The organism is Kitasatospora sp. SC0581 (assembly GCF_048159585.1).
In the GTDB taxonomy this organism is placed as follows: Bacteria; Actinomycetota; Actinomycetes; order Streptomycetales; family Streptomycetaceae; genus Kitasatospora.
In genome coordinates this window covers 112,119-167,587 of the sequence record NZ_JBLRWA010000013.1, presented here as the reverse complement: position 1 = coordinate 167,587, position 55,469 = coordinate 112,119, and the positions used below count along the sequence as shown (strand labels likewise).

50 protein-coding genes (1 of these 50 only partly in view) are annotated in these 55,469 nt (G+C 75.0%); 25 read left to right on the top strand and 25 right to left on the bottom strand.

Annotation, left to right across the window (positions count from 1 at the left end; genetic code table 11):
- Positions 1-684 precede the first annotated feature (684 nt).
- On the bottom strand, positions 685-3,186 hold the full coding sequence (locus ACLWS4_RS21455; RefSeq protein WP_416874928.1) for a helicase-associated domain-containing protein: 2,502 nt from the start codon (positions 3,184-3,186) through the stop codon (positions 685-687).
- A 171-nt stretch (positions 3,187-3,357) separates the two neighbouring features.
- Between ACLWS4_RS21455 and ACLWS4_RS21450 the strand changes: the two genes are divergently transcribed.
- Positions 3,358-4,323 carry a hypothetical protein gene (locus tag ACLWS4_RS21450; RefSeq protein WP_416874927.1) on the top strand — a complete coding sequence of 322 codons (966 nt, stop codon included), beginning with the start codon at positions 3,358-3,360 and terminating at the stop codon, positions 4,321-4,323.
- Positions 4,324-4,438: 115 nt separating this feature from the next.
- On the opposite strand, the gene ACLWS4_RS21445 is transcribed toward ACLWS4_RS21450, so the two are convergent.
- A complete protein-coding gene (locus tag ACLWS4_RS21445; RefSeq protein WP_063780391.1) occupies positions 4,439-5,077 on the bottom strand; it encodes an NAD(P)-dependent oxidoreductase in 639 nt (212 codons plus the stop codon).
- 134 nt (positions 5,078-5,211) lie between these two features.
- Here ACLWS4_RS21445 and ACLWS4_RS21440 point away from each other — a divergent pair, with 134 nt between their 5' ends.
- Together ACLWS4_RS21440 and ACLWS4_RS21435 are read left to right on the top strand one after the other, a co-directional pair.
- Complete coding sequence (locus tag ACLWS4_RS21440; RefSeq protein ID WP_416874926.1) at positions 5,212-5,985, top strand: SDR family NAD(P)-dependent oxidoreductase; 774 nt, start codon at positions 5,212-5,214, stop codon at positions 5,983-5,985.
- Between the two features lie 97 nt (positions 5,986-6,082).
- Positions 6,083-6,703 carry a TetR/AcrR family transcriptional regulator gene (locus tag ACLWS4_RS21435; protein ID WP_416874925.1) on the top strand — a complete coding sequence of 207 codons (621 nt, stop codon included), beginning with the start codon at positions 6,083-6,085 and terminating at the stop codon, positions 6,701-6,703.
- Between the two features lie 8 nt (positions 6,704-6,711).
- Here ACLWS4_RS21435 and ACLWS4_RS21430 read toward each other — a convergent pair whose 3' ends face one another.
- Entirely contained in the window at positions 6,712-7,584 is an 873-nt protein-coding gene (locus ACLWS4_RS21430; RefSeq protein WP_416874924.1) for an alpha/beta fold hydrolase, read from the bottom strand.
- 68 nt (positions 7,585-7,652) lie between these two features.
- On the opposite strand from ACLWS4_RS21430, the gene ACLWS4_RS21425 reads away from it, so the two are divergent.
- The 3 genes from ACLWS4_RS21425 (at position 7,653) to ACLWS4_RS21415 (ending at position 10,415) form a co-directional block, all read left to right on the top strand.
- The gene (locus tag ACLWS4_RS21425) at positions 7,653-8,258 is read left to right on the top strand and encodes a TetR/AcrR family transcriptional regulator (RefSeq protein WP_074005456.1); all 606 of its coding nucleotides are present in this window, start codon (positions 7,653-7,655) and stop codon (positions 8,256-8,258) included.
- Between the two features lie 163 nt (positions 8,259-8,421).
- Entirely contained in the window at positions 8,422-9,480 is a 1,059-nt protein-coding gene (locus tag ACLWS4_RS21420) for a fatty acid desaturase family protein (protein ID WP_079272734.1), read from the top strand.
- Positions 9,481-9,614: 134 nt separating this feature from the next.
- The gene (locus ACLWS4_RS21415; RefSeq protein WP_416874923.1) at positions 9,615-10,415 is read left to right on the top strand and encodes a hypothetical protein; all 801 of its coding nucleotides are present in this window, start codon (positions 9,615-9,617) and stop codon (positions 10,413-10,415) included.
- Between the two features lie 22 nt (positions 10,416-10,437).
- On the opposite strand, the gene ACLWS4_RS21410 is transcribed toward ACLWS4_RS21415, so the two are convergent.
- The 3 genes from ACLWS4_RS21410 to ACLWS4_RS21400 form a co-directional block, all read right to left on the bottom strand.
- Complete coding sequence (locus ACLWS4_RS21410) at positions 10,438-11,664, bottom strand: sensor histidine kinase (RefSeq protein ID WP_416874922.1); 1,227 nt, start codon at positions 11,662-11,664, stop codon at positions 10,438-10,440.
- Positions 11,661-12,200 (bottom strand): hypothetical protein, encoded by a 540-nt coding sequence (locus ACLWS4_RS21405; RefSeq protein ID WP_416874921.1) that lies wholly within the window; start codon positions 12,198-12,200, stop codon positions 11,661-11,663. The genes ACLWS4_RS21410 and ACLWS4_RS21405 overlap by 4 nt, the downstream gene beginning before the upstream one ends.
- Positions 12,201-12,350: 150 nt before the next feature.
- Positions 12,351-12,713, bottom strand: coding sequence for a nuclear transport factor 2 family protein (locus ACLWS4_RS21400; protein ID WP_049657787.1), 363 nt, complete (start codon positions 12,711-12,713; stop codon positions 12,351-12,353).
- Positions 12,714-12,820: 107 nt separating this feature from the next.
- Here ACLWS4_RS21400 and ACLWS4_RS21395 point away from each other — a divergent pair, with 107 nt between their 5' ends.
- Positions 12,821-13,696, top strand: a complete 876-nt coding sequence (locus tag ACLWS4_RS21395; RefSeq protein ID WP_380776396.1) for a LysR family transcriptional regulator — start codon at positions 12,821-12,823, stop codon at positions 13,694-13,696.
- 70 nt (positions 13,697-13,766) lie between these two features.
- Here the strand turns inward: ACLWS4_RS21395 and ACLWS4_RS21390 are convergent, their stop codons facing one another.
- Entirely contained in the window at positions 13,767-14,354 is a 588-nt protein-coding gene (locus ACLWS4_RS21390; protein ID WP_049660441.1) for a TIGR03086 family metal-binding protein, read from the bottom strand.
- Positions 14,355-14,419: 65 nt separating this feature from the next.
- Between ACLWS4_RS21390 and ACLWS4_RS21385 the strand changes: the two genes are divergently transcribed.
- Positions 14,420-15,286 carry an AraC family transcriptional regulator gene (locus ACLWS4_RS21385; protein WP_416874920.1) on the top strand — a complete coding sequence of 289 codons (867 nt, stop codon included), beginning with the start codon at positions 14,420-14,422 and terminating at the stop codon, positions 15,284-15,286.
- Here ACLWS4_RS21385 and ACLWS4_RS21380 read toward each other — a convergent pair.
- The 4 genes from ACLWS4_RS21380 to ACLWS4_RS21365 all read right to left on the bottom strand — a co-directional run bounded on the left by ACLWS4_RS21380 (position 15,247) and on the right by ACLWS4_RS21365 (position 19,274).
- Entirely contained in the window at positions 15,247-16,236 is a 990-nt protein-coding gene (locus tag ACLWS4_RS21380; protein WP_416874919.1) for an ABC transporter substrate-binding protein, read from the bottom strand. The two genes, ACLWS4_RS21385 and ACLWS4_RS21380, sit on opposite strands and share 40 nt — an antisense overlap.
- An 85-nt stretch (positions 16,237-16,321) precedes the next feature.
- Positions 16,322-17,140 carry an ABC transporter ATP-binding protein gene (locus tag ACLWS4_RS21375; protein WP_074005463.1) on the bottom strand — a complete coding sequence of 273 codons (819 nt, stop codon included), beginning with the start codon at positions 17,138-17,140 and terminating at the stop codon, positions 16,322-16,324.
- The gene (locus ACLWS4_RS21370) at positions 17,140-18,234 is read right to left on the bottom strand and encodes a FecCD family ABC transporter permease (protein WP_074005464.1); all 1,095 of its coding nucleotides are present in this window, start codon (positions 18,232-18,234) and stop codon (positions 17,140-17,142) included. The genes ACLWS4_RS21375 and ACLWS4_RS21370 overlap by 1 nt, the downstream gene beginning before the upstream one ends.
- Positions 18,231-19,274 (bottom strand): FecCD family ABC transporter permease, encoded by a 1,044-nt coding sequence (locus tag ACLWS4_RS21365; RefSeq protein ID WP_049658474.1) that lies wholly within the window; start codon positions 19,272-19,274, stop codon positions 18,231-18,233. Before ACLWS4_RS21365 ends, ACLWS4_RS21370 begins: the two co-directional genes overlap by 4 nt.
- Positions 19,275-19,373: 99 nt before the next feature.
- Between ACLWS4_RS21365 and ACLWS4_RS21360 the strand changes: the two genes are divergently transcribed.
- Positions 19,374-20,003: an HAD family hydrolase gene (locus tag ACLWS4_RS21360; protein ID WP_049658472.1), complete on the top strand. Its 630-nt coding sequence runs from the start codon at positions 19,374-19,376 to the stop codon at positions 20,001-20,003.
- A gap of 45 nt (positions 20,004-20,048) precedes the next feature.
- On the opposite strand, the gene ACLWS4_RS21355 is transcribed toward ACLWS4_RS21360, so the two are convergent.
- Entirely contained in the window at positions 20,049-20,288 is a 240-nt protein-coding gene (locus tag ACLWS4_RS21355; RefSeq protein WP_049658468.1) for a hypothetical protein, read from the bottom strand.
- A gap of 470 nt (positions 20,289-20,758) precedes the next feature.
- On the opposite strand from ACLWS4_RS21355, the gene ACLWS4_RS21350 reads away from it, so the two are divergent.
- A complete protein-coding gene (locus tag ACLWS4_RS21350) occupies positions 20,759-21,142 on the top strand; it encodes a cold-shock protein (RefSeq protein WP_049658465.1) in 384 nt (127 codons plus the stop codon).
- 49 nt (positions 21,143-21,191) lie between these two features.
- Here ACLWS4_RS21350 and ACLWS4_RS21345 read toward each other — a convergent pair whose 3' ends face one another.
- From ACLWS4_RS21345 to ACLWS4_RS21330, 4 genes are all read right to left on the bottom strand, one after another.
- Complete coding sequence (locus ACLWS4_RS21345) at positions 21,192-22,043, bottom strand: 1,4-dihydroxy-6-naphthoate synthase (protein ID WP_079272738.1); 852 nt, start codon at positions 22,041-22,043, stop codon at positions 21,192-21,194.
- A gap of 11 nt (positions 22,044-22,054) precedes the next feature.
- Entirely contained in the window at positions 22,055-22,804 is a 750-nt protein-coding gene (locus ACLWS4_RS21340) for a futalosine hydrolase (protein ID WP_416874918.1), read from the bottom strand.
- Between the two features lie 10 nt (positions 22,805-22,814).
- Positions 22,815-23,345: a hypothetical protein gene (locus ACLWS4_RS21335; RefSeq protein WP_049659504.1), complete on the bottom strand. Its 531-nt coding sequence runs from the start codon at positions 23,343-23,345 to the stop codon at positions 22,815-22,817.
- A 73-nt stretch (positions 23,346-23,418) separates the two neighbouring features.
- Positions 23,419-24,771: an MFS transporter gene (locus tag ACLWS4_RS21330; RefSeq protein WP_049659510.1), complete on the bottom strand. Its 1,353-nt coding sequence runs from the start codon at positions 24,769-24,771 to the stop codon at positions 23,419-23,421.
- 572 nt (positions 24,772-25,343) lie between these two features.
- On the opposite strand from ACLWS4_RS21330, the gene ACLWS4_RS21325 reads away from it, so the two are divergent.
- Both ACLWS4_RS21325 and ACLWS4_RS21320 read left to right on the top strand, forming a co-directional pair.
- Entirely contained in the window at positions 25,344-26,225 is an 882-nt protein-coding gene (locus tag ACLWS4_RS21325) for a DUF3027 domain-containing protein (protein ID WP_049659506.1), read from the top strand.
- A 224-nt stretch (positions 26,226-26,449) separates the two neighbouring features.
- Complete coding sequence (locus ACLWS4_RS21320) at positions 26,450-29,746, top strand: sacsin N-terminal ATP-binding-like domain-containing protein (protein ID WP_416874917.1); 3,297 nt, start codon at positions 26,450-26,452, stop codon at positions 29,744-29,746.
- On the opposite strand, the gene ACLWS4_RS21315 is transcribed toward ACLWS4_RS21320, so the two are convergent.
- The 3 genes from ACLWS4_RS21315 to ACLWS4_RS21305 all read right to left on the bottom strand — a co-directional run bounded on the left by ACLWS4_RS21315 (position 29,710) and on the right by ACLWS4_RS21305 (position 32,894).
- Positions 29,710-29,979 (bottom strand): hypothetical protein, encoded by a 270-nt coding sequence (locus ACLWS4_RS21315; RefSeq protein WP_049655012.1) that lies wholly within the window; start codon positions 29,977-29,979, stop codon positions 29,710-29,712. The genes ACLWS4_RS21320 and ACLWS4_RS21315 overlap by 37 nt on opposite strands.
- A gap of 79 nt (positions 29,980-30,058) precedes the next feature.
- On the bottom strand, positions 30,059-32,518 hold the full coding sequence (locus ACLWS4_RS21310) for an HAD-IC family P-type ATPase (protein ID WP_049655015.1): 2,460 nt from the start codon (positions 32,516-32,518) through the stop codon (positions 30,059-30,061).
- Between the two features lie 52 nt (positions 32,519-32,570).
- A complete protein-coding gene (locus ACLWS4_RS21305; protein WP_074005466.1) occupies positions 32,571-32,894 on the bottom strand; it encodes a DUF2530 domain-containing protein in 324 nt (107 codons plus the stop codon).
- 176 nt (positions 32,895-33,070) lie between these two features.
- Between ACLWS4_RS21305 and ACLWS4_RS21300 the strand changes: the two genes are divergently transcribed.
- Positions 33,071-34,531 carry an NCS2 family permease gene (locus ACLWS4_RS21300; protein WP_049655021.1) on the top strand — a complete coding sequence of 487 codons (1,461 nt, stop codon included), beginning with the start codon at positions 33,071-33,073 and terminating at the stop codon, positions 34,529-34,531.
- A gap of 194 nt (positions 34,532-34,725) precedes the next feature.
- On the top strand, positions 34,726-35,184 hold the full coding sequence (locus ACLWS4_RS21295; protein ID WP_416874916.1) for an RICIN domain-containing protein: 459 nt from the start codon (positions 34,726-34,728) through the stop codon (positions 35,182-35,184).
- Positions 35,185-35,266: 82 nt separating this feature from the next.
- Here ACLWS4_RS21295 and ACLWS4_RS21290 read toward each other — a convergent pair whose 3' ends face one another.
- Positions 35,267-35,716 carry a VOC family protein gene (locus ACLWS4_RS21290; RefSeq protein WP_117489107.1) on the bottom strand — a complete coding sequence of 150 codons (450 nt, stop codon included), beginning with the start codon at positions 35,714-35,716 and terminating at the stop codon, positions 35,267-35,269.
- 131 nt (positions 35,717-35,847) lie between these two features.
- Here ACLWS4_RS21290 and ACLWS4_RS21285 point away from each other — a divergent pair, with 131 nt between their 5' ends.
- A complete protein-coding gene (locus ACLWS4_RS21285; RefSeq protein WP_387972711.1) occupies positions 35,848-36,771 on the top strand; it encodes a DUF4231 domain-containing protein in 924 nt (307 codons plus the stop codon).
- Positions 36,772-36,974: 203 nt separating this feature from the next.
- Entirely contained in the window at positions 36,975-38,693 is a 1,719-nt protein-coding gene (locus tag ACLWS4_RS21280) for a hydrogenase maturation protein (RefSeq protein ID WP_074005468.1), read from the top strand.
- A gap of 189 nt (positions 38,694-38,882) precedes the next feature.
- Here the strand turns inward: ACLWS4_RS21280 and ACLWS4_RS21275 are convergent, their stop codons facing one another.
- A complete protein-coding gene (locus ACLWS4_RS21275; protein ID WP_375876453.1) occupies positions 38,883-39,731 on the bottom strand; it encodes an MHYT domain-containing protein in 849 nt (282 codons plus the stop codon).
- Between the two features lie 283 nt (positions 39,732-40,014).
- A complete protein-coding gene (locus ACLWS4_RS21270) occupies positions 40,015-40,509 on the bottom strand; it encodes a VOC family protein (RefSeq protein ID WP_416874915.1) in 495 nt (164 codons plus the stop codon).
- A 123-nt stretch (positions 40,510-40,632) separates the two neighbouring features.
- Between ACLWS4_RS21270 and ACLWS4_RS21265 the strand changes: the two genes are divergently transcribed.
- Positions 40,633-41,067 carry a MarR family winged helix-turn-helix transcriptional regulator gene (locus ACLWS4_RS21265; protein WP_030235202.1) on the top strand — a complete coding sequence of 145 codons (435 nt, stop codon included), beginning with the start codon at positions 40,633-40,635 and terminating at the stop codon, positions 41,065-41,067.
- A 394-nt stretch (positions 41,068-41,461) separates the two neighbouring features.
- Positions 41,462-42,751 (top strand): MFS transporter, encoded by a 1,290-nt coding sequence (locus tag ACLWS4_RS21260; RefSeq protein ID WP_181970645.1) that lies wholly within the window; start codon positions 41,462-41,464, stop codon positions 42,749-42,751.
- Between the two features lie 75 nt (positions 42,752-42,826).
- On the opposite strand, the gene ACLWS4_RS21255 is transcribed toward ACLWS4_RS21260, so the two are convergent.
- Positions 42,827-43,345, bottom strand: coding sequence for a GNAT family N-acetyltransferase (locus ACLWS4_RS21255; protein ID WP_416874914.1), 519 nt, complete (start codon positions 43,343-43,345; stop codon positions 42,827-42,829).
- A 46-nt stretch (positions 43,346-43,391) separates the two neighbouring features.
- On the opposite strand from ACLWS4_RS21255, the gene thpR reads away from it, so the two are divergent.
- Positions 43,392-43,979: an RNA 2',3'-cyclic phosphodiesterase gene (gene thpR / locus ACLWS4_RS21250; RefSeq protein WP_416874913.1), complete on the top strand. Its 588-nt coding sequence runs from the start codon at positions 43,392-43,394 to the stop codon at positions 43,977-43,979.
- 332 nt (positions 43,980-44,311) lie between these two features.
- Here the strand turns inward: thpR and serC are convergent, their stop codons facing one another.
- Positions 44,312-45,439, bottom strand: a complete 1,128-nt coding sequence (serC, locus tag ACLWS4_RS21245; RefSeq protein WP_049656082.1) for a phosphoserine transaminase — start codon at positions 45,437-45,439, stop codon at positions 44,312-44,314.
- A 174-nt stretch (positions 45,440-45,613) separates the two neighbouring features.
- Positions 45,614-46,714, bottom strand: coding sequence for a citrate synthase 2 (locus ACLWS4_RS21240; protein WP_049656080.1), 1,101 nt, complete (start codon positions 46,712-46,714; stop codon positions 45,614-45,616).
- Positions 46,715-47,152: 438 nt separating this feature from the next.
- On the opposite strand from ACLWS4_RS21240, the gene pdxH reads away from it, so the two are divergent.
- From pdxH to ACLWS4_RS21210, 6 genes are all read left to right on the top strand, one after another.
- Positions 47,153-47,785, top strand: coding sequence for a pyridoxamine 5'-phosphate oxidase (pdxH, locus tag ACLWS4_RS21235; protein ID WP_049656088.1), 633 nt, complete (start codon positions 47,153-47,155; stop codon positions 47,783-47,785).
- A 144-nt stretch (positions 47,786-47,929) separates the two neighbouring features.
- A complete protein-coding gene (gene fxsA, locus ACLWS4_RS21230; protein ID WP_049656076.1) occupies positions 47,930-48,121 on the top strand; it encodes an FxSxx-COOH cyclophane-containing RiPP peptide in 192 nt (63 codons plus the stop codon).
- A 302-nt stretch (positions 48,122-48,423) separates the two neighbouring features.
- Positions 48,424-49,827: a TIR-like protein FxsC gene (locus tag ACLWS4_RS21225; RefSeq protein WP_416874912.1), complete on the top strand. Its 1,404-nt coding sequence runs from the start codon at positions 48,424-48,426 to the stop codon at positions 49,825-49,827.
- Entirely contained in the window at positions 49,817-53,830 is a 4,014-nt protein-coding gene (fxsT, locus tag ACLWS4_RS21220) for an FxSxx-COOH system tetratricopeptide repeat protein (RefSeq protein WP_049657466.1), read from the top strand. Before ACLWS4_RS21225 ends, fxsT begins: the two co-directional genes overlap by 11 nt.
- Before the next feature lie 56 nt (positions 53,831-53,886).
- A complete protein-coding gene (locus ACLWS4_RS21215) occupies positions 53,887-55,137 on the top strand; it encodes an FxsB family cyclophane-forming radical SAM/SPASM peptide maturase (RefSeq protein ID WP_416874911.1) in 1,251 nt (416 codons plus the stop codon).
- 93 nt (positions 55,138-55,230) lie between these two features.
- Positions 55,231-55,469, top strand: partial view of an aKG-HExxH-type peptide beta-hydroxylase gene (locus tag ACLWS4_RS21210; protein WP_416874910.1) — the 5' end (the start) only. The gene runs 829 nt beyond the window's last position; the window shows 239 of its 1,068 coding nt (coding positions 1-239); it begins with the start codon at positions 55,231-55,233; its stop codon lies off the right edge, out of view.

The following is a 55,469-nucleotide window of genomic DNA, read 5'->3' as shown; positions in this document are numbered from 1 at the left end:
GTTGTTGAGATCCACCAGAGCGTGTCGGGTTCGGTCCACGGATCGCGCAGACCCAGCCGGACGTCGCGGGCGCAGTCTGCCGGGGCAGGCGACTGTAGGGCGCTGGCACGGTGGCGTTTGCGGTACGCGGCCTGTCGGCAGGCACTGTTGCAGTAGAGCTGGGGCGGCCGGTATGAGCGGCTGGGGGTAGTAGCGCCCCGCACCTTTGGCAGCGTGTCGCGAGGTCGACCTCAAGTGCTCGGGTAGCGTCCCGGAGGGTGTCCGAGTGCTTGGGGCCGCCCTCGGCCGGGAGTTCCTGCACCAGAGTCGGCGCATGGTGGGATTCACGCAGTCGTGTGAGGACCGTGGCCAGGATGATCAGGGTGGCACCCCAGGTGATGCCGAGACTGTTGGCCAGTTGTCAGGTCGGGACGTCGCTGAGCCAAGCGGTGAACAATTGGATCTCGGCGGCATCGAGTACGTCGATGAGCGTTCTTGGGAACCAGGGTAATCGCCACCATGGACATGATGCCGACCACGAGGATGGCGAGCAGGGCTGGGGCAATCCGGAGAATCACCCGCCAGCCACTGGTGGTGAGTCCGGCGAGAAGGCCCATGCGGCTTGCTCCTGTGTCTGGAAAAGCGAAAGCCCCCGGCGCACGCTGCGGCGCTGGGGGCTTTCGGAACGCGGTTTTGTTGTCCGACTCACTCGTCGAGTTCCGCGACGCCGGTGATGCGGTGCAGGGCGAAGGTGCGGAGTTCGTCGGCGTGGTGGTCGAAGGCGGTGACGAAGCCGCCTTCGACCTTGACCGGGTCGATGATGCGCTGGCTGGCGATGCCCTCGGCGTTGAGGTAGCCGATCCACATGCGCTCGCCGAGCAGGACGGCCGTCTGGAGGGCGGCCAGGGTCTCGGCGGCGGCGGTGCGGGGGAGCCGGCGCGGGTCGGGGGATGGGTCGCGGCGGGTGGCGGTGGCGGCGCGGTCGCCGGCCCGGATGGCCTTGATGGCGGCCGCGAGCAGGGTGTCGTCGGGGGCGGGCGGTCCGTCGGGGACGGGCACGGGGGCCGTCCGGGGCGGGGTGCGGCGGCTGTCCGGGCGGGTGATCAGCACGTCTCCCTCGGCGGACTCGGCGGCCGGGGCGTAGCCCATGGTGCGCAGGGCGGCGAGCAGGACGTCCGGGGCGGCCTGGGAGGCGAGGACGGTGGGGGCGAGCAGCCGCAGCCGCAGGTCGGCGGAGCGGCGGTCGGCGAGGACCTCGCCGAGCAGCGACGGGTCGTCGCAGCGCAGGTAGGAGGAGGCGGCGCCGACCCGCAGGACGCCGTGCCGGCGGGCGACGTCGTCGACCAGGTACGCGAGCGGCTGCGGGACGGGCGTACGGCTGTGCTGCTCCAGGAAGGCCCGCAGGTCGGTGGCGGTGCGGCCGGCGTCGAGGGCGCGGCGCACCGAGGCCGGGGTGAAGCGGTAGACGGTGGCGCCGCCCTTGGACTCGATGTCGGCGCACAGGGCGAGGGCCTGGGCGAGCGGGGTGAGCAGTGGGCCGGGGGCGATCGCGGTGAGGTCCGGCTGGAGGATCACGTGGTCCAGCGGCTGCGGGAGCAGCGGGGCGAGCACCTCGGCCGGGTCGGACTCGGCGGTGAGCAGGGCGCGGGCGGGGGCGGCCAGGGCGCCGCGGCCGGTGATGCCGAGGAGTTCGGCCTCGTCGAGGGTCCAGGCGGTGAGTTCGTCGCGCAGGTCGCGGCCGTCCGGGCCGACGGGGCCGCCGCGCAGCGGGCGCTGCCAGCGCAGGGCGGGGAGCAGCTCCTCGGCGGTGGCCGGGGTGCCGGGCGGCAGTTCGGCGAGCAGGGCGAGGGTGGCGCGGCGGACGGACGGGGCGAGGGTGCGGTCGAGTTCGGGGCCGAGGGCGGCGCGCGGCTTGCCCCGGCCGTCCGGGGTGCCGGTGAGGGCGGGGACGCGGGTGGCGGCGAGCCAGGCGCCGGCCAGGACGGACCAGCGCTCGGCGGTGTCCAGGTGCAGCCAGGTGTCGTACCCCGGGGTGGGGGCCCAGCGTTCGTCCACCTCGCCGTCGGGGGCCAGCAGGCCTGCGGTGTAGGCGAGTTCGAGCCAGAAGGCGGTCTGCTGCTCGGTGTTCTCCAGGGCCTGGGCGGTGCGCTTGAGGTCGCGGACGCCGAGGCCGCCGGCGCGCAGGGTCAGCGGCGGGGTGAGGCCCCAGCCGTCCAGCAGCTCCTCGACGGTCTTGACGGCGGTGTGCGCCTGGCCGGCCGCGGCGGCGTCCACGGTCTGCGGGTCGCGCGGGGCGGCGGCGGGCGCGGGCTCGGGCTGGACCGGTTCGACGGTGCGGTGGGTGCGGCCGCCGCGCAGGTGCAGGGCCAGCTCGCGGGGCAGCACGACGCTGCCGGGGCTGCTGGGCAGCAGCAGGCCGCGGGCGAGCAGCCACTCGACGGGGCTCTGCGCGTCCTCGGCGGTGACCGGGCGGGTGGCGTCCGGGACGGTGCCGGTGGGCGGGCCCCAGACCAGCCGCTCCAGCAGCCGCAGCGCGGCCTCGGGCGCGGTGTCGAGCAGTGCGGCGCAGCGGGCGCGGTCGGTGAGCAGTGCGGTGAGCGAGGCGACGGCGCTGACCGGGTCCGGGGTGCCGGGCTCCCCGGCCGAGGCGAGCAGCTGCTGCAGCCGGGCCGGGGACATGCCGACGGTGGCGTCGGCGAGGGTGGGGCCGAGGCCGGTGCGGCCCGGGTTGACGGCGGTCGGGGCGAGCGCCTCGCGGACGGCGAGGACCAGCCGCAGCCCGTTGTCCGGGCCCCAGAGCAGCGCCCGGTCGCGCAGGGTGGCGAGCGCGCGCGGCAGGGCGGTGGCGACGGCGGACCGGTCGGCGGGGGTGAGCGGGGTGGCGCCGGGGTGCGGCTTGACCTTCGCCGGGCCGGTCAGCAGGGTGCGGACGGTGCTCAGCGAGGTGCCGTCCGGGGCGGTGGCCAGGGCCTCGGCGACCTGGAGGGTGAAGCGGTCGAGCCGCTCCAGGGCGCGCAGCGCGGAGGCGCGCGAGGAGAGCCGGGCGGACAGCTGGGTGAGGTCGCCGGGGACGGGGTTCAGCAGGTCGGGGCGGGAGCGGAGCAGGGCGGCGAGCGCGTCGTCGGGACGGGCGCGCAACTCCTCGGCGAGGGTGCGCGGGCCGGTGGCGGACCTGCCCCGGCGTTGAGGGCCCTGCTGTGTGGTCATTCGACCTAGGTTAGTCGGGCGCGGGGACGACGGGGTGTCCGTCGTCCGGGCGCACCTCCGGCGCTCCGCCGTACCGGCGGACGGACTCGCGCGGGCGGGGGCGGGGTGGGTAGCGTCACGCCGAGGGCGGTTCGGTGGGCGGCCGGTACGGGCGAGGCGGGGTGGTCGGTGATGACGGACGGCGAGTGGTGGCGCAAGAGCGGGCCGTGGAGCGAGCGTTCGGTCGGCGGCCCGGACGCCGCTTCGGACGCCGGCTCGGGCTCGGGCTCGGGCGCCGGTTCGGGTGAGGCCGCGTCCGGCGGCGCTCCGGAGGCTCCGTCCGCCCCCGTTCCCGCTCCGGACTTCGACCCCGACAGCGTGTACGACCCGCCGGCGCCGAGCGCGGGCGGCATCCCGTCCGTGCCGCTGCACCTGCCGGAGACCGTCGCCGGGGACCGGCCGGACGGGCCCCCGCCGACGACGGTGTCGAGCACCGGCCCGTGGACGATGACGCTCTTCGACTTCTCGGACGGGCCGCGGCCCGCGCCGAAGCCGATCCCCGGGCAGCGCACCGCCGAGGAGGCCGCCGAGCAGGCGGCGGCGGAGGCGGCGGAGGCGGCGGCGCCCGCCGCGGACCTGACGAAGAAGCCGCGCAGGGGCTGGCTCAGGCCGGCCCCCGCCGCCCCTCCCGCGCCGCCCGAGACCCCGGCCGGGAAGGCCGGGGGCAAGGCCAAGGGGAAGGGGAAGGCCAAGGGGAAGGGGAAGGGCCAGGAGGCGGAGAAGGAGGCGCCCGCCCGCAAGCCCTCCCCGCTGATCCTGCTCTCCTGCGCCCTGCTGGTCGGCGGGGCGGTCTCCGGCTTCCTCCCGGCCATGCTGGCCGGCTGGGGCCTCGGCTACCTGTCCCGCCAGATCTCCGACCTGATGCGGAAGTTCGTGATCCTCGGCATCCCGCTGGTCACGATGAGCGTGTCCACCTTCTACTCCATGCAGCAGGCCAAGCAGGCCGGCGGACAGGGCGGCGGCCTCCAGTCGGGCTCGCCGCTGGGCGCGATCAGCTGGTCGTCCGCCCCGAACGTGCTGCGGCTGTCCGCCGTGCTGTCGGCGGTGGTCCTGCTGCTGCTCGCCCTGCGCCGCCGCCCGCCGCAGCAGCAGGGCTGAGCGCGGGGCCGGTCCGGTCCGGCCCCCGCTACTTGCGGACGAAGCAGCCGGAGCCGTCCACGACGGCGTGGGCGCCGCCGTCGTGTGACGGTGGCGCCGGGGCGCGGGCGGGGCGTCAGTCGTCGGCGAGGTGGACGAGTCGGCGGAAGGTCGTCGGGTCGCCGAGGTGGTCGACGATCCAGTGGGCGACGGTGGCGCGGGTGGCGGTGCCGGCCCGGGGGAGCGGTCGGTCGTACGAGACCTGCGGGCCCGGGGACGGCGGGCCGTCCTTGAGCATCGGCACGCGGACGACCGTCCAGGCGGTGTCGGAGCCGGCGAGCACCGCCTCCATCCGGGCCAGGTCGTGGTGGACCTCCCGGTACAGCCGGTCGACCACCAGCCTGGCCACCACCCGTTGGGCGCGCGGGAGCCGGCTGGTGTCCAGCCCCGCCGAGCTCATCGTGACCAGGTGCCGGGCGCCGCCGTCCCGCAGTGCCGCGGTCAACTCCCGGGCGCCGTCGGAGAAGACGGTGGTGGCGGTCCGGCGGCCGGTGGTGCCGAGGGTGGCGACGACGGCGTCCTGGTCGCTCAGCGGCCCCCGCAGGGAGCCCGGCCGGCCGACGTCGGCCCGGGCGGTGAGCGGGGTGCCGTGCGCGTACTCCGGTAGCCGGGCGGGGTCGCGGGCGACGGCGGTGACGGTGTGTCCGGCGGCCAGTGCGAGGTCGACCACCAGACGGCCGGTGCGTCCGGTGGCACCCACGACTGCGATCCTCATCGGTTCCCTCCTCGGGATGGTTCGGGATGGTTCGGTCTCGGATGGCGCCTTGTCATTCATTCAGACGGACTGTATGAATGAAATCAAGTGAACCACGGCGCACCGTGCGTGCGAACCCGAAGGAGCGATGGAACATGGGAGTTCGGCAGGATCGGTACCCCGACCTGGACGGCCGGGTGGTCGTGGTCGCCGGCGGCAGCCGCGGCATCGGCGCGGAGACCGCCCGCGCCTTCGCCCGGCAGGGCGCGGCCGTCGCCGTCCTCGGGCGCGACGCGCAGGCGCTGGCGGACGTGGCGGACGGCCTGCGGGCGGAGGGGGTCCGGGCGCTCGGACTGGTCGCCGACTGCACGGACGCGGCGGCACTCGGCTCCGCCGCCGCCCGGATCGAGCGGGACCTCGGCCCCGTCGACACCCTGGCCGCCTTCGCCGGCGGCGGAGGCTACCCGGTACCGACCGTCCGCGAGACCGAGGAGCACTGGCGGGCCGTGCTCGACGGCAACCTCACCGCCACCTTCCTCACCGTCCAGGCCTTCCTGCCCGGCCTGCTGGCCCGCCGCGGCGGTTCGATCGTCACCATGGCCTCCACGGCCGGCCGGCTGGCCGGCGGCGCCTCCGCGGCGTACGCCACGGCCAAGGCGGGGGTGCTGATGTTCACCCGGCACCTCGCGCTGGAGGTCGCCGGTGAGGGCGTGCGGGTCAACGCCATCGCGCCGGGCGCTGTCCGCACCGAGCGGACCGCCGCGCAGATGCCGCCCGAGGTGCAGGCCGCGGTCGCCGCCGCGCACCCGCTGGGCCGCCTCGGCGAGCCGGCGGACGTCGCCTCGGCCACGCTCTTCCTGGCCTCCGACGCGTCCTCCTGGATCACCGGGCAGACCCTGGACGTCAGCGGCGGGCGGGTCATGATCTGAGCGCCGGGCCCGCTCCGCCGGGCGCCGGGCCTTCCCCGCCCGGGTGAACCGATCGGCGATACTGCCAGTTCACACGGAACGAGTGGAGGCGAACGGGATGAGCCCCCGGTCCTACCGGATGGGACAGCGGCAGGCGGAGGTCGACGAGACCCGCGCCCGGATCGTCGCGGCCGCCCGCGCGCACCTGGCCGAGACCGGCGGGGTCTCGCTGGACGCGGTCGCCCGCCGCGCGGACGTCGCCCGGGCGACCGTCTACTACCAGTTCGGCTCCAAGGCGGGCCTGCTGGAGGCGGTCTGCGACGCCCTCGCCGAGCAGGGCGGCATGGCCCGGCTCGCCGAGGCCTTCACCCAGGCCGACCCCTGGGCGGCGCTGGACCGCTTCGTCGAGGTGATGGGCGGCTTCTGGGCGGTCGACCGGGTCTGCACCCGCCGCCTGCGCGCCCTCGCCGCGCTCGACGAGGAGGTCGGCCGGGTCATCGCCGACCGCGACGCCCGCCGCCGGGAGGGCGCCGCGGTGCTGGCCGGCCGGCTGCCCGACGCCCCGGCGGACGCGGGGCGCCTGCTGTTCGTGCTCACCGCCTTCGAGACCTACGACGCGCTGGCGGCGGAGGCGGAGGCGGCGGGAGCCGTGGGCGGCGGGGCCGACCTGGCTGTGGCCACCCCGGCGGTCACCCGCCTGGTCCGCGCCGCCCTCGGCGGGCCGGCCGACGGGTCGTAGGGCCCCGGTCAGCCGGCCTGCCGCGCGGCCGTGCCGAGGATGCCGGCGGTGACGGCCGCCGGGTCGTCGGTGGGCAGTGCGTGGCCGGCGCCGGGGACGATCTCGACCCGGGCGGTGGGCACCAGCCGGTGCAGGCGGTCGGCGACGGCCCGGGCGTCGTGCAGGGCGCTGCGTTCGCCGAGGAGGAAGAGGGCGGGGGCGGTGAGCCGGCCGAGTTCCCGGTCGGTGAGGGTGGCGGCCGGGGGCAGGCGGCGGCGGAAGCCCATCGAGGCGCGGACCAGCGCCATCAGTTCGGTCTCCAGGACGGCGCTGTTGCCGACCAGCCGGGCCAGCCGGGGGCGCAGCGGGCGCGGGGCCGTCGCGGCGAGGCCGCCGAGGACGAGCCAGGTGTAGAAGCGGCGGTCCAGGTCGGCGAGGCCCGCCGTTTCGACCAGGGTGAGGGCGGCGGTCCGTCCGGGGTGGTGGATCTGGTGGTTGAGGGCGATCCAGCCGCCGTAGGAGCAGCCGACCAGGTGGGCGGAGGACAGGTCGAGGGCGGTGAGCAGCTCCTCCAGCCAGGCGGCGGCGTCGCGGCCGTCGGTGACGGGGGCGCTCTGCACGCTGGCGCCCGGTTCGCCGACGGTGTCCACGGCGATCACGGGGTGCTGTGCGGCGAGGGCGTCGAGGTGGGCGTGCCACATCAGCGCGTTGCCGCCGGAGCCGGGCAGCAGCACGATCGGCCGGCCCTCGGCGCGGCCGGTGCGGTACACCCGGGTGGTGCCGTAGCCGGTGGGCACGTCGAGCGGTGTCCAGGGCCCCGGCCGGAGTTCGGTCAGCGCGCGCTCGTAGGCGGCGCGGAAGCGGGCTTCGGCCTTGCCGTTCTTGAACTCGCTGATTCGCATGGTACATGTGTATCACATGCATGATACGGGTGTACCAAGTGAAGCGGGACGAACAGACGGAGGCCGGAATGACCGCGAAGGTCGACCACGAGGAACGCCGCCGGCAGATCGCCGAGGCCCTGCTGCGCATCGCCGACACCCAGGGCCTGCAGTCCGCCAGCATGCGGGCCGTCGCCACGGAGGCCGGGGTATCGCTGCGGCTCGTCCAGTACTACTTCACGACCAAGGAGGGACTGCTGCTGGACGCCCTGGCCAGGCTCGGCACCCAGCTCCAGGCCCGGATGGAACGGTGGATCGGCCAGGCCCGGGCCCCCCGGGAGGTGGTGACGGCGATCCTGTCCTGCATCCTGCCGACGGACGCCGAGAGCCGCCGGATCACCAGGACGTACGCGGCGTACTACGCGCTGGTGCTCGGCGACCCCGAGGTGCTGGCGAAGCAGGCCGCGCAGCCGCCGGTCGTCCTGGAGGGCTTCCTCGCCAAGCAGCTCCGGGCGGCGCAGCAGGCCGGGGGGATCGGGCCGGAGCGGGACGTCGAGGCGGTCGCGGCCGGGCTGCTGGCGATGGTCAACGGGCTCGGCTCCAGCGTGCTGGGCGGCCAGCGCACCGGTGAGCAGGCGCTCGCGGTCCTCGCGTACCACCTGGACGAGCTGTTCGGGCGGCCGGAAGCGGGCTGACGGCCGGCGCCGTCGACCGTCGCGACGGTCCGCCGGTCCGCCGGTCCGGCCCGCCGATCGGCGCGGCAGGCGGGCACCCCTCGCGGCAAGGGGGCTAACACCCGTACGGGGCGGGTGCTTTCCCCGTTCCGCTGGAGGGCCTGTCACTGACAGACTCCGGGGTATGTCCGCGCAGCCCGTGATGACGACCGAAGCGCCCGAAGCCCCCTCCTCCCGGTCCGGGAGCGGCGGCAGCGACTTCGCCCAGTTGACCCGCCGAATAGTCGACGAGGGCCTGCTCGACCGGCGCCCCGGCTACTACGCCGCCCGCATGGCCCTGGTGTTCGCCGCCTTCCTCGGCGGCTGGTACGCCCTGTTCGCGCTGGGCGACACCTGGTGGCAGCTCGGCCTGGCGGCGGCGATGTCCGTCGTCTTCGCCCAGATCGGCCTGCTCTCCCACGACCTGGCGCACCGTCAGGTCTTCGACCGGCGGGTGCCGAGCGAGATCGGCGGCCGGATCGCCGCCAACCTGCTGATGGGCATGAGCTACGGCTGGTGGATGAACAAGCACACCCGCCACCACGCCAACCCGAACCACGAGGAGCGGGACCCGGACGTCGCCCCCGAACTCCTGGTGTGGTCCCAGCGGCAGGCCCGGAAGGCGAGCGGCGTCGCCCGGTTCATCGGCCGCCGGCAGGCGTACCTGTTCGTGCCGCTGCTCCTGCTGGAGGGCCTCAACCTCAGCTTCAACAGCTTCCGCGCGCTGCGCGGCCCCGTGGTGAAGCGCCCGGTGCTGGAGGGCGTGCTGCTGGTGGTCCACTTCCTCGCCTACTTCGGCCTGGTGTTCGCCGCGCTCCCGGCCGGCAAGGCCGTCGCCTTCATCGCCGTGCACCAGGCGCTGTTCGGCGTCTACCTGGGCAGCGTCTTCGCCCCGAACCACAAGGGCATGCTGATGGTGACCCCGGAGATGAAGCTCGACTTCCTGCGCCGCCAGGTGCTCACCTCGCGCAACGTCCGCGGCGGGCTGCTCATCGACGCGGTGATGGGCGGCCTCAACTACCAGGTGGAGCACCACCTGTTCCCCAGCATGCCGACTCCGGCGCTCGGGCGGGCCGCCCGGATCACCCGGGAGTTCTGCGCCGAGAAGGGCGTCGCGTACTACGAGACGGGCCTGTTCCGCTCCTACCGGGAGATCTTCACCCACCTGCACCGGACGGGCGAGCCGATCCGCTCCGGCGGGTGACCGTCACGTCCGGCGGGTGACCGTCACGCCCTGGCGCCGGGATCCGTCGCCGGGACGGCCCTTCGGTGGCATCGCCCGTCCGCCGACGCGTTCGCGCCCGTACGATGCCCGAGCGGGGTGGGTGGAGACCGGGGGTGGGTGTGGTTCGGTTCTGGCTGAGGTGGGCGCTGATCGCGCTCCTGGGAGTGGCGGTCGTGTTCGGCGGCTGGGCCGGGTGGAGGTTCTACCGCGACACGGCCATTCCGGCCCCGCCGGACGTCCCGGGGGTGGCGCGGGCGCCGGAGACCGAGGAGGCCCGCCTGGCGGCCGAGCGGCGGATGGCCGACCGGATCGACCGGCTGCCCGAACTGCTGCCGTGGGCCCAGGGGTTGGGGCGGTCGACGGTCGACGTGTGCCGCACCGACTACCGCGGCGGCCTGTTCCTCCGGGGGCTGTGGCTGCCGGTGGCCTGCGAGCGGACCGTGAACGTGTACCTGGCCTTCGACGGCGGCGACGTCCGCTCCCGGCTGGCCGATCTGGACCGGTACCTGGACGCCGAGGGCTGGCGGAGCTCGCAGCGGTGGAGCGGCCTGGTCGCGGCCGACGAGTACGCCCACCAGCCGCCCGCCGACCCGACCCCGGAGGAGGTGGCGGAGGCGGCGGCCCGGCCGATCGCCCCGTCGGTGGAGTTCAGGCCGGCGACGGACGAGGCGGTGCGGACGGAGCTGGCCGTGAGCGTCTCCCGGCCGCCGGGCCCCGAACTCCTGACCTCCGGCGAGGACTACTGGTACGAGAAGTACGGCGGCCGGCGCTACCGGAACGACGAGGGGCAGCGGTCCGAGTACCTGGCCTGGCAGCCGGTGCGGCCGAGCGAGGTCACCGGGCCGGCCGAGGGCCGGTACGTGGTGGTCCTGGGCTTCACGACCAGGTACGCGGAGCAGCAGGAGGCGCCGTGAGGCCGGGAGCCGCCGTGGCCGGTCAGCCCGCCGTGCCGGGCGGCGGGGAGGGCGGCGGGGAGAGCGGCAGGGTGGCGGTGACCCGGAAGCCCGAGCGGTAGGGCGAGGCGGTCAGCTCGCCGCCGAACAGCGCGATCCGCTCGGCGAGTCCGAGCAGGCCGTGCCCGGTGGACAGTCCCCGGCGGGCCTCGGGGCGGCGGCCCGCGCCGTCGTCGACCACGTCGAGGGTCAGCACCTCGGACCAGCTGATCCGCACCGAGGCGTGGCTGCCGGCGCCGGAGTGCTTGATGATGTTGGTGACGGCCTCCTGGACCAGCCGGTAGGCCGTCAGGTCGACGCTGTCGTCGAGGTGGGCCGGGGTGCCGCGCACCTCCAGGTCGATCAGGACCCCGGCGCGTCGGGCGTCCTCCAGCAGCGGGCCCAGGTCGGCAAGCCCGTGGCGCCCGGCCCTGTCCGTCATGGGGACGTCGGCGGTGCGCAACAGCCGGAGCATGCGGCGCAGTTCGGCCATCGCGTTGCGGCCCAGTTCCTCGATGTCGCGGAGGGTGCCGGCCAGTCGGTCGGCGTCGGCGGGCGCGGTGCAGCGGGCGGTGTCGGCCTGCATGACGATGACGGCCACCGCGTTGGCCACGATGTCGTGCAACTCCCGGGCGATCTGGACGCGTTCGCCGAGGACGGCCTGGCGGGCGCGCGCGAGTTCGCGCTGGTCGCGCTCGGCGGCGAGGGCGGCGGCCCGGACCCGGCGGCCGGCGCCCCAGGCGACGGCGGTGATCGGCAGGAAGTAGGCGATGCCGCTGACGAGGTACGACGTCCGACGGGAGGGAGGCACCGCCCGGTCGGCGACCGGGTACCAGATGGCCAGGGCGATCGGCAGGGCCGTCAGCACGAGCGCGGCGACGGAGGCGGGCCGGCCGCTCAGCCTGGCCGCCGTGTACAGCGCGAGCAGTACGCCGAAGAAGGGGGTGAAGGCGAAGCCGCTGTTCAGGGAGAGCAGGGCCGCGCCCACGGCGGCGGCCCAGACGACGGCGAACACCGCCTCCGGCCACCGTCGGCGGAAGGTCAGCGCGACGGCCTCCGGGACGGCGAACGCGGCCAGCAGCAGCTGGTCGCGGACGTTCGTCCCGGTCGCGAGCGGGGCCGCGTAGAAGAAGACGTCGGGGACGGTGACCGCCAGTGCCAGCGCGGCGTCCGCCGCCGTGACGGTCGATGACCCCCGGCGGCGGACGCCGTCCGTCGCGACCTCCGTCACAACCGGAGTTCCCGGCAGCACGAGGTGTTCGAGCCGAGGCAGCACCAGTTGTCGTCGAACTCCCGGAACCCCTCCACCGGGATGTCGGACCACCACGGTTCCGGCGGGGTGGCGCGCTCCGGCGGACGGACCGGATAGCCGAGGGCGGCGTGGGCGGCCCACAGGTCGCCGTGGTACTGCCGCAGGGTGTCGTTGAGCCGGTCCCGGGTGACCTCCCCGGGGGCGGGCGCGTGCCGTGACGGCGTGAGCAGGGTCAGGAAGGCCGCCGCGCCGCGGACGTCGTCGGTGGCGAAGGCGGCCAGGCTGATGCCGGCCACGCGCAGGGCCTCGGCGCCGTCGCCCGGGTCGGGGGCGACGGTGATGCGGACGGCGAGGCTCTGCCACGGGTCGCCGACCGTGCGCGGCGGATCGGGCACCAGGAGAGTGCGGGGGCCGAGGAGGATGCCGTGGGCGAGGGCCGGACCAGCCTTCCCGTCCGACTCGACGTGGTGCACGGTGGCACCGACGGTGGGCGCGGGGATCGTCGATTCGCTCATGGTGGGGCTCCCGGAGGGGAGTGGGGGCTTTCACCCAGTGGTAGCGCGCCCCGTCCCGCGTCGCCTGCGGGGGATGACTGCTCGGGTGAGTGACCGAGCGGGGTCGGTCGCGGCCCCCCGCACGCGTCCCGCGGGCGGCCGCGAGGCCCCTCAGCCGCCGAAACCGGCCAGCAGCCCGCGCGGGTCGAAGGTCACCCGGATCCGGGTGATCCGCCCGTCCTCGACGTGCATCCAGTTCGCCGTCGGCGCCGGCGGGGCGATGCTGGTGCGCAGCTCGAACCAGGTGATCACCTCGTCGCCCTCGGCCACCCGGACCTTCACGTCGATCTTCTCCAGCACCTGTCCGAGCCCCTTCAGCCCGGCCAGCGCCTCCTCCACCCCGGAGGCCGTCCCCAGTGCGCCGACGAAGTCGACGTCGTCGGCCAGCAGGCCCCGGACGGTCTCGAAGTCGCCCGCCTCCCAGGCGGTGAAGTAGGTCTCGGCAAGCTCACGCGCGGTCTTCGTCGTCGTCATGCCACCATCCTCCCGAGCACCCAACCCATCCGTCCAACAGATGGATCAGATGGATTCCATCTCTTCTGGTTATGCCGCAGGGGTCCGGTCGCCTATCGTCGTCGCCCATGGAGATGCACCAGCTGCGCTACTTCGCCGCCGTGGTCGACGAGGGCACCTTCACCGCCGCCGCCGCCCGGCTGCACGTGAGCCAGTCCGGCGTCAGCACCCAAGTGGCCAAGCTGGAGCGCGAACTGGGCCAGCAGCTGCTCGACCGGACCGGCCGGCAGGTGCGCCTCACCCCGGTCGGCGAGGCGGTCCTCCCGCTGGCGAGGAACGCCCTGGCCACCCTCGACGCCATCCAGCACACCGCCGCCGAGTTCGCCGACGCCGTCCGCGGGCGGGTCCGGCTCGGCATGATCATGGGCTGCTCGATCCCGCCCTTCCTGGACACCGTCGCCGACCTCGGCCGCAGCCACCCCGGCATCGAACTCAGCCTGCACGAGGGGCACTCCGAGGACCTCCAGGCGCAGGTCCTGGCCGGCTCCCTCGACCTGGCCCTGATCGGCTACACCGGCGAGGCCGCTCCGGGGCTGGAGGACACCGTCGTCGTCGACGAGCCGATCGCCGCCGTCGTCCCCGCCGGGCACCCCCTCGACCGGGCGCGGCTCCGCCTCGCCGACCTGCGCGGCGAGAAGGTCCTCTGCCTCCCCCCGGGCACCGGCCTGCGCGCCGCCTACCAGGACTCCTGCCGCCGGCTCGGCCTCGATCCGCGGGTGGACATCGAGGCCAGCTCCCCGGCCGCCCTGCTCCGGCTCGCCGAGCGCGGCGCGGGCGTGGCCGTCCTCAGCGCCTCCTCCGCCACGGGCGCCGGGCTGCGGGCCGTCCCGCTGGCCGACGCCGCCACCTGCGCCCGGCTCGGGCTGGTCGTCCGCCGCGACCAGCAGTCCCCGGCGGTACGGCTGTTGCGCGCGAAGCTCGCCGCGGCGATGCGCCCGGCCTGAGCGCCGCCCGCCGCGCCGCGCCGTCCCCCCGTACCGGCGCGGGCGGGCCGGCGGGCCCGTCGACCGGAGCTCAGGCCTTCCAGCGCGGATCGCGCCCCGAGGCGGCCAGCGCGCGGTCCCACGCGGAGGCGTCCTCCGGCAGCGCCACCGACTCGGCGAAACCCGCGTACCGGCGGTACAGCTCGGCGTTCTCCGCCACGATCTCCCCGGCCAGCAGGGCGAGTTCCTCGTCGACCCCGATGCGCCCGCCGGTCGCCCGGGCCACGTCCCAGCCGTGCAGCAGCAGCTCCAGGACCAGCATCCGGGCGATCCCGACCGCCGGTACCGGGGCGCCGCCGAGGTCGACGTCGCCCTCCCAGACGGCCGGGTCCGCCCAGGCCGCGACCGCGCGCTCCAGCTGGGCCGCGTAGCCGGAGCGCCAGTCGGCGTCGGCGGTGAAGTCCCGCGCGCCGAGCTCCTCGGGCAGTTCGACCCGCCGGGCCCGATGCTCCAGGCCGTGCGAGGTGTAGAGCACCCAGTGGTTGATCAGCGCACGGGTGTCGAACTCCGTGCAGGGCGTCGGCGCGTCCAGGGGCTGGTCGGCCGGGACGGCGGTGGCGACAGCGGCGGCGGCGGAGGCGGCGCGGGCCAGGAGCGGGTGCATCGGGTGGGCGGTCATGGCGCCGATTCTGCGCGGGGCCGTACCGGCCGGTCTTGAAGAAACGCGACGGCTAGCCTGGCGGCATGGGCACGGACCCGCTGGACCCCCTGGACCCGTTGGAACCCCCGGACGCTCCCGGCCTCGGCCGCGGCGTGCTCCACCCCGCCCGGGCGGCGGAGCTGATCACCGTGGACCGGCTCGTCCCCGACCCGGCCGTGGCCCGGTTCGTCGAGTACTACTGGCTGGTCCGCTGGGACCTGCGCGGCCTGCCGCCGTACGAGCAGAAGGTGCTCGCCCATCCCAACGTCCACCTGGTCTTCGAGGCCCCGCGGGCGCGCGTGTACGGGGTGGACCGCTCGCTCTTCGTCCGCCGCCTGGAGGGCGCGGGGCACGTGCTGGGCGCGCGGTTCCGGGCCGGCGCCTTCCGCGCCCTCGCCGGGCACCCGGTGAGCGGGCTGGCCGACCGGTCGGTGCCCGCCGCCGAGTACTTCGGGCCCGGGGCCGACCGGTTCAACGCGGAGGTCCTCGGGGCGTCCGGTGACCCCGCGGCCCTCGCCGACGCCTTCCTCCGCCCCCGGCTGCCCGAGCCCGACCCGGTCGCCGCCGAGGTCGCCGCGATGGTGGACCGGATCACCGGCAGGCCGGACCTGTGCCGGGTGGACGCGCTGGCCGCCGAGCTGGGCCTGACGGTCCGCCGCCTCCAGCGCCTGTTCGCCGAGTACGTCGGCGCCTCCCCGAAGTGGGTGCTGCGCCGGGCCCGCCTCCACGAGGCCGCCGAACGCGCCGGGACGGACGGCGGGTTGGACCTGGCCGCGCTCGCCGCCGAGCTGGGGTACGCGGACCAGGCGCACCTCACCCGGGACTTCGCCGCCGCCGTCGGCGTCCCCCCGGCCCGCTACTCGGGGGCGGGTCAGGCTCCGAGGAAGCGCTGCAGCTCGTCCAGGACGTAGTTGGCCCCGGTGTACCCGATCCCCTGGAACCACAGCTGGTCGTCGACCGGGAACGCCCGGTGCCCCTTGACCGCCCCCAGCGCCTGCCAACCCGGGCTCGCCAGGGCGGCGTTGGCCCCGGACAGCTCCGGATCGCCGTACGTCGCGTACAGCAGCAGGTCGCCGTCGGCCCTGGCGAGCTGGTCCAACGGGATCTCGGTGTCGGACTGGTCGACGTTCTGCGCGTCCGGCCGGCCGACCTGGGCGTCGGCGAGCACCGTGCCGGGGAAGCTCTGCCGGCCGAACAGCCGGATGCCGCCGCCCTCCACGAACCGCACCAGGCTCACCTTGCGCCCGGACAGCTTGGCCGCCGCCAGCGCCTGGGCCACCTGCCCGGCGTGCTTCTGGTACGCGCCGGCGAAGGCCGCCGCGGCCGCCTCCCGGTTGAGCGCCTGGGCGTGCAGCTGGAAGTCGGCCTTCCACGGCGCCCCGGCGGTCTGGGTGAGCACGGTCGGGGCGATCTCGCGCAGCTGCTCGTAGCGGTCGCCGTCGCGGGTCTGGTTGGAGAGGATCAGGTCCGGCCGCAGCGCCCGTACGGTCGGCAGGTCGGGCGAGCCGGCCGGGCCGACCAGCCGGATCCCGGCCGTCCGGGAGGTCGGCCAGTACTCGGGGTAGCGGGTGTCGCGGGCCGGGAGCGCGGCGCCGACCGGGGTGATGCCGAGGGTCAGCGCGGAGTCGAGCACGTCGGTGTCCAACACGACCACCCGCATCGGCGCGCCCGGCACCACGACGGGGCCGGTGGCGGCGTTCACCGTCACCGGCGGCACCGGGGTCGGGGACGGCGAGGCGCCGCCGGCGGGGCCGTCCGCGGTCGCCGGGGCCGGCCGCCGGGCGGCGGTGCAGCCGGTGGCCGCCGCGAGCGCGCCCGCGCCGAGGCCGGTGAGGAGGGTGCGGCGGGAGATCCGGGGCATCGGCGGTCCTCTGGCGGCGCGGTGGGGTCGGGGCGCCGTCGATTATGTCCGAAATGGCACTTAAAGTGCCGTTAAGCGTGGGCCGTCAGGCGCGAGTGGCGTCCGGGGCGAGCGCCGCCCACGGGGCGCCCGGCACGACCAGCGGCGTGCCGGTCACCGGGTCCGGCACCACCACCGAGTCCAGTCCGAACACCTCCCGCACCAGCTCGGCCGTCACCACGTCCCCGGGCGCGCCCTGCGCCACCACCCGGCCGTCCCGCATCGCCACCAGGTGGTCGGCGTACCGGGCGGCCTGGTTGAGGTCGTGCAGCACCGCGACGACCGTCCGGCCGCGCTCGACGTTCAGCCGGCGGACCAGGTCCAGCACCTCCACCTGGTGCGCGATGTCCAGGTAGGTGGTCGGCTCGTCCAGCAGCAGGATGTCGGTGCCCTGGGCGAGCGCCATCGCGATCCAGGCACGCTGGCGCTGGCCGCCGGACAGCTCGTCCATGCTCCGCTCGGCCAGCTCGGCGGTGGAGGTGCGCTCCAGCGCCTCCGCGACCGCCGCCTCGTCCTCCGGCGACCACTGCTGCCACCAGCTCTGGTGCGGCTGGCGGCCGCGCGCGACCAGGTCCGCCACCGAGATGCCCTCGGGGGCGGACGGCGACTGCGGCAGCAGGCCGAGCCGCTGGGCGATCCGCTTGGTCGGGATCCGCGCCAGCTCCTCGCCGTCCAGCAGCACCGCGCCCCGGACCGGCTTCAGCAGCCGGCCGAGGGCCCGCAGCAGGGTCGACTTGCCGCACGCGTTCGGGCCGACGATCACCGTCACCCGCCCGTCCGGGACGGCCACGTCCAGGTCCTCGACGACCGTGCGCGCCTCGTAGGCCAGGGTGAGGCCCCGGGCCTCCAGGCGGTGTTCGGACATCAGGAACCTCCACGGCGGGATCGGATCAGCAGCCACATCAGGTACGGCGCGCCGACCAGGCCGGTCACCACGCCCACCGGCAGCTCCGTCGGAGCCAGCAGCCGTCGGGCGACCAGGTCGGCGAGGACCACCACCAGCGCGCCGGTCAGCGCCGAGCAGAACAGCGGGACCTGCGCCGAGCGGGCCAGCCGCAGCGCGATCTGCGGGGCCATCAGCGCGACGAAGTCCACCGGCCCGGCGGCCCCGGCTGCGCACGAGGCCAGCACGATGCCGAGCAGCGCCATGCCGAGGCGGATCCGGTCCAGGCGCAGGCCGAGGCCGACGGCGGTGGCGTCGTCGAAGGAGATCGACCGCTGGGCGCGGGCGGCCCACAGCGCGACCGGCACGGCGGCGAGCAGCACCCAGGCGAGCCAGTCGGCCTGGTCGTAGCCGGCGCCGTTCAGGCTGCCGGTCATCCAGACCTTGGCGGCCTGGGCCTGGAAGCCGTCGCCCTTGGTGAGGAAGACGGAGGTGAGCGAGGACAGCGCGACGCTGATGCCGATGCCGATCAGCACGAAGCGCTGCGCGTGCAGGCCGCGCCTCCAGGCCAGCGCGTACACCAGCAGCCCGGCCACCAGGCCGCCGGCCACCGCCGCGTACGGGGCCTGGCCGGTCGAGCCGACCACGCCGTACGCCATCAGACCGACCACGGTCGCGGTCGCGCCCCAGGTCACGCCGACCACGTCGGGGCTGGCCAGCGGATTGCGGGCGACGGTCTGGATCAGCGCCCCGGCCAGCCCGAGCGCCAGGCCGACCAGCAGCCCGACCACCACCCGGGGCAGCCGGAACTCGCCGACCACCAGCTCGTGCGGGCTCGGCCGGCCGAGCACCACCTTGACCACCTCGGACGGCGCGACGGTGGACTCGCCCAGGCAGAGCGAGGCCACCACGGTCGCCGCCAGCGCCACCAGCAGCCCGACGGTGACGGCCAGCGAGCGCCGGTGCACCAGGAACGACGCCCGCCCGGCCCGGACGACGGTGTAGCCGCGCAGCGAGACCTTGCGGGAGACGGATGCCGTGCCGGGGACGGAGCTCGTACCGGGGACGGAAGTCATGCCGCCACCACCTTGCGGCGGCGGACCAGGGCCACCAGCACCGGGACGCCGACCAGCGCCGTCATCACGCCCGCCGGGACCTCGGACGGCGGGAACAGGACCCGGCCGAGGGTGTCGGCGAGCAGCAGCAGCGCCGGGCCGAGGACGGCGGAGAAGGCGAGGATCCAGCGGTGGTCGGCGCCGGCCAGCGCGCGGGCCGCGTGCGGGACGGCGAGGCCGACGAAGGCGATCGGGCCGGCCGCCGCGACCGCCGAGCCGGTAAGGACGGTCGCGCCGAGCGCACCGACCGCCCGGACCAGGCCGGTCTTGGCGCCCAGCCCCTTCGCGGTGTCGTCGCCGAGCGCCAGCGCGTCCAGTCCGCGCGCCACCGCGACCACCAGCACCGTGCCGACGGCCAGGAACGGCAGCAGCTGCCAGGCCACGTCCGAGGTCCGTCCGGAGAGCGAGCCGACGTGCCAGAAGCGGAACTGGTCCATGGTGGCCGCGTCGGTGGTCAGCACCAGGGTGTTGAGCGAGGCGATGAAGGCGGACGTCGCCGAGCCGGCCAGCGCCAGCTTGATCGGCGTGGCCCCGCCCCGGCCGCGCCCGGCGAGCCCGTACACCAGCACGGTGGCGATCACCGCGCCGGCGAAGCCGAACCAGACGTACCCGGTGAGGGTGGAGACGCCGAAGCCGGAGATGGCGACCACCACGCCGGCCGCCGCGCCCTGGGAGACGCCGAGGATGCCGGGGTCGGCGATCGGGTTGCGGGTCAGGCCCTGCATGACGGCCCCGGCCAGGCCGAGCGCCGCGCCGACGGCCAGTCCGACGACGGTGCGCGGCACCCGCAGTTCGCGGACCACCACGGCGTTCGCGGTGTCGCCGCCGTGCAGCAGGGCGTCCAGCGTGTCGCCGAACGGGATGGTCCGGCTGCCGACCGCCAGGCTCAGCAGCACCGCGGCGGCCAGCACGACGAGTGCGGCGGCCAGCCACAGTATTCGGCGCCGCGGCGCGCGGTACGGCGCGCGGGGCGCACCGGGCGGTGCGCTGGTGTCGGTCATGGGCCCTCTCCGCTGACAACTCAGGCAAACCTAAGTTCCGCCGTGAAGCCCGGGCAAATCGCCTCGTGGCCCGGGGCACCCGTTGGGTAGCCTGGCGGCATGCCCGCGACCTCACCCGCCCCGCTCACCGTCGGCTTCGACCTCGACATGACGCTGCTGGACACCCGGCCGGGTATCCGCGCCACCTACCTGGCGCTCTCCGCCGAGACCGGCACCCCCATCGACGCCGACCTGGTGGTCACCCGGCTCGGCCCGCCGCTGCTGGACGAGATCCGCAACTGGTTCCCGGAGCACGAGGTGGAGCGGGCCGTCACCCGCTACCGCGAGCTCTACCGCGACCACGCCTTCGCCCCGACCGTGGCCCTGCCCGGCGCGCACGCCGCCGTCGAGGCGGTCCGCGCCCACGGCGGCCGGGTCGCGGTGATCACCGGCAAGTACGAGCCGAACGCCCGCCTCCACCTGGAGCACGCCGGGCTGGCCGCGGACACCGTGATCGGCGACCTGTGGGCGGAGACCAAGGGCGACGCGCTGCGCGAGCACGGCGCGAGCGTCTACGTCGGCGACCACCTCGGCGACATCCGCGGGGCCCGGCACGCCGACGCCCTCGCGGTCTGCGTGCCCACCGGCCCGTACAGCGCGCGGGAACTCCACGAGGCGGGCGCGGACGTGGTGCTGGACGACCTCACCGGCTTCCCGGACTGGCTCGCCGGCCACCTGGCCGACCGCTAGGGCGGGCGCCGGAGCAGGCCCGCGGGCCTCAGGAGCCGGAGGGCCTCAGGACTCGACCGGCTCGATCCGGCGGCGCTGGGCCCGCGCGTTCAACAGCAGTCCGGTCAGCGCGGCCAGGAAGCCGGCCGGCATCAGCATGCTCAGCCAGTACGCGGCCGTCGGCAGCGGCGTCAGGTGCAGGAACAGCGGGACGAAGGTGACCAGGGTGGCGAGCGCGCCGAGACCGAAGACGATCACCCCGGCCTTGACGTACACGTCGCCGGGGTCGGCGCTCTGGCTGCTCACGTCTGCTCACTCCTACGGGCCGGTCGGAACTGCCCCCAGTCTGGCAGAGCGGCCGCCGGGGAGGCCCACCGGAGCGGGCCGGTCACGTTGCGCAGTTTCCCGGCAGCTGAACGTTTTGATCCCTGTTGAGCGGGGGTATGCACGGGGTGCCGAGGGGCGCTACAGGTGCGCCCCGCGTCCTCAGACCCGGGGGTGTGAGCCGATGGACCGCGCGGAGCCGCGCCCCGGCCGTGCCAGTGCCGGGTCGCCCGTGACCGCGAGATCCCGTTCCCGCCGCCCCCACCGGGCCTCGGAACGCGGGTCCCTCGCGGAACGCGGATGAGGCAGTGACGGACGGTTAGTCTGCTCCTGACCGCGTGCCGGCCACGAGCGCCCACGGGCGCCGAGCCGAGGTCGGCCGCCTTTCCCCACCACCCAGTGATCCCCGGCCAGGGCCGGGATCCCTCACACCCATTCGAGGACTGTTCGAGATGCCCACCGGCCAGGTCAAGTGGTTCAACGAGACGAAGGGCTTCGGCTTCCTGTCGCGCGACGACGGCGGGGACGTCTTCGTCCACACCAAGGCGCTGCCCGACGGTGTCACGTCGCTGAAGCCGGGTCAGCGGGTCGAGTTCGGCGTGGTCGCCGGCCACCGCGGGGACCAGGCGATGGCCGTGCAGCTGCTGGACGCACTGCCCTCGGTGGCCGCCGCCCAGCGGCGGAGCGCCGACGACATGGCGCCGATCGTCCAGGACCTGATCACCACGCTGGACGCGGTGCTGCCCGGCCTCCAGCGCGGGCGCTACCCCGCCAAGCCGACCGGCCAGAAGCTGGCCGGTCTGCTGCGCGCGGTGGCCGACAACTTCGACGTCTGACGGGGAGCCGGACAGCCCTGGAGCCGGAACGCGCTGAAGTCGGAACGCTCTAGAACGCCAGCGCACCCGGGTCGAGCGGGGGCACCAGCCCCTCCGCGGCGGCCCGGGTGAGCAGCGCGCGGACGGCCGCGTAGCCCTCCTCGCCGAGGTCCTCGGTGAACTCGGTGACGTACAGCCCGATGTGCTGCTCGGCGACGTCCAGGTCCATCTCCTGGGCGTGCGCCAGCACGTACCCGCGGCTCGCGGCCGGGTCCGCCCAGGCCTGCCGGACGGAGGAGCGGATCGCGTCGGCGATCTCCCGCAGCCGCTCGGCGCCGAGCGAGCGCCGGGCGACGATCGCGCCCAGCGGGATCGGCAGGCCGGTCTCCCGCTCCCAGGCCTCGCCCATGTCGGCCAGGCTGTGCAGGCCGTACTGCTGGTACGTGAAGCGGGCCTCGTGGATGACCAGGCCGGCGTCCACCCGGCCGTCCCGGACGGCGGGCATGATCTCGTGGAACGGCAGGACGACGATCTCGCCGAAGCCGCCCGGCACCGCCTTCGCCGCCCAGAGCCGGAACAGCAGGTAGGCGGTGGAGCGCTCGGAGGGCACCGCGACGGTCTTCCCGGCCAGGTCGGCGGGGGAGTCCACGCCCGGCAGGGTGAGCACCAGCGGGCCGCAGCCGCGGCCCAGCGCGCCGCCGCAGGGCAGCAGGGCGTACTGCTCCAGGACCCAGGGCAGCGCGCCGTAGCTGATCTTCAGGACGTCCAGCTCGCCGCGCTCGGCCTGCCCGTTGGTGATGTCGATGTCGGCGAAGGTCACCTCGGGGGCGTCCGCCCCGGGCACCAGGCCGTGCGCCCAGGCGTGGAAGACGAAGGTGTCGTTCGGGCAGGGCGAGTACGCGATGCTCAGCCGTTCAGCCACGGCCGGCCTCCTCAATCGGTTCGTGGTGCGGATGCCAGCTCGTGGACGGGCAGGGCGGCGAAGGCCCGTTCCAGCGCGCCCAGGGCCTCGCCGATCCGCCAGGCGGCCCGGTCGCGCGGGCCCACCGGGTTGGACACGGTGCGCAGTTCGAGGGCCGGCACGCCGTACCGGGCGGCGGCCTCGGCCACGCCGAAGCCCTCCATCGCCTCGGCGACGGCGCCCGGGTGGCGGGTGGCCAGCGCGGCGGCGCGCTCGGCGCTGCCGGTGACGGTGGAGACGGTCAGCACCGGGCCGGTCACGGCGTCCAGCGCCCGCGCGGCCAGCGCGACGGCGGCCGGCGGCGGGGTGTGCCGGACGGTGCCGAAGCCCAGCTCGGTGACGTCGGCGAAGCCCTCGGGGGTCTCGGCGCCGAGGTCCGCGGCCACGATCGCGTCGGCCAGCACGGTGGCGCCGACCGGGGCGAGCGGGGCGAAGCCGCCGGCGATCCCGGCCGAGACGGCCAGGGCGTACGGGTGGGCCGCCAGCGCGGTGGCGGCGGCGGCCGCGGCGGCGGCCGGGCCGACCCCGGCGGCCAGCACGTCCACCGGCACCGCCAGGGCCCGGTGCAGCGTGCCGCCGGGCAGCGGCAGCGCGGCGGACCCGCCGGGCAGGCCGCGCAGCACCGCCTCGGCCTCGGCGGCGACCGCGACGACGACGAGCAGCCGGGCCCCCGCGGGGTCCGACCGCTCGCCTCGGCCGTCGGCGACGGCGTGCGCGGTCATCGCGGGACCGTCAGCTGTCCTGGGTGTTCAGCTGGAAGTACCAGACGGCGATCGGGGCCTCCTGGTTCGGGTCGCCCTCGACCACGGTCACCACGGTCTTGCCGCTGGAGTTCAGCAGCTTGCCCGCGGCCTGGGCGCCGGACCAGGTCTGGCCCTTGGCGGCCGAGAACAGGCTGTAGCGCCCGCCCTGGTTGGCGGAGCCGCCGTTGGTGAAGGCCCACCAGCCCGTGTCGGCCACGTTCGGCGAGACGCCGACGCCGACCCGGTCGCTGCCCACGACGTCCGAGGAGGGCAGCGAGCCGTCCTTCAGCGCCTTGGTCGCGTCCTCCTGGCACTGCTGCTGCTGGTCCTCGGTGAGCGGGCTGCCGCCGTTCCAGCACAGCGGCTGCGCGACGACCGAGGAGTTGCCCACCGTGAGCGTGGCCTGGTGGGAGATGTGCTCGGTCTGGCCGGCGGCGATGGCGACGGAGGTGCCCACCGTGGCGGCGCCGACCACGACGACGGCGCCGAGGGCGGCGATGGCACGGGAATTGAGGCTCATGCGTCAGAATCTACCGGGCCGGGCCGATCACGCGACGCGGGGGTAGGCACCGCGTGTTGCCGCACCGCCCCGTTCAGGCCACCCGGGGGGTCGCCGGGTGCCGCCGCAGGCCCACCCGGAAGAGCGAGCGGAGCGTCCACAGCAGCGCCAGGCCGACCACCCCGGCGGCGATCGACAGGCCCAGCTCCCCGTTCAGCGGCAGCAGGATGCCGACCGCGCCGCCGGCCACCCAGGACACCTGCATCAGGGTCTCCGACCGGGCGAACGCCGAGGTCCGCACCGCCTCCGGGACGTCCCGCTGGATCAGCGCGTCCAGCGCCAGCTTGCCCAGCGAGGCCGCCATCCCGGCCACCCCGGCGACCAGAACCACCGTCACCACGCCGTACCAGAGCGCGGCCGCCGCCGTCACGCAGGTCGCCAGCAGCAGCATCGCGGCGACCGTCGCCTCCGGGCCCCGGGTGCGCAGCCAGGAGCCGAGCACCGAGCCCAGCGCGTTGCCCGTACCGGCCGCCAGCGCCACCAGGCCCAGCGCCACCGTCGGCCGCAGCCCGCCGATCGGCTCCTCCCGCAGCAGGAAGGCCAGGAACATCACCAGGAAGCCGACCAGCCACTTCATCGCCGACATCGCCCGCAGCGCCAGGATCACCGAGGGGCCGACCGTGCGCAGCGAGGCCTTGACCGGCGGCGGCCGGTGGTGGATCAGGTGCGAGCCCTCGCCGTGCACCTCGGCGTGCAGGACGGCCCGCTGCTCGCCCTTGGCGGAGTCCACCGTGGGCGGCAGGTGGAAGGCCATCAGGGTGCCGACGACGAACACCAGGAAGGCGCCGCGCAGCGGCCAGCCGGGCCCGATCAGGTGCAGCAGCCCGCCCACCGCGGCGGCCACGCCGGTGGCCAGCAGCCCGGCCAGGGTGACCCGGGAGTTCGCCTTCACCAGGGACAGCCGGCTCGGCAGCAGCCGGGGCACCACCACGCTGCGCACCACCCCGTACGCCTTGGACGCGACCAGCACGCCGAGCGCCTCCGGGTAGAGCGCGATGCCGCCGCCGGCGATCACCCCGGCCATCGTCCAGGCCAGCACGGCGCGGGCCAGCATGGCCATCGCCATGGCCGCCCGGCGGCCGTGCGGGAGGCGGTCCAGCAGCGGGCCGACCACCGGGGCCAGGAGGGCGAACGGGGCCATCGTGATCAGCAGGTAGAGCGCGACCCGGCCGCGGGCCTCGCCGGTGGGCACCGAGAAGAAGATGGTGGACGCCAGCGCGATGGTGATCAGCATGTCGCCGAAGGAGTTGAGCGCGTGCAGCTCGATCAGCTTGGCGAGGCCGGACTCGCCCGCGCCCTCGGCGGCGGTGGCCCGGCGGATCCGCCGGCCGGTGCCGTGCACCACCTTGCCGGTGCGGGAGCCGGCGGCGGAGGCGGTGCGGACCAGGAAGTGCCGGCGGGGCTCGGGGACCTCGTCCCCGAACTCGTCCTCGTCCCCGTGCCCGTCCGGCTGCCGCGCGGTCCGGTCGGGGGCTCCCGGCGTCTCCGGGGCCTCGTTCCCGGGCCGGTCCGGGGGGCCGGCGGGCGCCTCGGGGCCGTCCGCCGGCTGCGGTTCGTCCGCGCCGGGGACCGGGGGCTGCTGTCGCGGCACGGCGTCCGCCTGGTCGGGGCTGCCGGCCTGCGGGGCGCGCAGTGCGTGCTGCGACGGGTCGTGGTCCGCCACAAGCCCATCCTGCCCCAGAAACGCCGAGCCGACGCGGGACCGGACTCCGCTCGGCGCGGCCCCGGAGCGGCCGTGTCCGCCCCGGACTGTGCCGGGGCACCGGCCGACGGGTAGCCTGCCCAAGGTCGACCCGCCGGAGCGCCGGGGCGCCGGCAGGCCGGTCGAGCGGCGCGGCCGGTACCCGAGGGGGCTCCCGGTCGCGCAGAATGGACGAGGGACACCGAGCCGCGACGGAACAGGCAACACGCCGTGGGCGACAGAAGAACTGGGAGAGAATCGACGCCGTGAGTGCTGCGATGCGAAGCCGTACCCCCGACCGGCTCTGTGCCGAGGCCGTCGAACTCGCCCGCCAGGCCGCCGAGGAGGCCGTCGGTGCGGAGGCCGTCGGGCCGCACCTGGGCGTCCAGGCCGACGCCGACCGCGTCGTCACCCACACCTTCGAGTGCCTGGACGCGGCCTACCGCGGCTGGCACTGGGCGGTCACCGTCGCCCGCGCCCCGCGCGCCAAGAACGTGACCCTGGACGAGGTCGTGCTGCTGCCGGGCGCCGACGCGGTGCTCGCCCCCGAGTGGGTGCCGTGGAGCGACCGGCTGCGCCCCGGCGACATGGGCCCGGGCGACCTGCTGCCCACCGGCGCCGACGACCTGCGGCTGGAGCCCGGCTGGACCGGCGAGGACGAGCCGGCGCCGAACTCCGCGGTCGCCCTGGTGGACGACGAGGACCTGGTCGTCACCGACCCGCACGTCCAGCCCGCTCCGGCCCGCGCCCGGATCAACGCCGTCGCCGAGGAGCTGGGCCTCGGCCGCAGCCGGGTGCTCTCCCGGCTCGGCCTGCACCTGGCCGCCGAGCGCTGGGAGAAGTCCCACGGCCCGCAGACCCCGATGGCGCAGGCCGCCCCGGCCTCGTGCGCGAGCTGCGGCTTCCTGGTGCCGATCGGCGGCTCGCTCGGGCAGGCCTTCGGCGTGTGCGGCAACGAGTTCGGTCCGGCCGACGGCCAGATCGTCTCCTTCGCGTACGGCTGCGGCGGGCACTCCGAGGCGGCCGTCATCCCGGCTCCGCCGGCGCCGTCCGAGCTGATCCTGGACGAGCTGGTGGTCGAGCCGCTGCCGCTGCACCCGGACCGCGCCTCCGGCTCCGTCGAGCCCGACGGCCCGGCCGAGGAGCTCGGCCACTCCTGAGCCCCGGGCCTTCCCTCGGGTCTGTCTTCCGCGGCCCGCACTGGTCACCGACCGGTGCGGGCCGCGGTGCTGTCCGGACGGTTCCGCGCGGCTCCGGGCGGGCGGCGGGGGCGCCGTCGGCGCCGTCCCGGGGCCGACGCCGGCGGGGTCCGTGGTCGGGAGCAGTCGGTGGGGCAGGGAAGAATGCCCTACGACGAACAGGGCAGCGGAAGGTGGCAGGTCCAGTGGAACCTCGGATCATCGGCAGCGGCACGGACGAGCACCTCGCGGACCCCTTCGGGAGCGCCGCGCTGCGCCGGCGGGTGCTGGACGCCTGGGCCGCCTCGCCGTCCCGGTTCCGGGAGGACGCCAACGCCGAGGAGGAGCTGGCGCTCGGCGGCTACCGGGACCGCCTGGTGGTCGAGTTGGCGCAGAACGCGGCCGACGCCGCGGTCCGGGCCGGCCACGGCCCCGGCCGGCTGCGGCTGACCCTCGCCGACGGCGTGCTCGCCGCCGCCAACACCGGCGCCCCGCTGGACGTGGCCGCCGTCGAGTCGCTGTCCACCCTGCGCGCCTCCTCCAAGCGCGGCGAGGCGCCCGCCGTGGGCCGGTTCGGGGTCGGCTTCGCCGCCGTCCTCGCGGTCACCGACGAGCCCGCCGTGCTGGGCGCCGGCGGCGGGGTGCGCTGGTCGCTCGGGGAGGCCCGGTCGCTGGCCGGGGCCCAGCCCGAGCTGGCCGAGGAGCTGCGCCGCCGGGACGGCCACGTGCCGCTGCTGCGGCTGCCGTTCGCGGCCGAGGGCACCGCCCCGGAGGGCTACGACACGGTGGTCGTGCTGCCGCTGCGGGACGCGGCCGCCGAGGACCTGACCCGCCGTCTGCTGGCCGGGATCGACGACGCGCTGCTGCTCACCCTGCCCGGCCTGTGCGAGGTCGTGGTGGAGACCCCGGACGGCGTCCGGACGCTCACCCGGGACGCCGCCGAGACCCGCCCGGACGGGGTCACCGAGGTGACCGTCACCGACGACGCGGACGGCCGGCCGCGGCGGACGGTCTGGCAGACCGCCGGCGCCTCCGGCACGCTCGCCGCCGAGCTGCTGGCCGACCGGCCCACCGAGGAGCGCGCCCGCCCGTACTGGACGGTGACCTGGGCCGTCCCGGTCGGCGAGGACGGCGCCCCGCAGCGGCCCCGGATCGCCTCCGTGCTGCACGCGCCCACCCCCAGCGACGAGCCGGTCGGCCTGCCCGCGCTGCTGATCGCCTCCTACCCGCTGGACTCCACCCGCCGGCACGTCGCCCCCGGCCCGCTGGCCGACTTCCTCACCGAGCGGGCCGCCGACAGCTACGCCGAGCTGCTGCGCGCCCGCGGCGCCGACCTCGGCTCGCTCGGCCTCGTCCCGGCCCCGCTCGGCCAGGGCGCGCTGGACAACGCGCTGCGCGCCGGGGTGCTCTCCCGGCTGCCCGACACGCCGTTCCTGCCGCACCCGGCGCCGGTCGAGGAGGGCACGCCCGCGCTGCGGCCCCGGGACGCGACGCTGCTGGAGGGCGCGGACGGCTCGGTGGTCGAGGCGCTCTCGCCGATCTTCCCCGGGCTGCTGCCGGCCGGCCTGGAGCGCCGTACCGAGCTGCGGGTGCTGAACGTGCGCCGGGTGCCGCTGGCCGAGGTGGTGGACCAGCTCGGCGGCCTGGACCGCGAGCCCGCGTGGTGGCGCAACCTGTACGCGGCGCTCGGCGCGGCCGACCCGGAGGCGCTCGGCGCGCTGCCCGTCCCGCTCGCCGACGGGCGGACGGTCACCGGGCCGCGGCGCGTCCTGCTGCCCTCCGAGGACGCCGACTGGGCGGCCTTCCCCGGCTATCCCGGGTCGCTCGCGGGCGCGCTCGCGGCGCTCGACCTGCGGCTGGCCCACCCCGAGGCCGCCCACCCGCTGCTGGCCAGGCTCGGCGCCGGCACCGCCACCCCGGCCGGGGTGCTGGACACCCCCGAGGCGCGGGCCGCCGTCGCCCGCTCCTACGAGCTGGCCGAGGACGACCTCGACGCGGCGCTCGAACTCGCCGACGCCGTCCTGGCGTTGGTGAAGGCCGCCGCCCCGGAGCCGGGCGCCCACCCCTGGTTGGCCCGGCTGGCGCTGCTCGACGACGAGGGCGAGCCCGCCCGGGCCGGCGAACTCGTGCTGCCCGGAAGCCCGTTCGCCGCGCTCGCCCGCGAGGAGGACGCCGGCTGGGTGGACGACGAGCTGCTGGAGCGCTGGGGGTCCGAGGTGCTCGCCGCGGTCGGCGTGCTGGCCGACTTCGTGCTGGTGCGCGCCGAGGACGTGGTGCTCGACCCGGACGACCTGGAGCGGCTCGACCCGACCGTCCCCGCCGACCGCGCGGCCGGCGGCCACCCCACCGGCCTGCTGGACGAGGCGCCGGACGGGCTCGCCGAGTGGGCCGAGGACGCGCTGGAGGCGTTGCAGGCCGACGAGGCGGTCGGCGTCCCACCGGTGGCCGCCGAGCTGCTGGCCGTGCGCGACCTCGACCTGGTGGACGACGACGCCTGGCCGGAGGCGCTCGCCGCGCTGGCCCGCCCGCCGTACCGGGAGGCCGTGGTCGGCCCGGTGCGCACCCTGCTGCCGGACGGCTCGTACGCCGACCTGCCGCCGTACACCGCCTGGTGGCTGCGCGACCACCCGGTGCTGGCGGGCCGTGAGCCGGCCGGCCTGCGCGCCGCCGGGGCCGACCCGCTGCTGCGCGGCCTGTACGACGAGGCCCGCACCACCCTGGACGAGCAGTTCCTGCACGCGCTCGGGGTGCGCACCACGCTGGCCGCGCTGCTCGCCGAGCCGCACGGGCCGGACGAGGTGCTGGACCGGATGACCGACCCGGACGCCGAGGTCGGCCACCGCCAGCTGCACGGCATCCACACCGCGCTGGCCCGGGTGGACCGCGAGCGGATCGAGCCGCTGGACGTGGTGCGGGCGCTGCCGCCGATGGACCCGGACACCGGGCGCCGGCCGGCCCACACCGTGGTGGTGGACGCCACCGAGGCGGTCGTCGCCGACGCCCCCGACCTGGTCCAGCTGCTGCACCCGTACCCGCTGCTGCCGGTCGCCCCGGCGCTGGCCGCCGACCTCGCCGAGCGGCTGCACGTGTCGCTGGCCAGCGAGGTGGCGGGCGGCCGGGTGCTGTCCGAGGGCGTGCTGCACCGGGTCCCGGCGGTGGTGCGGGAGCTGCTGCCCGGCTGCCCGGTCGCCTACGAGGAGCACGAGGAGCTGCTGGTCGTCGGGCCGGACGGCGGCGAGGCGGCGGTGGACTGGCGCTGGGACACCGGGGCGGACACCCCGGAGCCGCCGTACGACCCGGAGCTGGCCGAGGCCGGCGACGAGGACGACGAGTTCGAGGTCCCGCCGGTGCCCGGCCTGCTGCACGCGGCCACCCCGGAGGGCCTCGCCGCCGGGCTGGCCTGGTCGGTCGGGCAGTGGCACCGCCGCTTCGAGGTGCTGGCCGCGCTCAGCGAGCCCGACCGCGCCTACGAGCTCTCGGCCGCCCGGGACTTCGAGGGCTGAGCCCCGCGGCGCGCACCGGTCGGCCGGTCGGTGCGCGCCCGCAGCCGCCGGTAGACGGCGGTGGTGGCGGTCAGCCAGACCGCGCCGAGCGTCACCAGCGCGGCGGTCCGCAGCGCGGGCGTGGGCCGGACGGTCAGCCCGACGCCCGCCATCGCCAGGGCGGCCAGTCCGGCCGCCGCCAAGCCGCCCAAGAAGGCGATGAACGCCTCCAGGTCCCCACCCCTGCGTGCCATTCGGCACCCCCTTCCGGGGTCATCATCGGGTGTGCGCGGGGGGCTTGTCACGCGGTGGCGCGGCCGGCCGGCGGCTCCGTCACTCCATGCCGCGGCGCTTCATCACGCGCCAGGCGATCTCCAGGGCGATGCCGCAGACCACCGCGACGGCGACGCCCGTCAGCGGGTCGCGGTAGCCGACCAGGGAGAGGTCGAAGAACGACTTCAGCGGGGGCACCAGCAGGACCAGGGCGAACGCGCCGCCCATGGCGCCGATCAGCAGCAGCCGCCACCAGTTGTACGGGCGGGCGACGATGGCGAGGACCCAGATGGCGATCAGGAAGAGCGTCAGGGTGGCCACGCTGGTGTCGGCCTTGAGGTCGGTCGCGTGGTCGGTGCGGGCGAGCGTGTAGGCGACGAAGGTGCCGGTGCCGGCGATGGCGCCGCCGGGGACCGCCAGCCGCAGCACGCGCTTCACGAAGCCGGTGCGGGCCCGCTCGTTGTTGGGGGCGAGGGCGAGGAAGAAGGCCGGGATGCCGATGGTCAGCGAGGACAGCACGGTGGAGTGCCGGGGCAGGAACGGGTACGGCGAGTGGGTGAAGATCACCAGGAGCGCCAGCAGGACCGAGTAGACGGTCTTCACCAGGAAGAGTGAGGCGACCCGCTCGATGTTGCCGATCACCCGGCGGCCCTCGGCCACCACCGACGGCAGCGAGGCGAAGGAGTCGTTCAGCAGCACGATCTGGGCGACCGCCTTGGTGGCGTCGGAGCCGGTGCCCATCGCCACGCCGATGTCGGCGTCCTTGAGCGCGAGCACGTCGTTGACGCCGTCTCCGGTCATCGCCACGGTGTGGCCGCGGGACTGCAGCGCCCCGACCAGTTGGCGCTTCTGCTGGGGGGTGACCCGGCCGAAGACGCTGGTCCGGTCGGCGGTCTCGGCGAGCTGCTCGGGGTCGGTGGGCAGGGAGCGGGCGTCCAGCGGGTGGTCGGCGCCGGGCAGGCCCAGATGGCCGGCCACCGCGCCGACCGAGACCGCCGAGTCGCCGGAGATGACCTTGGCCCGGACCCGCTGGCCCTCGAAGTAGCGCAGGGTCTCGGCGGCGTCCGAGCGCAGCCGCTGCTGGAGCACCACCAGGGCGAGCGGGGTGAGGCCGGCCGCCGGGTCGGGGGAGTCCAGCGGGACGGGGGTGCGGCCCAGCAGCAGCACCCGCAGGCCCTGGGCGCCCAGTTCGTCCACCTCGGCCAGGGCCGGGTGCCCGGCGGGCAGCAGCACGTCGGGCGCGCCGAGCAGCCAGCTGGCCTCGCCGCCCTGCGGCTCCAGCAGCTGCACGCCGCTCCACTTGCGGGCGGAGGAGAAGGGCATCGCCTCGATCACCCGCCAGCCGTTCCGGCCGGAGGCGGCGCCGTCGTCGCCGCGCCCGTACGCGTCGATGACCGCCTGCATGGACGGGTTGGGGCGGGCGTCGGCGCCGGCCATCACGGCCAGCGCGTGCTGGACGGTGTCCTTGTCGACGGCGGCGGGCTCCCCGTCGGAGAGCACCCGCAGGTCGACCACGTCCATGCCGCCCTCGGTGAGGGTGCCGGTCTTGTCCAGGCAGACGGTGTCCACCCGGGCCAGGCCCTCGATCGCCGGGAGCTCCTGGACCAGGCACTGCTTGCGGCCGAGCCGGACCACGCCGATCGCGAAGGCGACCGAGGTCAGCAGCACCAGGCCCTCGGGGACCATCGGCACGATGCCGGCCACCATGCGCCGGACGGCCTCGCGCCAGTCCCGGCCCTCGACGGCCAGCTGGCTGATGATCAGGCCGAGGGCGGTGGGGATCAACAGGTAGGTGATGATCCGCAGGATGCTGTCGATGCCGGTGCGCAGCTCCGACTTCACCAGGGTGAACTTGCTGGCCTCCTCGGCGAGCTGGGCCGCGTAGGCCTCGCGGCCGACCTTGGTGGCGGTGAACGCGCCGGCCCCGGCCACCACGAAGCTGCCGGACATCACCTGGTCGCCGGGTTGCTTGAGGACCGGGTCGGGTTCGCCGGTGAGCAGCGACTCGTCGATCTCCAGGCCGTCCGCCTCGGTGACCTCGCCGTCCACGATCACCTTGTCGCCGATGCCGAGCAGCACGGTGTCGTCGAGGACGATCTCGGAGACGCCGACCTGCCGGGCGGTGCCGTCCCGGCGGACCTGCGGGCGGGCCTCGCCGATCAGGGCCAGGCTGTCCAGGGTCTTCTTGGCGCGCAGCTCCTGGATGATGCCGATCGCCGTGTTGGCCACGATGACCAGGCCGAACAGGCCGTCCTGGATCGGACCGACGATCAGGATGATCCCGAACATCACGCCGATGATCGCGTTGAAGCGGGTGAAGACGTTGGCGCGGACGATCTCCCGGGTGGACCGGCTGGACCGTACGGGGACGTCGTTGACCTGGCCCCGGGCGACCCGTTCGGCGACCTCGGCGGTGGTCAGGCCGCCGCGTCGGCCGGGCAGCAGGCCGAGGGGGTGGGCTCCGTCCGGGCGGTCTCCGTCGGCCGGCTGCTCTTCCGCCGGCTGGGCAGGCTGCGTCATGGCACCGACTCTACGGGCGCCTTATGTCCGGTGCGTGCTACTAAAGGACTATTCAGTCCGACCGGGTGGCCGGGTCCTGGCCGTCGTCGCCGGTCGTCCGTTCGGCCGTGTGCGCGGCCGCCTCGGCCGCCTCGGCGGCGCGGCCGCGGGCGATCGCGTCCCGCCGGGCGCGGCAGTACCAGAGGCCGATCAGGCCGAGCAGGCCGCCGGAGAGGCAGATCCACGGCCAGGTGCCGTGGCCGTGCGCCGAGAGGCTGCCCTGGAAGGGGAGCAGGGCGAGGAAGGCGATGAACCACAGCACCGTGCCGCCGCCGACGATGGCGACGTCGTTGGCCTCCAGCGGAGGGGGCGAGGGGTGCAGTGGCGTCTTGGGCATGGGGCCTAGCGTACGGTGCGGTGGGGCGGCTGCGCGGGTGCCGTGACCCCGCGCGGGCTCTACGCGCGAAGATAGCGCGTGTGCGATCGGGAAACGATACTTGAGGCCCTGCGCCCGGCCACCGTCGCCCCGGGCGTTCCCACCCCCTCCTCAGCTCCCCCACAGAGGACGCACGCATGCCTGTGGTCCAGCCGACCACCGAGTCGCCCGAACCCGCCGACGCCGCGCCGCAGCCCCCCACGAGCGCCGTCGACCGCTTCTTCCGGATCAGCGAGCGGGGCTCCACCCTGCCGCGCGAGATCCGCGGCGGTGTCGCCACCTTCTTCACCATGGCGTACATCCTGGTGCTGAACCCGATCATCCTGGCCAGCGGCACGGACGTCACCGGGGCTCACCTGAACAGCGCCCAGCTGGTCACCGCCACCGCCCTCACCGCGGGTCTCACCACCCTGCTGATGGGCGTCATCGGCAACGTCCCGATCGGCCTGGCCGCCGGACTCGGCGTCAACACGATCGTGGCGCTCCAGCTCGCCCCCAAGATGACCTGGCCGGACGCCATGGGCATGGTCGTGCTGGCCGGTTTCGCGATCATGCTGCTGGTCGCCACCGGGCTGCGCGAGCGGGTCATGAACGCCGTCCCGCTCGGCCTGCGCAAGGCCATCGCGATCGGTATCGGCCTGTTCATCAGCCTGGTCGGCCTGGTCGACTCCGGCTTCGTCAGCCGCATCCCGGACGCCGCCCACACCACCGTCCCGCTCCAGCTCGGCGGCAACGGGCACCTGCTCGGCTTCCCGGTGCTGATCTTCGTGATCGGCCTGGTGCTCACCCTGGTCCTGCTGATCCGCAAGGTGCCCGGCGCCATCCTGATCAGCATCGCGGTCTCCACCGCGCTCGCCGCGGTCATCGACAAGGTGGCCGACGTCCCGGCGCTCAAGTGGGGCCTCACCGTCCCGACCTGGCCGGGCAACCCGGTCTCCGCGCCGGACTTCGGCCTGGTCGGCAAGGTCAGCCTGTTCGGCGGCTTCGAGAAGGTCGGCGTGCTGACCGGCCTGCTGTTCGTCTTCACCGTGCTGATGTCCTGCTTCTTCGATGCGATGGGCACCATCCTCGGCGTGGCCGACGAGGCCCACCTGCTGGACGAGAAGGGCGACCTGCCCGGCATCAACAAGGTCCTGATGGTCGACGGCATCGCCACCGCGGCCGGCGGTGCCACCTCGGCCTCCGCCAACACCTGCTTCGTCGAGTCCACCGCCGGCGTCGGCGAGGGCGCCCGGACCGGCTTCGCCTCGATCGTCACCGGCCTGCTCTTCGTGGTGGCGCTCTTCCTCACCCCGCTCGCCACCATGGTCCCGGCCCAGGCCGCCACCCCGGCCCTGATCACCGTCGGCTTCCTGATCCTGGCCAACTCGATCAAGGAGATCGACTGGGCCGACTACACGATCGCGATCCCGGCCTTCCTGACCATCGTGATGATGCCGTTCACCTACAGCATCACCAACGGCATCGGCATGGGCTTCATCGCCTTCTGCGTGCTGCGCCTGGCCGCCGGCCGCGGCCGCGAGGTCCCCGTCCCCATGTACGCGGTGGCGTCGGTCTTCGCCTTCTACTACCTGATGCCGGCCTTCGGCCTGCTCTGACGGCCCCGCCGGTTCTCCGACGGCCCCGTCCTCCCGCTCGGGAGGGCGGGGCCGTCGGCGTTCGCCGCAGCGGGGCTTCACACCTTCGGGTTGTTCTGCGGACGGGACGGTCGTGGCGCCTTGCCGGCGAGGGAGGTTCCCGGGTAGGGGCGCGGACCCATGACCGCGTACCCATGACCTGAAAGGAACCAGTCGTGAGCCGTACAACGGCTGCCGCGGTGATCGGCGGCGCAGTCCTCGCTCTGACCATGACGACGGCCCCGGCCGCCTCGGCGCAGCCCGAGGGCCGGGTCGGGCAGATCCAGAACCTCCACTTCGGGCGGTGTCTCGCGGTGAACCCGGACCAGACCGTCGGGCTGGGCCCGTGCGTCCCCGTGCCGCCGTTCCTCTGGGACGTCCCGCGCGAAGGGACGGGGCAGATCCGCAGCCTCGCTGCGAACGCGTGCCTGACGGACGTGGACACCAGCAACCCGTGGGGCCACGCCGTGCTCCTCCCGTGCACCGGCGACCTGCGCCAGGTGTGGGAGTTCACCGGGCCGGACGGTCCGTTCATCAAGAACGTCCTCACCGGCCGGTACCTGAAGGCCAACGACTCCGAGGGCGTCTACGTCGGCAGTCGGACCGGGTCCCACCCGGAGTGGGCCGTCCTCTGACGGACGGCGCCGGGCCGTGCCCGTGGGGCCGGCGGTGGTCGGGCAGTCGACCGCCGCCGGCCCTTCGCGCGCCGGGGGCGGGTCAGTGGACGCAGAACTCGTTGCCCTCAGGGTCCTGCATGACCGTCCAGGCGCCGCCGGGCTCGTCGACGTGGCGGAGGGTGGTGGCGCCGAGGGCGGTGAGGCGGGCGACGGTGGCCTCGCGCTCGCCCGGGCCGGGGTGGACGTCGAGGTGCAGGCGGTTCTTGCCCTGCCGGGGCTCGGGGACGGCCTGGAACAGGACGCGGCGGCCGAGGCCGGTGTCCGAGGCCGGGTCGAACGGGTCCTCGGGGTGGCGGACGGCGGCCAGGGAGCGCCAGGCCGGGTGGCCGTCCACCTCGGTGAGGGCCTCCGGGCCGACCGCGCCGGCGGCGAGCAGCCGGGTGATCAGCGCGCCGTGGTCCTCCGGCGTGTACTCCAGGGCGGCGGCCCAGAAGGCGGCCTGGCGGTGCGGGTCGGCGCAGTCGATGACGAGCTTCCAGTGCAGCGGCATGTAACCGTTTCTACCGGTTACCCGGGGGTCGGGCAATGGCCGGCCGTCGGAAGTTGTCAAAAAGGCGCCCGTGTAGGCCAGTTGGCGGTGGGAATACTGGCTGGACGGAGATGGGGGAGGGGACTCGACCGATGGTGCAACAGGATCCGCCGGGGGGCGTCGAGGCGCAGCTGCTGCCGGAGCTGTTCTGGACGACGGACAAGGCCTCGCTGGACGGCCAGCGGGAGACGCTGCGCTGGTACCGCGGCCTGATCGCGATGCTGGTGGTCGCCGCCGTGATCGGGTCGTTCCCCGACCCGGACGACAAGAACGCCCTCGACATCTGGCCGCTGTTCTCGGTCGCCGCCTTCCTGGTGGCCGGCTACTTCTGGTCCCGGCTGCGCCGCGGCAACCCGCAGGGCCGCTGGTACCAGGCCCGGGCGGCGGCCGAGTCGGTCAAGACGCTGGCCTGGAAGTACACCGTCCGGGCCCGGCCGTTCGACGGTGCGGCCGAGTCCGAGGACACCGACCGCGGCTACCTGCTCCAGGTCGAGGACGTGCTGCGGGCCTTCGAGGACCCGGAGATCGTGCCGCCCGGCAGCGTCGCCGAGATCACCCCGGAGATGCGCCGGCAGCGCGCCGAGAGCCTGACCACCCGGCGCACGCTCTACCTGCGCACCCGGGTCGAGGGCCAGCGCACCTGGTACCGCTCCCGGGCCGAGGCCTGCGACTCGCAGGCGGTCTCCTGGGGGCTCGGCGTCGCGGTGCTGATCATCGTCGGTGCTGCGGCGGCCATCGCCCAGGCCACCGGCGCGCTGCCGGTGCACGTCTTCGGCGCCACCTCGGCCGCGGCCGCGGCGATCATCGCCTGGACGCAGCTCAAGCAGCTCGGCCCGCTGGCCGCCGCCTACCAACTGGCCGCGCGGGAGCTGGAGAACGTCGGCAACCAGCTGTCCGACCTCGACCTCAAGGCGCCGGACGCCGAGGCCCGTTGGGCCCGGCTGGCTGCCGAGGCGGAGGACGCGGTCTCCCGGGAGCACACCACCTGGCGGGCCCGCCGGGCGTTCCCGCGCTGAGTCGGGGCCGCGGGACGGGCGGGGGCGGGAGCGGCGCAGAGTACTCGACCGGAGCGGGGACTTGGGGAGATCCGGCGAAACGCGGGATGCGGGTGTGCGGGGTGCGTGAGAGTAGGGCGCCCAGGTGCGGACCGTAATCGTTACGTGTCCATGCCCTGGTTTCATCGCCTGCGCGCGACCCCAGTTCCCGCCGGAGGCCCTCCTTGCGCATTCTCCTGATCGCCAGCGCGTTCAACAGCCTGACCCAGCGCGTCCACACCGGGCTGCGTGAGCGCGGCCACCAGGTCGCCGTCCAACTAGCCCTCGGTGACGAGCAGATGAGGGCGGCGGTGGTCCGCACCGACCCCGAGCTGATCATCTGTCCGATGCTCACCAAGGCCGTCCCGCAGGACATCTGGTCGACCCGGACCGTCCTGATCGTCCACCCGGGGCCCAAGGGCGACCGCGGCCCCTCCTCGCTCGACTGGGCGATCACCGAGGGGGCCGAGCGCTGGGGCGTCACCGTGCTGCAGGCCGTCGAGGAGATGGACGCCGGCGACATCTGGGCGTCCGTCGAGTTCCCCGTCCCGGCCTGCGGCAAGAGCGAGTTGTACCGGGGCGAGCTCGCCGACGCCGCCGTCGAGGCCGTCCTGCTGGCCGTCCAGCGGTACGAGGGCGGGCTGTTCACCCCCGAACCGCTGGACTACGCCCGGCCGGACGTGCACGGCGAACCGCGGCCCCCGCTGCGCCAGGAGGCCCGCCGGATCGACTGGGAGCGGGACGACACCGCCACCGTGCTGCGCAGGCTGCGCGCCGCCGACTCCCAGCCCGGCGTGCTGGACGAGCTGTACGGACGGGAGTTCTTCCTGCACGGCGGCCACCCCGAGGACGAGCTGCGCGGCCCGGTGCCGGGCGCCGTGCTGGCCACCCGGGACGGCGCCATCTGCCGGGCCACCGTGGACGGCGCGGTGTGGATACCGCAGCTGCGCCCGCGCCGCACCCCCGGCGGGCCGGCCACCTTCAAGCTGCCGGCCGCCACGGTGCTCGCCGACGAGCTGTACCGGGTCCGCGAGGTGCCGGTGAGCCCGGAGCGGGCGAGCGGCCGGGACACCTGGTCGGAGCTGCGCTACCACGAGGAGGGCGAGGTCGGGTTCCTCGAATTCGCCTACGCGGGCGGGGCGATGAGCACCGACCAGTGCCGCCGGCTGCTCGCCGCCTACCGGGAGGCGGCCGAGCGGCCGACCTCGGTGCTGGTGCTCGGCGCGCCCCGGGACTTCTTCTCCAACGGGATCCACCTCAACGTCATCCAGGGCGCGGCCTTCCCGGCGCTGGAGTCCTGGGAGAACATCAACGCGATGGACGACGTCGTCGAGGCGGTGCTGACCACGACGGACAAGGTGACGGTGGCGGCCCTGGCCGGGAACGCGGCGGCCGGCGGGCTGATGGCGGCGCTCGCCGCCGACGAGGTGTGGTGCCGGGACTCGGCGGTGCTCAACCCGCACTACCGGCTGATGGGCCTGTACGGCTCCGAGTACTGGACGTACACCCTGCCCCGCCGGGTCGGCGCCGAGCAGGCCGGGCGGCTCACCGCCGAGGCGCTGCCGGTCGGCGCGGACCACGCCCGCCGGATCGGTCTGGTGGACCGTACGGTCGGCGGGGACGCGGCCGGGTTCCGCCGCTGGGTGGCCCGGGAGGCGGCCCGGATCGCCGCCTCGCCGGAGCTCACCGGGCGGCTGGTGGACAAGAAGCGCCGCCGCGCGGCCGACGAGGAGGCCAAGCCGCTGGCCGAGTACCGGGCGGAGGAACTGCGCCGGATGCATGCCGACTTCTACCGGGCGGGCGAGCCGTACCACGCGCTGCGGCGGGACTTCGTGCACAAGGTCTGTCCGGTGGCCACGCCGGAGCACGTGGCGGGGCTGCTCGGGCGGCCGGCTCAGTCGTAGGCGGACCGCGTAGCGGTACGCGGCCCGCGCGGTCGTAACGGCCCGCGCGGGCACAGGGGTTCGCGCGGGCTGGCCGAGCTGCGGCGGGTCGCGCGTCGTACGGGGAGGGCAGGAGCGGGACGGGCGGCGCCCGGCCGGGGTGGGGGGCCCGGCCGGACGCCCGCTCGGGCCCCGCTCCCGTACCCGGCGTCAGTGCCGGGCCGCCCCGCCCAGCGGCTGTCGCCGCTGCGGGACGAACTGGCCGTCCGGGTCGCCCGGGGTGCGCGCGGCCCGCGGGGGCAGCGGGGCGGCCGGACCGGCCAGCAGGGGTTGGGAGTCGGGTCGGCTCGGGGAGACGGCGAAGGCCAGCGAGCCGAAGAAGACGTAGCAGCCGAGCCCGACCCCGAGCGGGAAGATGAACTGGAGCGCCATCACGCCGCCTTCGGTGGAGCGCGAGAAGTCCAGCTGGACGGAGAGCGCCGCCATGCCGGTGTAGTGCATCGCGCAGACCGCCACGCCCATCACCGGCGCCGCCGCCAGGACGGCGAGCGTGCCCCGGATGTTCAGCGCGGCCCAGAGCGCGGCGGTGGCGGCGACCACGGCGATGGCCACCGAGGCCGCCACGACGGTCCGGTCGTAGCCGAGCCGGCCGGGCAGGACCATCGCGGCCATGCCCAGGTAGTGCATCGCGGCGACCCCGAGGCCGGTGGTCAGCCCGCCGACCAGCAGGGCCGGGGCGCGGCGGCGCCAGTACCCGACGGTGAAGAGTCCGATGCCGACCACGGCGACGGCGACCAGCAGGCTGAGCACGGTGAGCAGGGGCCGGTAGCTGATCTCGGCGCCGGTCACGGAGAAGCCGAGCATCGCGATGAAGTGCATCGACCAGATCCCGGCGCCGAGCGAGGTGGAGGCGAACAGCAGCCAGACGACCCGGGTGCGGCCCTGGGAGACGAGCGCCCAGCGGGCGCTGCGCAGCGCGACGAAGGCGCCGAGGCAGGCGACGAAGTACGAGACCGCCGGGGTCACCCAGCCGTGGTCGGCATGGTGGATCGCACCCAAGAGAGCTCCCTGGACGAGGGTTGAGGGCACCGGGGCGCGGGAGGGCGCGGCTGGTCGGGGAAGGCGCGCGGCGAACGGGCACCGGAGCGGGAACGCCGTCCCGCGGGGAGGAGCCTGGCGTGTGGTGCCCCTGACAAGGGGGAGATTAGCCATCGACCGGCAGTCGCACAATGTTCGCGTTTTTCGTGAAGTCCCAGGTCAGGATGGGCCTTTACGCGGCCTGCATGATCCCGGCACCAACCCCTGACACCGCCTGCGCACCGTCCCCGGCCGCCTTTGGTGCTTACTCCAAGGGGGCTAGCCCGAACGGGTGGCCGGCCGGGTCGATCAGCACCCGCAGCGTGCGGCCGTGCTGGTAGGCGGGCTCGGTGGCGCCGAGCGCGAGGGCCTTGGCGGTGGCCTCGTCCAGGTCGTCGACGTAGAAGTCGAGGTGGAAGTGCTTGCTGCCGTCCGGCTCCGTCCACGGCTCCGGCCGGTAGCCGGTCACCCGTCCGAAGCCCAGCGGGCTGCCGCCCTCGGGGTTGTCCAGGATGGCGAAGTGGTCGTCCGCGTGCCTGGTCTCCCATCCCAGCAGTTCGCCGTAGAACGAGGCCAGCGCGACCGGGTCGGCGCAGTCGATGGTGACCATGGCGAGCCGGCCGAAGCCGGTGTCGGCGGGCCCGGTCGGCCCGGTCGGCTGGGGCTGCTCGGACGACCGGGGCCGGTCGGACCGTTCGGACGACTGCGGCCGTCCGGACGGCTCGGACCGCTCGGACTGCTCGGTGGCGAGGTCGGACATGGCAGGTCGGCCCTTCTGGGAGTCGAGAGCTGGGGCCCATCACCAATATGGCACCGGGGTGACCCTCCGGCACGGCGGCGGATCTCATTTTCCTTAGCGAGAGTAATGACGTAAGCTAAAGAGATGCCCGAGATGTCCGAGCAGGACCTCGCAGCGATCAGTCAGCTGCGATCGTCCACGATGCGCCTCTCCCGACGACTCAAACACCAGAGGGTGGAGGAGTCGCTGAGTCCCACCGAGATGGGAGTGCTGGGCACCCTCGCCCGGTGCGGGAAGGCGACGCCGGGTGAGCTCGCCCGGAAGGAGCACGTGCAGCCTCCTTCGATGACCAGGATCGTCGCGATGCTGGAGGAGAAGGGGCTGGTGCGGCGCGAACCGCACCCCGAGGACCGCCGACAGGTGGTCGTCAGCAGCACCGAGCAGGCCGAGACGATCCTCGCGGAGAGTCGTCGGCGCCGGAACGTCTGGCTCGCCGAGCTCGCCCAGGGGCTCGACGAGGAGGAGTGGGCCGTCCTCAGGGAGGCCGCGCCCGTGCTCTACAAGCTCGCACACCTGTAGCCGTACACCCGCGGTCCGTACGGCCGCAGCTCGTACACCTCTGAGGCACACCGACCCCGGCCGGCCGCCGGGAGAACAAGGAGCCCGCATCACCGCAGGACCGACCACCGACACCAGGAGCGCGACGGCCACCGCCATGGCCGTCGCGCCGCGAGGGGAGACCAACGTGACACCGACGGCCGCAGCCAGCGCCGCCATCCGCACCGACGAGCCCACCACCGACCCCGCCGCGGCCAGTGCCGCGGCCGCCGAAGCCCAGGCACCCGCCCCCACGGGACTGCCCGGCAACGGCGACGACGACCCCGACGAACGCACCGCGGCGGACCCCGCCGCTCCCGGCCGATCCCGATCGGCCACATCTCCCACAGGCGCCCGCTTCACGAGGCCCGGGGGGATGTTCTCCTCCCTTCGCGTTCGCAACTACCGCTACTACTTCGCCGGCCAGGTGGTGTCCAACACCGGCACCTGGATGCAGCGCATCGCCCAGGACTGGCTGGTGCTGAGCCTCACCGGCAGCCCGCTCGCGGTCGGCATCACCACCGCCATGCAGTTCCTGCCGATGCTGCTGCTCGGACTGTTCGGCGGCGTGCTCGCCGACCGGATGCCCAAGCGCCGGCTGCTGATCTACACCCAGGGCGCGATGGGCCTGCTGGCCGCCGGCCTCGCGGTGCTGACCGTCGGCGGCGTGGTGACGCCGTACTACGTGTACGCCTTCGCGCTGCTGCTCGGCCTGGTCACCGTGGTGGACAACCCGACCCGGCAGGCCTTCGTCTCCGAGATGGTCGGACCGAAGGACCTCGCCAACGCCGTCAGCCTGAACGCCGCCAACTTCCAGACCGCCCGGCTGGTCGGCCCCGCCGTCGCGGGCCTGCTGATCGCCGCGGTCGGCAGCGGCTGGGCGTTCGCCGTCAACGCGCTGTCCTTCGCCGCCGTGATCGGCGGGCTGCTCGCGATGCGGGAGTCCGAACTGCGCCCGACCGCGCCGATCGCCCGCGAGAGGGGGCAGTTGCGCGAGGGCCTGCGGTACGTCAAGGAGCGGCCCGAGCTGCTCTGGCCGATGGTGCTGGCCGGGTTCATCGGCACCTTCGGCTTCAACTTCCCGACGCTGCTCTCCGGTTTCGCGTACGACACCTTCAAGGTGGGCGCCGGCCAGTACGGCCTGCTGAACACCGCGATGGCGATCGGCTCGCTGGCGGGTGCGCTGCTCGCCGCCCGCCGGGGCGTGCCGCGACTGCGCCGGCTGGTCGGCGCGGCGCTGGCCTTCGGAGCGCTGGAGGTGGTCGCCGCGTTCGCGCCCGACTACTGGACCTTCGCGCTGCTGCTGATGCTCATCGGGGTGTTCGGGCTGAGCTTCAACACCTCCGTCAACTCCATGCTGCAGTTGTCCACCGACCCCGAGATGCGCGGCCGGGTGATGGGCCTGCTGGTGCTGGTCTTCACCGGCGGCACGCCGATCGGCGCCCCGGTCGTCGGCTGGGTGACCGCCTCGTACGGGCCCCGGCTCGGCCTGCTGGCCTGCGGACTGGTGTCCGCGGCGGCGGCCGGCGCGGTCGGCCTGGTGCTGGCCCGCAGCGCGGACCTGCGGGTGCGGTTCGACCTGCACCCGGGCCGCGGCGGCCGGGTGGTGGCCTTCGTGCCGCGGACCGGTGCGGCGAGCAAGTCGGAGCTGGCGGCGGCCTGCTGATGCCGTGTCAGGCCCCCGGGAGTGCCCCGGGGGCCCGGATGGTTCAGGAGCCCGGACGGTTCAGGGCAGGACGGGTCAGAGCCGGATGGCCAGCACCTGGCCGGGCCAGAGGCCGTGCGGCTGCTCGACCTCGAACGTCACGGTCTCGGTGAAGCCGAGCGCCCGGTAGAGCCCGACCAGCTTGCGGTCGGCGCCGCCGTAGCAGTCCACCCGGAGCAGGCCGATGCCGCGCCGGCGGGCCTCCTCGATCGCGTCGGCGATCAGCGCGGCGCCGATGCCGGAGCCCTTGCGGGTGCGGTCGGTGACCAGGTTGCGGACGTACAGCTCGCGCTCGTCCACGGCGGGGATCCACCGGCCGCGGTCCTCGGAGACCACGCAGCAGCCGACCGTACGGCCGTCCTCGTCCACGGCGAGGCGGATCAGGAACGGCTCCTCGGCGTACGAGGAGACCTGGTCGATCCGGGCCTGGTTGGTGCTGAACGGCTGGTCGCCCCACTGGCCGGTACGGCCCTGGGCGGTCAGCCAGGAGACGGCGCCGTCGAGCAGGGACAGGATGTCGGGGACGTCCGCGGACCCCCCGTTGCGGATCTTCATGGAAGACCGTTCTACCCCAGACGGCCGGGCGCGGGAAGATTGATCCATGAGGTTGTTCGTGGCGGTGCTGCCGACGACCGAGGCGCTGCAGGGGCTCGCGGACGCGGTCGCGCCGCTGCGGGAGCTGCCGGGGGCGGAGCGGCTGCGCTGGACCGGCGCCGAGGGCCGGCACCTGACCCTGGCCTTCCTGGGTGAGGTGGCCGCCGAGCGGCTGCCGGAGCTGGCGGCGGGCCTGGCCGCCGTCGCCGAGGTCAACCCGGTGCACCAGCTGCGGATCGCGGGCGCGGGGCGGTTCGGCGACCGGGTGCTCTGGGCCGGGGTCGAGGGCCAGGCCTGGGCGCTGCGCAGGCTGGCCGAGGCCGTCACGGAGGCCACCGCCGAGGTCACCGGGGCGACCGACGACTTCGCCTTCCACCCGCACCTCACCCTCGCCCGGGCGGGCTCCTCGCGCGGGCACCGGCGGGCCGTGCAGCGGGTCGCGGCGGCCGAGCTGGACGGCCTGGTGGCGGCGCTGGCCGACTACCGGGGGCCGGAGTGGGAGGCCGCCGAGCTGCACCTGGTGCGCAGCGACCCGGGCGGCGGCTCCGCGCGCTACGTGACGCTGCGCACCTGGGCGCTGGCCGACTGGGGCTGAGCGCTGAGCGCTGAGCGCTGAGCGCCGCGGGGCGGGCCGTGGGGGCGGTGGGGCAGGGGCCCGGCGGAGTCCGGGGTGAGCCGGAGGTACGCTCGTTGACCGTGGATCCCAAGACTCGTATGCGCATCGTCTCCGGCACCCTGGTGCTGATGCTGGTCGTCGTGCTGATCAGCTCACTGGTCGGCCGCTGAGGCCTGCCTGAGGCCCGTCCGAGGGCTGCCTGAACCTGCCGGAGGCCCGTCCGGGCACAGACACGCCCCAGCACCCCGGGAACGGCGAGAGGGCCACCGCCCGTCGGCGGTGGCCCTCGGCCGTGTCCTCGGGGGACCGGGTCAGACCTGCGCGAGCTGCTCGACCACGTAGTCGACGCAGTGGGTGAGCGCCTCGACGTCCGCCGGGTCGATCGCCGGGAACATCGCGATGCGCAGCTGGTTGCGGCCCAGCTTGCGGTACGGCTCGGTGTCCACGATGCCGTTGGCACGCAGTGCCTTGGCGACCGCGGCGGCGTCCACCGACTCGTCGAAGTCGATGGTGCCGACCACCTGGGAGCGCTCGGCCGGGTTCGCCACGAAGGGGGTGGCGAACGGGGACTTCTCGGCCCAGGAGTACAGCCGGGACGAGGAGTCGGCGGTGCGGGCGACCGCCCAGTCCAGCCCGCCGTTGCCGTTCAGCCACTCCAGCTGGTCGGCCAGCAGGAAGAGGGTGGAGAGCGACGGGGTGTTGTACGTCTGGTCCTTCGACGAGTTGTCGATGGCCGTCGGCAGCGAGAAGAACGGCGGGATGTAGCGGCCGGAGGCGGCGATCTCGGCGGCGCGCTCCAGGGCGGCCGGGGAGAAGGTGGCCAGCCACAGGCCGCCCTCGGAGGCGAAGGACTTCTGCGGGGCGAAGTAGTAGACGTCCGTCTCGGTGATGTCCACCGGCAGGCCGCCGGCGCCCGAGGTGGCGTCCACGAGGACCAGCGAGCCCTCGTCGGCGCCGGCCGGGCGCGCGATCGGCATCGCGACGCCGGTCGAGGTCTCGTTGTGGGTGAGCCCGTAGACGTCCACGCCGGCCTCGGCGACCGGCAGCGGGTGGGTGCCCGGGGCGGTCTTGATCACGGTCGGCTCGCCGAGCCACGGCGCGGCCTTGACCGAGGAGGCGAACTTCGAGGAGAACTCGCCGAAGTCCAGGTGCTGGGACTTCTCCCGCACCAGGCCGAAGGCGGCGATGTCCCAGAAGGCGGTGGAGCCGCCGTTGCCGAGGACGACCTGGTAGCCGTCCGGCAGCGAGAACAGGCTGCTCACGCCCTCGCGCACGCGCTTGACCACGTTCTTGACCGGGGCCTGGCGGTGCGAGGTGCCGAGCAGGGAGGTCTGGGTGGCGGCGAGGGCACTCAGGGCCTCGGGGCGCACCTTGGACGGTCCGCAGCCGAAACGGCCGTCTGCGGGCTTGATGTCAGCGGGGATCTGGATCTGAGCCACGCGCGCAGCCTACCGGCCGGGGGCCCGGCGGGGTACGGCCGTCCGCCCGCTGAGACCGCGGTCACGGCTGCTCGGGGAGCCGCCCGGAAACGTGCGGCAGCGGGCCCGGCCGGAGCCGGACCCGCTGCTCAGGGGCACTGACCGGACGCTCGTCCGGTATTCGCCGACCGGGGGTCAGCGGGCGATGGCGTCCCAGCCCTCGATCTCCTCGGGGCGGCGCGGGCCGGGGCCGATGTAGCGCGCGGAGGGGCGCACGAGCCGGCCCGTGCGCTTCTGCTCCAGGATGTGCGCCGACCAGCCGGCCGTCCGGGCGCAGGTGAACATCGAGGTGAACATGTGCGCCGGGACCTCGGCGAAGTCCAGCATGATGGCGGCCCAGAACTCGACGTTGGTGGCCAGCACGCGGTCGGGGCGGCGGTTGTGCAGCTCCTCCAGCGCGGCCTTCTCCAGCGCCTCGGCGACCTCGAAGCGCGGCGCGCCGAGCTCCTTGGCGGTGCGGCGCAGCACCCGGGCGCGCGGGTCCTCGGCGCGGTAGACGCGGTGGCCGAAGCCCATCAGGCGCTCGCCCTTGTCCAGGGCGTTCTTGACCCAGGCGGTGGCGTCGCCGGTGCGCTCGATCTCCTCGATCATGCCGAGCACGCGGGACGGCGCGCCGCCGTGCAGCGGGCCGGACATCGCGCCGACCGCGCCGGAGAGCGCGGCCGCGACGTCGGCGCCGGTGGAGGCGATGACCCGGGCGGTGAAGGTGGAGGCGTTCATGCCGTGCTCGGCGGCGGAGGTCCAGTAGGCGTCGACGGCCTTGACGTGCTTCGGGTCCGGCTCGCCGCGCCAGCGGATCATGAACCGCTCGACGACCGTCTCGGCCTTGTCGATCTCGCTCTGCGGGACCATCGGCAGGCCCTGGCCGCGGGCCGACTGGGCGACGTAGGAGAGTGCCATCACGGCGGCCCGGGCGAGGTCGTCGCGGGCCTGCTCGGCGTCGATGTCCAGCAGCGGCTTGAGGCCCCAGACCGGGGCGAGCATGGCGAGCGCCGACTGCACGTCGACCCGGATGTCGCCGGAGTGCACCGGGATCGGGAACGGCTCCGCGGCCGGCAGGCCGGGGTTGAACTTGCCGTCCACCAGCAGGCCCCAGACGTGGCCGAAGGAGACGCTGCCCACCAGGTCGTCGATGTCGACACCGCGGTACCGCAGGGCGCCGCCCTCACGGTCGGGTTCGGCGATCTCGCTCTCGAACGCGACGACTCCCTCAAGCCCGGGTACGAAATCGGACATGCGACGGCTCCCTCAGTTCTGTGATCGGCGCTCCGCCGTGGTGGGGCGGCGCGCCAGTGACCGAATGGTGTTTGGCACTCGGTGCCAGGGTGACAGGCACGGGGTGCATTGCGCCATACACCACCATGGTGATGTTTCCCGTCGACCCGTTTGACTTTCCCCGTCGGAGGGGCCGGCCGGGCCCGTGGCGCTCCCGGAACCCCTGGAATCGCCGGAAGCAAACGTCCGGTTCCGGACAATTCCCCGCAGGGCGGGCGGCCGAGCGGTGGAGGGTCACCTGATCTCCCACCGGGGTTTGTCCGGAGGTAGCGGTGCCCGCTGCTTGTCGTACGGGATGATGTTGGCGTGCAGACCCCGGATCGCGCCCAGTCGACGCCCCCGAGCCCCGCCAACCGGACCCTGGCCGACGAGGCCCGCCCCGGCCCGGACCTCACCGTGATGCGCAAGCACTACAGCCACGAGGGCCTGGTCGAGGAGCAGCTCGCGCCCGAGCCGATCGGCCAGTTCACCCGCTGGTTCCACGACGCCGACGACGCCGGGGTGGTGGAGCCCAACGCGATGGTGCTCTCCACCGCCGACGCCGAGGGGCGGCCCAGCTCGCGCACCGTCCTGCTCAAGGGCTACGACCTGCGCGGCTTCGTGTTCTTCACCAACTACGGCTCCCGCAAGGGCTCCGAGCTGGCCGCCAACCCGCATGCCGGGCTGCTGTTCCCGTGGATCGCGCTGGCCCGCCAGGTGATCGTCCAGGGCCGGGTGGAGAAGGTCGGCCGGGACGAGACCGCGGCCTACTTCCGCACCCGCCCGCACGGCTCCCAGCTGGGTGCCTGGGCCAGCGAGCAGTCCAGCCCGGTCGGCGGCCGGGAGGTCCTCGAACAGCGGTACGCCGAGCTGGAGCGCCGCTACCCGGAGGGCGAGGGCGTGCCCGTCCCGCCGTTCTGGGGCGGGTACCGGGTGGTCCCGCGGAGCGTCGAGTTCTGGCAGGGCCGGGAGAACCGGCTGCACGACCGGCTCCGCTACGTCGCCGACCCGTCCAGCCCGACGGGGTGGCGGGTGGAGCGGCTCTGCCCGTGATCCGTTCGGCCCACGGGCTCCGCGCGGCGCCCGCGCGGAGCTGATGGACCGTCATCCCCCGGGTGTAGGATGCCCGTCGCGGACCTGGGTCGATGCACTTGCGGCCGGCAGCCCGCTGTGCCGACACGATCGAGTGAGGGACTGATGGGCGTCACCGGTGCGGAAACCGCCGCTGGACTCGGCTCTGACCTGGTCGACGTCGCCGCCCTGCCGCTCGACGAACTCGACGCCCTGCCCGACACCGTCCTCGGCGACCTGCTGCGCCGGGTGGTCGCGGACGCCCTGACCCCCGGCGCGGAGCCGCTCGCCGCCTTCCAGTCGGCGCTCGACCGGTAGCGCGCCGCGCACTGCCCGGTGCGCGCCGCCCGGCGCGCCCGCGCCCCCGCCCGGCGTCCGCGCCCTCCGTTCACCGTCCGCGCCCCTCCTCCGGCGTGTCGGGCCCGACGGGCGCCCGCGCCCCCGCTGGCGCGCCCCCGAGCGCCGGAGCGCCCCCGGCCGGGGGAGTGCGCCTGGCCACCGGCTAAACCCCACGCGGCCGCCGAATCCCCCAACTCCCCTGCACTGGCGGTGGAGTTCGCGACATGCTGGGGTATGAAACCAGCGCCGTCGCGGACCGTCGGGCACGGGGGGAACAGGTGATGGAGCACGAACAGCACCGGCCGTACTTCTTCTTCAGCTACGCGCGTCGGGACTACGAGGCCGAGGACGCCTTCGTCAACCAGTTCTTCAACGACCTGCGGGACGAGCTCGGCCGGCTGGTCGGTACGGGCGTGCGCATCGAGGAGCTGGCCTACCGGGACACCGAGCGGCTGCGGCTGGGCGACGACTGGGCGGAGAAGCTGGCGACGATGCTCGGCCGCAGCCGGACCATGGTCGCGCTCTACTCCCCGGCCTACTTCGCCAGCCTCTACTGCGGCAAGGAGTGGACCGCCTTCCGCGGCCGGGTCCGGCGCCACCACGAGGACACCGGGGAGCTCATCCCGGCGCTCGTCCCGGTGCTCTGGGAGCCCGTCGAGCCGGGCGGCCTGGCCGACGAGGTGAACAAGATCCAGTGGGCCCAGCCGGACATGGGCGAGGCCTACGCCCGGTACGGCCTGCGGGCCCTGCTGCGCACCGCGCAGGGCGGGGCGTACGAGCAGGTCGTCCGGGTGGTCGCGGAGCGGGTCCGGGACGCGGCCGCGCGCCGGCTCGGCGTGCTGCCCGAGTTCGACCTCGGCGCCGTACGCGGCTACTTCCCGCCCCCGGCGGCGCCGCCGGTGGCCTCCAGCCCCGGGATGGTGCGGCTGTTCATCGCGGCCGGCCGGGCCCCGGAGGCGGCCGCGGGCGGCTCCCGCGCGGGTGGCTGGTACGGCGCCAAGCCGTGGCACTGGGCGCCGTACCACCCGCCCGTCCAGCCGTCCCTGGCGGCCCGCGCCCAGCAGGTGATCACCGGCGCCGGGCACACCACCACGCTGGAGGAGGTCGACACCGCCCTCGCCGAGAAGCTCGACCAGGCCCGCGAGGACAGCCAGGTGAGCATCCTGCTGGTGGACCCGTGGGTGGCCGGCGGTGAGCGGTACCGCTCCGCGCTGCGCGCGTACGACGAGCAGAACCACCCGGTCACCGGCGTGATGGTGCCCGCCGGCAGCGACGACCCGGCCGACGGGCCGGAGCGCGACGCGCTCTGGGCGGGCGTGCGCGACGTCTTCCGGCGCAACTGGCTGCGCCGGAGCGACCTGGAGCACTTGTTCCGGGTCAAAGTGAGCCGGGAGAGCTTCGACAGCGACCTCACCATCATGGTGACGGTCGCCCAGAACAAGCTCATGGACGACAACCTGGATTGGGGGGACGATGGCGGCGGCGCCTTCGGCTTCGGTCCGGGCGGCGGCCCGGACGCCGGCCCGGCGATGCCCGGACTGGCCATCCCGGCCGGACCGCCGGGGCCCCGCCAGGGGCCCGCACGCACCGACCGGGGCCTCCCGGGTTCCACGGACCTGCCGCACCAGAGCCGGGGCAAGGACACCGCCGCCCCGCTGAGGGGGGAGAAGCACGATGACCACTGAGCCCGGCGCGGAGCCGGAGCGCGGCGGACCGGGATCGGTCGTCACGTTCTACTCCTTCAAGGGCGGCACCGGCCGCACCATGGCGCTCGCCAACGTCGGCTGGATCCTCGCCAGCCGCGGCCTGCGCGTCCTGGTCGTCGACTGGGACCTGGAGGCGCCCGGCCTCCACCGGTACTACCACCCGCTGCTGGTCGACCCGGAACTGCACTCCACCGACGGCCTGATCGACCTGCTGCGCTCCTACGTCAAGCAGGCGCTGCCCTCCGCCACCGGGCCGGTCGGGCAGTCCCCGGCCGACTGGCTGGACGAGCCCGGGCGCCTGGACGGCTACGTCTGCGGCCTCGCCCTCGACCTGCCGCCCGGCGGCCGGCTCGACTTCCTTCCCGCCGGCCGGCAGAACGCCGCCTACGGCGCGGCCGTCACCAGCTTCAACTGGCGCAGCTTCTACTACGGCCGGGACATCCGCGGCGGCGAGTTCCTGCGCGAGCTGCGCGAACGCTGGGCCCGCGGCTACGACTACGTGCTCATCGACAGCCGCACCGGCGTCAGCGACACCTCCGGCATCTGCACCGTCCTGATGCCCGACACCGTGGTGGACTGCTTCACCTTCAGCGTCCAGAACATCCGCGGCGGCGTCGACGCCGCCCGCGCCATCGCCGAGGCCGAGGAACGGGCGATCCGGGTCCTGCCGGTGCCGATGCGGGTCGAGGACGCCGAGCAGGAGCGCCTGGAGGCCGGCCGCGACTACGCCCGCGAGGCCTTCGCCCCCTACCTCGGCCGCTGGCTGGCCGGCGACCGCCGGGCCGCCTACTGGGCCGACGTCGAGGTGCCGTACAAGCCCTTCTACGCCTACGAGGAGGTGCCCGCCACCGTCGCCGACCGGCCGCAGGAGGCCCGCAGCCTGCTCAACGCCTTCGAACGGCTGGCCGGTTGGATCACCGACGGCCGGGTCCGCACCCTGCGCCCGCTCACCGCCGAGGCCCGCCGCCGGCTGTACGGCGCCTACCTGCGCTCCGCCCGCGCGGTGCCGCGCCAGGTGTTCGTCAGCTACGCGCCCGAGGACCGGATGTGGGCCGAGTGGGCCGCCGGGACGCTCACCCGCTTCGGCTACCAGACCTCCCTGCACAGCGCCGCCGAACCGTACTCCGGCTCCCGGCCGCCCGAGGTCGCCGGGCCGGTCGACGGCCAGGGCCGGCTGCTCGCGCTGCTCTCGCCCGAGTACACCGCGCTGCCCCGGGCCGCCGAGGTCTGGCAGCTCCTCCAGGGGCGCGAACTGGCCTCCGGCTCACCGGCGTTGGTCGCCTTCCGGCTCCAGGACTCGGACGAGCCGGTGCCCCGCCCGTTCGCCGGGCAGCCCGCGCCCGACCTGGTCCGCTCCTCCGCGGTCGGCGCCGAGTCCCAGCTCTACGCCGAACTCGGCCCGCCGCCCGGCAGCAGCCGCCAGTCCGACACCGACAGCGGGGAGTTCGCCGCCCCGGCGCGGTTCCCCGGCACCGCCCCGCAGGTCCAGGACGCGCCCTCGCGCAACGCGGCCTTCATCGGCCGCGGCAAGCTCCTGGAACTGCTCCGCAACCGCTTCACCGGCGGGCCCGCCGCCGTGCTCAGCCAGGTGCTCTACGGCTTCGGCGGCGCCGGCAAGTCCCAGATCGCCGCCGAGTACGCGCACCGCTTCAAGGCCGCCTACGACGTGGTCTGGTGGGTGCCCGCCGAGGAGCCCGCCAACATCCCGCAGAAGCTCGCCGAACTCGCGCCCCGGCTCGGCGTGCCCACCAGCGACGACGTCGCCCACACCGCCGCCACCGTGCTCGACGCGCTGCGCCGCGGCCAGCCGTACCGCCGCTGGCTGCTCGTCTTCGACAACGCCGGCACCCCCGAGGAGCTCGCCCCCTGGCAGCCGGCCGGCTCCTCCGGCGGGCACGTGCTGATCACCTCCCGCAACCAGGGCTGGGCCCGGCACGCCGGCCTGGTGGAGGTCGACGTCTTCCTCCGCGAGGAGAGCGTCCGGCTGCTGCGCCGCTTCAACGGCGGCCTCTCCTCCGAGGACGCCGACCAGGTCGCGCACCGCCTCGGCGACCTCCCGCTCGCCGTCGGCCAGGCCGCCGTCTGGCTCCAGGAGACGTCGATGCCGATCGCCACCTACCTCGAACTGCTCGACGAAGAGCTCACCGAGATGCTGGAACGCACCCGGCTGCGCGCCGCCGACTACCCGCACTCGGCCGCGGCGACCTGGCGCATCTCGGTCGAGGAACTGCGCCGGATGAACGCCCCGGCCGCCCAGATCCTGGAGATCTGCGCCTTCTTCGGCCCGGACGCCATCCCGATGCGGCTGCTCTACAGCCGGGCCGTCACCCGCGCCCTGCGGCTGCCCCCGCGCGCGCCCCGGGACAAGCTCGCGATCGGCGAGTTCCTGCGCGCCATCAACCGGTTCGGGCTCGCCCGCACCGACCAGGGCAGCGAGACCATCACCGTGCACCGGCTCGTCCAGGCCGTGCTGCGGGACCAGGTCGAGGAGGACCGGCGGGCCGAACTGCGCGGCGTCGTCCACGCCGCGCTCGCCACCGCCAACCCCGGCGACCCGGACGTGCCCGCGAACTGGGCCGAGTACGCCGAACTCCTGCCCCACCTCTGGCCGTCCGGGGCGCTCGACAGCGCCGACGAGGACGTCCGGCAGTGGATCATCGACTCGGTCCGCTACCAGTGGAAGCGCAGCCTGCACGAGTCCGGCCGGGAACTGGCCGAGCGCACCCTGGAGCACTGGCGCCAGGACGGCTACGGCGGGCCCGACTTCGACGTCGACAACGACGCCCAGACGCTCATGCTGCGCACCCAGCTGAGCAACATCCGCCGCTCCCAGGGCGCCCTCCAGGAGGCGTACGAGATGGACCGGGACATCCTGGACCGCTTCACCGCGACCCTGGGCCCGGAGCACTCCCACACCCTCGCCGTCGCCAACAGCCTCGGCGCCGACCTGCGCTTCCTCGGCCGCTACGACGAGGCCCGGGCGCTCGACCGCCGCACCCTGGACGCCGCCCGGCGCACCCTCGGCCCGGACCACCCGCGCACCCTGATGATCACCAACAACCTCGCCGTCTCCGACTACCTGGCCGGCGACCGCCGGGCCGCCCTGGAACGGCACCGCAGCAACTACCTCCAGCAGCGCGACGCGCTCGGCGCGCACAGCCTCTACGCGCTCTCCTCCGCCTCCAACTACGCCCGCGACCTGCGCGAGACCGGGCGGCTGCGGGAGGCCCTGGACCTGCTGGAGGAGACCGTCCGGATCTACCAGCAGACCATCGGCGACGGCCACACCGACACCCTGCGCGCCCGCAAGAACCTCGCCGTGGCGCTGCGCCGGGCCGGCCGGTACCACGAGGCCCTGGAGATCGACGAGGACATCTACCAGCGCTACCTGGACATCAACGGCGCCGAGCACCCCGACACCCTGGCCGCCGCCACCAACCTGGCCAGCGACCTCAACGCGCTCGGCGACACCGGCCGGGCGATCCCGCTGGCCGAGCGGGCGCTGCTGCGGTACCGCGACTACCTGGGCGAGGACCACCCGGTGACGCTGGCCGGCGCCAACAACCTCTCGGTGTACCTGCGGCTGGCGGGGCGCGCGGCGGAGGCGCGCGAGCTCTCCGGCCGTACGCTGGCGCAGTTCCGCCGCGTCCTCGGCGCCCACCACCTCTACATCCCGATCGCGATGATGAACCACGCCAACGACCTGTCGCTGGCCGGGGAGCTCCAGGCCGCGCTCGAACTGGAGCTGGAGGCCGAGCCGTTGATGACCGCCGCCCTCGGCCAGGACCACTACGACGCCATCGGCATCAACTCCAACCTCGCGCTGTCGCTGGCCGCCCTCGGGTACGCCGAGCGGGCCGCGGAGCTGCGGTCGGACTGCATCCGGCGGGCCCGGGTCACCCTGGGGGAGGAGCACCCGACGACGATCGCGGTGCGGGCCGGCACGCGGCTGGACTCCGACGTGGAGCCGCCGCACGTGTGACGGGCCGTCAGGTGCGGTGGTCCGCGCTCCGGGGCCGGTGGCCTAGGCTCACGGGCATGGTGCCGTTCCGGCAGTTCCTGCTGAAGATCCACAGTCGGTGCAACCTGGCCTGCGACTACTGCTACGTGTACGAGGGCGCGGACCAGAGCTGGCGCGGGCGGCCGCGGCGGATGGAGCTCGCGACCGTCCGCCGCACCGCCCGGCGGATCGACGAGCACGCGGCCGAGCACGGGCTGGACGAGGTGTCCGTGGTGCTGCACGGCGGCGAGCCGCTGCTCGTCGGCGCGGCCCATCTGGACGCGCTGCTCGGCGAGTTGGCGGCCGTCCGGCCCCGGGTGCGGTTCACCGTGCAGACCAACGGGCTGCGGCTGCTGGACGAACCGGCACTGCTCGACGTGCTGCACCGCCACCGGGTCGCCGTCGGGGTCTCGCTGGACGGCACCCCGGCCGGCCACGACCGGCACCGCCGGCTGCCCTCCGGCGCGGGCAGCTGGGCGCGCACCGCCGAGGCGGTGCGGCTGCTCGGCTCCGACCGGCACCGGGAGCTGTTCGCCGGCCTGCTGTGCGTCGTCGACCTGGCCTCCGACCCGGTCGCCACCTACGAGGCGCTGCTGGAGTTCGCGCCGCCCCGGCTCGACCTGCTGCTGCCGCACGCGACCTGGCGGGAGCCGCCGCCGGGCGCCCCGCCCCGGACGGTGCCGCACGCGCCGCCGACGGGCACGGAGCCCGCGCCGTACGGGGAGTGGCTGATCGCCGCCTTCGACCGCTGGTACGGCGCGCCGCGCCGGGAGACCGGGGTGCGGCTGTTCGAGGAGCTGGCGGTGCTGCTGCTCGGCGGGCGGGCCGCCAGCGAGGCGGTCGGGCTGGCGCCCGTCGACCTGGTGGTGGTCGAGACGGACGGGGCGATCGAGCAGGCGGACAGCCTCAAGGTGGCCTACGACGGCGCCCCGGGGACCGGTCTGGACGTGTGGCGGCACGGCTTCGCCCGGGCGGGCGCCCACCCGGCCTTCCGGGCCCGCCAGCGCGGCCTCGCGGGCCTCGGGCCGGTCTGCGCCGGCTGCCCGCTGGCCCGGGTCTGCGGCGGGGGGCTGTACGCCCACCGGTACGCGGCGGGCGGCTTCGGGCAGCCGTCGGTGTACTGCGCGGACCTGGACCGGCTGATCCGGCACATGGCGGGGAGGCTGCGGGCGGGGGTGGCGGAGCTGGCGGGGGCGCCCGGGCAGGCGGCGGTCGGGTCGGTGGGTCGGGAGCGTCGAGGGGCCCCTCGGCTCACCCGTCCGGGTCATGCCCGGCCGCCGTCCGGCTGATCCGTCCCGGCGCGGGGAGACCGCGCGCGGTCGGGGCGGGTTGGGCGATGGGCCGGCCGACCGGGCCGGAGGCCGTACGCACGAGGAGGAACGGTGGCGGGGACGGACGAGGTGGTGGCGGCCGGGGTGCCGGTCGCGCGCGGGGCGGACGGGCTGCCCCGGCACGGGGTGGACCGGGCGACGTTCCGGGCGGTCGCGGGCGCGCGCGGCGGGCCGGAGGCCGTCCGGCTGCTGCGCGCCGGGCAGTTGAGCAAGCGGGCGCTGCTGCTGCTGGCGCTGCGCCGGGCGGTGCCGGGGCACGACGGCTACCGGGAGGCGTACGCCCGGGTGCG

Coding starts and splice junctions, on each gene's coding strand:
- ACLWS4_RS21425 (WP_074005456.1), top strand. CDS start 7,653: ATGACCGCGAAGGTCGACCACGAGGAACGCCGCCGGCAGATCGCCGAG.
- ACLWS4_RS21440 (WP_416874926.1), top strand. CDS start 5,212: ATGGGAGTTCGGCAGGATCGGTACCCCGACCTGGACGGCCGGGTGGTC.
- ACLWS4_RS21405 (WP_416874921.1), bottom strand. CDS start 12,200: ATGAGCGAATCGACGATCCCCGCGCCCACCGTCGGTGCCACCGTGCAC.
- ACLWS4_RS21215 (WP_416874911.1), top strand. CDS start 53,887: ATGGTGCCGTTCCGGCAGTTCCTGCTGAAGATCCACAGTCGGTGCAAC.
- ACLWS4_RS21350 (WP_049658465.1), top strand. CDS start 20,759: ATGCCCACCGGCCAGGTCAAGTGGTTCAACGAGACGAAGGGCTTCGGC.
- ACLWS4_RS21365 (WP_049658474.1), bottom strand. CDS start 19,274: ATGACCGACACCAGCGCACCGCCCGGTGCGCCCCGCGCGCCGTACCGC.
- ACLWS4_RS21260 (WP_181970645.1), top strand. CDS start 41,462: ATGTTCTCCTCCCTTCGCGTTCGCAACTACCGCTACTACTTCGCCGGC.
- ACLWS4_RS21225 (WP_416874912.1), top strand. CDS start 48,424: ATGGAGCACGAACAGCACCGGCCGTACTTCTTCTTCAGCTACGCGCGT.
- ACLWS4_RS21285 (WP_387972711.1), top strand. CDS start 35,848: ATGGTGCAACAGGATCCGCCGGGGGGCGTCGAGGCGCAGCTGCTGCCG.
- ACLWS4_RS21455 (WP_416874928.1), bottom strand. CDS start 3,186: ATGACCACACAGCAGGGCCCTCAACGCCGGGGCAGGTCCGCCACCGGC.
- ACLWS4_RS21300 (WP_049655021.1), top strand. CDS start 33,071: ATGCCTGTGGTCCAGCCGACCACCGAGTCGCCCGAACCCGCCGACGCC.
- fxsT (WP_049657466.1), top strand. CDS start 49,817: ATGACCACTGAGCCCGGCGCGGAGCCGGAGCGCGGCGGACCGGGATCG.
- fxsA (WP_049656076.1), top strand. CDS start 47,930: ATGGGCGTCACCGGTGCGGAAACCGCCGCTGGACTCGGCTCTGACCTG.
- ACLWS4_RS21240 (WP_049656080.1), bottom strand. CDS start 46,714: ATGTCCGATTTCGTACCCGGGCTTGAGGGAGTCGTCGCGTTCGAGAGC.
- ACLWS4_RS21390 (WP_049660441.1), bottom strand. CDS start 14,354: ATGACCGCCCACCCGATGCACCCGCTCCTGGCCCGCGCCGCCTCCGCC.
- ACLWS4_RS21325 (WP_049659506.1), top strand. CDS start 25,344: ATGCGAAGCCGTACCCCCGACCGGCTCTGTGCCGAGGCCGTCGAACTC.
- ACLWS4_RS21380 (WP_416874919.1), bottom strand. CDS start 16,236: ATGCCCCGGATCTCCCGCCGCACCCTCCTCACCGGCCTCGGCGCGGGC.
- ACLWS4_RS21370 (WP_074005464.1), bottom strand. CDS start 18,234: ATGACTTCCGTCCCCGGTACGAGCTCCGTCCCCGGCACGGCATCCGTC.
- ACLWS4_RS21315 (WP_049655012.1), bottom strand. CDS start 29,979: ATGGCACGCAGGGGTGGGGACCTGGAGGCGTTCATCGCCTTCTTGGGC.
- ACLWS4_RS21255 (WP_416874914.1), bottom strand. CDS start 43,345: ATGAAGATCCGCAACGGGGGGTCCGCGGACGTCCCCGACATCCTGTCC.
- ACLWS4_RS21305 (WP_074005466.1), bottom strand. CDS start 32,894: ATGCCCAAGACGCCACTGCACCCCTCGCCCCCTCCGCTGGAGGCCAAC.
- ACLWS4_RS21265 (WP_030235202.1), top strand. CDS start 40,633: ATGCCCGAGATGTCCGAGCAGGACCTCGCAGCGATCAGTCAGCTGCGA.
- ACLWS4_RS21310 (WP_049655015.1), bottom strand. CDS start 32,518: ATGACGCAGCCTGCCCAGCCGGCGGAAGAGCAGCCGGCCGACGGAGAC.
- ACLWS4_RS21340 (WP_416874918.1), bottom strand. CDS start 22,804: ATGACCGCGCACGCCGTCGCCGACGGCCGAGGCGAGCGGTCGGACCCC.
- ACLWS4_RS21435 (WP_416874925.1), top strand. CDS start 6,083: ATGAGCCCCCGGTCCTACCGGATGGGACAGCGGCAGGCGGAGGTCGAC.
- ACLWS4_RS21445 (WP_063780391.1), bottom strand. CDS start 5,077: ATGAGGATCGCAGTCGTGGGTGCCACCGGACGCACCGGCCGTCTGGTG.
- ACLWS4_RS21395 (WP_380776396.1), top strand. CDS start 12,821: ATGGAGATGCACCAGCTGCGCTACTTCGCCGCCGTGGTCGACGAGGGC.
- ACLWS4_RS21335 (WP_049659504.1), bottom strand. CDS start 23,345: ATGAGCCTCAATTCCCGTGCCATCGCCGCCCTCGGCGCCGTCGTCGTG.
- pdxH (WP_049656088.1), top strand. CDS start 47,153: ATGCGCAAGCACTACAGCCACGAGGGCCTGGTCGAGGAGCAGCTCGCG.
- ACLWS4_RS21290 (WP_117489107.1), bottom strand. CDS start 35,716: ATGCCGCTGCACTGGAAGCTCGTCATCGACTGCGCCGACCCGCACCGC.
- ACLWS4_RS21450 (WP_416874927.1), top strand. CDS start 3,358: ATGACGGACGGCGAGTGGTGGCGCAAGAGCGGGCCGTGGAGCGAGCGT.
- ACLWS4_RS21430 (WP_416874924.1), bottom strand. CDS start 7,584: ATGCGAATCAGCGAGTTCAAGAACGGCAAGGCCGAAGCCCGCTTCCGC.
- ACLWS4_RS21375 (WP_074005463.1), bottom strand. CDS start 17,140: ATGTCCGAACACCGCCTGGAGGCCCGGGGCCTCACCCTGGCCTACGAG.
- ACLWS4_RS21270 (WP_416874915.1), bottom strand. CDS start 40,509: ATGTCCGACCTCGCCACCGAGCAGTCCGAGCGGTCCGAGCCGTCCGGA.
- ACLWS4_RS21420 (WP_079272734.1), top strand. CDS start 8,422: ATGTCCGCGCAGCCCGTGATGACGACCGAAGCGCCCGAAGCCCCCTCC.
- ACLWS4_RS21360 (WP_049658472.1), top strand. CDS start 19,374: ATGCCCGCGACCTCACCCGCCCCGCTCACCGTCGGCTTCGACCTCGAC.
- thpR (WP_416874913.1), top strand. CDS start 43,392: ATGAGGTTGTTCGTGGCGGTGCTGCCGACGACCGAGGCGCTGCAGGGG.
- ACLWS4_RS21400 (WP_049657787.1), bottom strand. CDS start 12,713: ATGACGACGACGAAGACCGCGCGTGAGCTTGCCGAGACCTACTTCACC.
- ACLWS4_RS21385 (WP_416874920.1), top strand. CDS start 14,420: ATGGGCACGGACCCGCTGGACCCCCTGGACCCGTTGGAACCCCCGGAC.